This is a genomic window from Mycobacterium sp. E1386 (genome assembly GCF_001672745.1).
Lineage (GTDB): Bacteria > Actinomycetota > Actinomycetes > Mycobacteriales > Mycobacteriaceae > Mycobacterium.
Genome location: NZ_LZKH01000134.1, coordinates 1 through 46,635, shown reverse-complemented (window position 1 = coordinate 46,635; position 46,635 = coordinate 1). Strand labels below are relative to the sequence as shown.

45 protein-coding genes are annotated in these 46,635 nt (G+C 66.9%); 22 read left to right on the top strand and 23 right to left on the bottom strand.

The features are described 5' to 3' along the window. The 3 genes from A5709_RS14255 to A5709_RS14245 all read left to right on the top strand — a co-directional run. On the top strand, positions 1–1,106 hold a 1,106-nt coding region (locus A5709_RS14255), incomplete at its 5' end, for a sulfatase-like hydrolase/transferase (protein WP_067943742.1). Then, positions 1,106–2,341, top strand: a complete 1,236-nt coding sequence (locus A5709_RS14250; protein ID WP_067943740.1) for an FAD-dependent oxidoreductase — start codon at positions 1,106–1,108, stop codon at positions 2,339–2,341. The genes A5709_RS14255 and A5709_RS14250, both read left to right, overlap by 1 nt. 560 nt (positions 2,342–2,901) lie before the next feature. After that, entirely contained in the window at positions 2,902–4,221 is a 1,320-nt protein-coding gene (locus A5709_RS14245; protein ID WP_156768044.1) for a cytochrome P450, read from the top strand. A gap of 144 nt (positions 4,222–4,365) precedes the next feature. Here the strand turns inward: A5709_RS14245 and A5709_RS14240 are convergent, their stop codons facing one another. Both A5709_RS14240 and A5709_RS14235 read right to left on the bottom strand, forming a co-directional pair. Beyond that, positions 4,366–5,193: a sugar phosphate isomerase/epimerase gene (locus A5709_RS14240; protein ID WP_067943731.1), complete on the bottom strand. Its 828-nt coding sequence runs from the start codon at positions 5,191–5,193 to the stop codon at positions 4,366–4,368. A gap of 1 nt (position 5,194) precedes the next feature. Continuing rightward, the gene (locus A5709_RS14235) at positions 5,195–5,812 is read right to left on the bottom strand and encodes a preprotein translocase subunit SecD (RefSeq protein ID WP_067943721.1); all 618 of its coding nucleotides are present in this window, start codon (positions 5,810–5,812) and stop codon (positions 5,195–5,197) included. 170 nt (positions 5,813–5,982) lie between these two features. Here A5709_RS14235 and A5709_RS14230 point away from each other — a divergent pair, with 170 nt between their 5' ends. The 7 genes from A5709_RS14230 to A5709_RS14200 all read left to right on the top strand — a co-directional run bounded on the left by A5709_RS14230 (position 5,983) and on the right by A5709_RS14200 (position 14,309). Next, complete coding sequence (locus A5709_RS14230; protein WP_067943719.1) at positions 5,983–6,669, top strand: TetR/AcrR family transcriptional regulator; 687 nt, start codon at positions 5,983–5,985, stop codon at positions 6,667–6,669. A 236-nt stretch (positions 6,670–6,905) separates the two neighbouring features. Further along, positions 6,906–8,108 (top strand): cytochrome P450, encoded by a 1,203-nt coding sequence (locus A5709_RS14225; RefSeq protein WP_067943717.1) that lies wholly within the window; start codon positions 6,906–6,908, stop codon positions 8,106–8,108. Next, on the top strand, positions 8,108–8,944 hold the full coding sequence (locus A5709_RS14220) for a mycofactocin-coupled SDR family oxidoreductase (protein ID WP_068120422.1): 837 nt from the start codon (positions 8,108–8,110) through the stop codon (positions 8,942–8,944). Before A5709_RS14225 ends, A5709_RS14220 begins: the two co-directional genes overlap by 1 nt. Before the next feature lie 29 nt (positions 8,945–8,973). After that, positions 8,974–9,942 carry an enoyl-CoA hydratase/isomerase family protein gene (locus A5709_RS14215; RefSeq protein ID WP_067943712.1) on the top strand — a complete coding sequence of 323 codons (969 nt, stop codon included), beginning with the start codon at positions 8,974–8,976 and terminating at the stop codon, positions 9,940–9,942. 14 nt (positions 9,943–9,956) lie between these two features. Next, positions 9,957–12,272: a CaiB/BaiF CoA-transferase family protein gene (locus A5709_RS14210; protein WP_067943709.1), complete on the top strand. Its 2,316-nt coding sequence runs from the start codon at positions 9,957–9,959 to the stop codon at positions 12,270–12,272. Next, positions 12,269–13,033 carry an SDR family NAD(P)-dependent oxidoreductase gene (locus A5709_RS14205; protein WP_068120421.1) on the top strand — a complete coding sequence of 255 codons (765 nt, stop codon included), beginning with the start codon at positions 12,269–12,271 and terminating at the stop codon, positions 13,031–13,033. Before A5709_RS14210 ends, A5709_RS14205 begins: the two co-directional genes overlap by 4 nt. Positions 13,034–13,037: 4 nt before the next feature. Continuing rightward, the gene (locus A5709_RS14200) at positions 13,038–14,309 is read left to right on the top strand and encodes a hypothetical protein (protein ID WP_067943705.1); all 1,272 of its coding nucleotides are present in this window, start codon (positions 13,038–13,040) and stop codon (positions 14,307–14,309) included. A 10-nt stretch (positions 14,310–14,319) separates the two neighbouring features. Here A5709_RS14200 and A5709_RS14195 read toward each other — a convergent pair whose 3' ends face one another. From A5709_RS14195 to A5709_RS14175, 5 genes are all read right to left on the bottom strand, one after another. After that, complete coding sequence (locus A5709_RS14195) at positions 14,320–15,627, bottom strand: HNH endonuclease signature motif containing protein (RefSeq protein WP_082974025.1); 1,308 nt, start codon at positions 15,625–15,627, stop codon at positions 14,320–14,322. 219 nt (positions 15,628–15,846) lie between these two features. Next, the gene (locus tag A5709_RS14190) at positions 15,847–16,956 is read right to left on the bottom strand and encodes a Xaa-Pro peptidase family protein (protein WP_068120420.1); all 1,110 of its coding nucleotides are present in this window, start codon (positions 16,954–16,956) and stop codon (positions 15,847–15,849) included. Further along, positions 16,946–18,178 carry a Xaa-Pro peptidase family protein gene (locus A5709_RS14185; RefSeq protein ID WP_067943699.1) on the bottom strand — a complete coding sequence of 411 codons (1,233 nt, stop codon included), beginning with the start codon at positions 18,176–18,178 and terminating at the stop codon, positions 16,946–16,948. Before A5709_RS14185 ends, A5709_RS14190 begins: the two co-directional genes overlap by 11 nt. Before the next feature lie 93 nt (positions 18,179–18,271). After that, positions 18,272–19,495, bottom strand: a complete 1,224-nt coding sequence (locus A5709_RS14180) for a cytochrome P450 (RefSeq protein WP_067943696.1) — start codon at positions 19,493–19,495, stop codon at positions 18,272–18,274. A 39-nt stretch (positions 19,496–19,534) separates the two neighbouring features. Next, positions 19,535–20,212 (bottom strand): TetR family transcriptional regulator, encoded by a 678-nt coding sequence (locus A5709_RS14175; RefSeq protein WP_067943694.1) that lies wholly within the window; start codon positions 20,210–20,212, stop codon positions 19,535–19,537. Positions 20,213–20,356: 144 nt separating this feature from the next. On the opposite strand from A5709_RS14175, the gene A5709_RS14170 reads away from it, so the two are divergent. Continuing rightward, on the top strand, positions 20,357–20,854 hold the full coding sequence (locus A5709_RS14170; RefSeq protein ID WP_067943693.1) for a nitroreductase family deazaflavin-dependent oxidoreductase: 498 nt from the start codon (positions 20,357–20,359) through the stop codon (positions 20,852–20,854). Here the strand turns inward: A5709_RS14170 and A5709_RS14165 are convergent. The 3 genes from A5709_RS14165 to A5709_RS14155 form a co-directional block, all read right to left on the bottom strand. Further along, the gene (locus A5709_RS14165; protein ID WP_067943692.1) at positions 20,851–21,342 is read right to left on the bottom strand and encodes a DUF2231 domain-containing protein; all 492 of its coding nucleotides are present in this window, start codon (positions 21,340–21,342) and stop codon (positions 20,851–20,853) included. The genes A5709_RS14170 and A5709_RS14165 overlap by 4 nt on opposite strands. 33 nt (positions 21,343–21,375) lie before the next feature. Beyond that, positions 21,376–21,999, bottom strand: a complete 624-nt coding sequence (locus A5709_RS14160; RefSeq protein ID WP_067943691.1) for a hypothetical protein — start codon at positions 21,997–21,999, stop codon at positions 21,376–21,378. A 117-nt stretch (positions 22,000–22,116) separates the two neighbouring features. Continuing rightward, positions 22,117–22,935 (bottom strand): SigB/SigF/SigG family RNA polymerase sigma factor, encoded by an 819-nt coding sequence (locus A5709_RS14155; RefSeq protein ID WP_067943689.1) that lies wholly within the window; start codon positions 22,933–22,935, stop codon positions 22,117–22,119. Positions 22,936–23,606: 671 nt separating this feature from the next. On the opposite strand from A5709_RS14155, the gene A5709_RS14150 reads away from it, so the two are divergent. The 3 genes from A5709_RS14150 to A5709_RS14140 all read left to right on the top strand — a co-directional run bounded on the left by A5709_RS14150 (position 23,607) and on the right by A5709_RS14140 (position 25,847). After that, positions 23,607–24,500 carry an SDR family NAD(P)-dependent oxidoreductase gene (locus A5709_RS14150; protein ID WP_156744729.1) on the top strand — a complete coding sequence of 298 codons (894 nt, stop codon included), beginning with the start codon at positions 23,607–23,609 and terminating at the stop codon, positions 24,498–24,500. A gap of 181 nt (positions 24,501–24,681) precedes the next feature. After that, positions 24,682–25,467, top strand: a complete 786-nt coding sequence (locus tag A5709_RS14145) for a heavy metal-binding domain-containing protein (protein WP_067943685.1) — start codon at positions 24,682–24,684, stop codon at positions 25,465–25,467. Then, positions 25,467–25,847: a DUF5073 family protein gene (locus A5709_RS14140; protein WP_068120419.1), complete on the top strand. Its 381-nt coding sequence runs from the start codon at positions 25,467–25,469 to the stop codon at positions 25,845–25,847. The genes A5709_RS14145 and A5709_RS14140 overlap by 1 nt, the downstream gene beginning before the upstream one ends. Positions 25,848–25,893: 46 nt before the next feature. On the opposite strand, the gene A5709_RS14135 is transcribed toward A5709_RS14140, so the two are convergent. The 3 genes from A5709_RS14135 to A5709_RS14125 form a co-directional block, all read right to left on the bottom strand. Continuing rightward, entirely contained in the window at positions 25,894–26,529 is a 636-nt protein-coding gene (locus A5709_RS14135; RefSeq protein ID WP_369827332.1) for a cutinase family protein, read from the bottom strand. Positions 26,530–26,617: 88 nt separating this feature from the next. Next, a complete protein-coding gene (locus A5709_RS14130; RefSeq protein ID WP_068010107.1) occupies positions 26,618–27,070 on the bottom strand; it encodes a hypothetical protein in 453 nt (150 codons plus the stop codon). Positions 27,071–27,107: 37 nt separating this feature from the next. Then, entirely contained in the window at positions 27,108–27,779 is a 672-nt protein-coding gene (locus tag A5709_RS14125; protein WP_068120417.1) for a TetR/AcrR family transcriptional regulator, read from the bottom strand. A gap of 155 nt (positions 27,780–27,934) precedes the next feature. Here A5709_RS14125 and A5709_RS14120 point away from each other — a divergent pair, with 155 nt between their 5' ends. Then, entirely contained in the window at positions 27,935–29,701 is a 1,767-nt protein-coding gene (locus A5709_RS14120; RefSeq protein WP_068120415.1) for an amidohydrolase family protein, read from the top strand. 18 nt (positions 29,702–29,719) lie between these two features. On the opposite strand, the gene A5709_RS14115 is transcribed toward A5709_RS14120, so the two are convergent. Beyond that, positions 29,720–30,283 (bottom strand): TetR/AcrR family transcriptional regulator, encoded by a 564-nt coding sequence (locus A5709_RS14115; RefSeq protein WP_197520145.1) that lies wholly within the window; start codon positions 30,281–30,283, stop codon positions 29,720–29,722. Between the two features lie 177 nt (positions 30,284–30,460). Here A5709_RS14115 and A5709_RS14110 point away from each other — a divergent pair, with 177 nt between their 5' ends. Both A5709_RS14110 and A5709_RS14105 read left to right on the top strand, forming a co-directional pair. Next, positions 30,461–31,021 carry a bifunctional 2-polyprenyl-6-hydroxyphenol methylase/3-demethylubiquinol 3-O-methyltransferase UbiG gene (locus A5709_RS14110; RefSeq protein ID WP_068120413.1) on the top strand — a complete coding sequence of 187 codons (561 nt, stop codon included), beginning with the start codon at positions 30,461–30,463 and terminating at the stop codon, positions 31,019–31,021. 90 nt (positions 31,022–31,111) lie between these two features. After that, complete coding sequence (locus A5709_RS14105; protein WP_067943667.1) at positions 31,112–31,957, top strand: enoyl-CoA hydratase-related protein; 846 nt, start codon at positions 31,112–31,114, stop codon at positions 31,955–31,957. Here A5709_RS14105 and A5709_RS14100 read toward each other — a convergent pair. The 8 genes from A5709_RS14100 to A5709_RS14065 are packed head-to-tail and all read right to left on the bottom strand — an operon-like array spanning position 31,954 to position 40,590. Then, positions 31,954–33,651, bottom strand: a complete 1,698-nt coding sequence (locus A5709_RS14100; protein ID WP_068010099.1) for an FAD-binding protein — start codon at positions 33,649–33,651, stop codon at positions 31,954–31,956. The two genes, A5709_RS14105 and A5709_RS14100, sit on opposite strands and share 4 nt — an antisense overlap. Next, the gene (locus A5709_RS14095; protein WP_067943663.1) at positions 33,648–35,042 is read right to left on the bottom strand and encodes an SRPBCC family protein; all 1,395 of its coding nucleotides are present in this window, start codon (positions 35,040–35,042) and stop codon (positions 33,648–33,650) included. Before A5709_RS14095 ends, A5709_RS14100 begins: the two co-directional genes overlap by 4 nt. An 18-nt stretch (positions 35,043–35,060) precedes the next feature. Next, positions 35,061–36,596 (bottom strand): acyl-CoA synthetase, encoded by a 1,536-nt coding sequence (locus A5709_RS14090; protein ID WP_068010096.1) that lies wholly within the window; start codon positions 36,594–36,596, stop codon positions 35,061–35,063. A 9-nt stretch (positions 36,597–36,605) separates the two neighbouring features. Then, positions 36,606–37,478, bottom strand: coding sequence for an enoyl-CoA hydratase-related protein (locus tag A5709_RS14085; RefSeq protein ID WP_067943659.1), 873 nt, complete (start codon positions 37,476–37,478; stop codon positions 36,606–36,608). Positions 37,479–37,498: 20 nt separating this feature from the next. Next, the gene (locus A5709_RS14080) at positions 37,499–37,735 is read right to left on the bottom strand and encodes a lipoyl domain-containing protein (protein WP_067943657.1); all 237 of its coding nucleotides are present in this window, start codon (positions 37,733–37,735) and stop codon (positions 37,499–37,501) included. Then, the gene (locus tag A5709_RS14075; protein ID WP_067943655.1) at positions 37,728–38,744 is read right to left on the bottom strand and encodes an alpha-ketoacid dehydrogenase subunit beta; all 1,017 of its coding nucleotides are present in this window, start codon (positions 38,742–38,744) and stop codon (positions 37,728–37,730) included. The genes A5709_RS14080 and A5709_RS14075 overlap by 8 nt, the downstream gene beginning before the upstream one ends. Next, positions 38,741–39,721: a thiamine pyrophosphate-dependent dehydrogenase E1 component subunit alpha gene (locus A5709_RS14070; RefSeq protein ID WP_068120426.1), complete on the bottom strand. Its 981-nt coding sequence runs from the start codon at positions 39,719–39,721 to the stop codon at positions 38,741–38,743. Before A5709_RS14070 ends, A5709_RS14075 begins: the two co-directional genes overlap by 4 nt. Positions 39,722–39,726: 5 nt before the next feature. Further along, positions 39,727–40,590, bottom strand: coding sequence for a mycofactocin-coupled SDR family oxidoreductase (locus A5709_RS14065; RefSeq protein WP_067943653.1), 864 nt, complete (start codon positions 40,588–40,590; stop codon positions 39,727–39,729). A gap of 273 nt (positions 40,591–40,863) precedes the next feature. On the opposite strand from A5709_RS14065, the gene A5709_RS14060 reads away from it, so the two are divergent. The 3 genes from A5709_RS14060 (at position 40,864) to A5709_RS14050 (ending at position 44,106) form a co-directional block, all read left to right on the top strand. Continuing rightward, on the top strand, positions 40,864–42,096 hold the full coding sequence (locus tag A5709_RS14060; protein ID WP_068010093.1) for a CaiB/BaiF CoA-transferase family protein: 1,233 nt from the start codon (positions 40,864–40,866) through the stop codon (positions 42,094–42,096). Positions 42,097–42,209: 113 nt separating this feature from the next. Next, entirely contained in the window at positions 42,210–43,574 is a 1,365-nt protein-coding gene (locus A5709_RS14055; protein WP_067943649.1) for a wax ester/triacylglycerol synthase domain-containing protein, read from the top strand. A 244-nt stretch (positions 43,575–43,818) separates the two neighbouring features. Further along, the gene (locus A5709_RS14050) at positions 43,819–44,106 is read left to right on the top strand and encodes an ANTAR domain-containing protein (protein WP_067943646.1); all 288 of its coding nucleotides are present in this window, start codon (positions 43,819–43,821) and stop codon (positions 44,104–44,106) included. Positions 44,107–44,195: 89 nt separating this feature from the next. On the opposite strand, the gene A5709_RS14045 is transcribed toward A5709_RS14050, so the two are convergent. Next, positions 44,196–44,942, bottom strand: a complete 747-nt coding sequence (locus tag A5709_RS14045) for an IclR family transcriptional regulator (protein ID WP_068120411.1) — start codon at positions 44,940–44,942, stop codon at positions 44,196–44,198. A gap of 67 nt (positions 44,943–45,009) precedes the next feature. Here A5709_RS14045 and A5709_RS14040 point away from each other — a divergent pair, with 67 nt between their 5' ends. Further along, positions 45,010–46,350, top strand: a complete 1,341-nt coding sequence (locus tag A5709_RS14040; protein ID WP_067943642.1) for an FAD-binding oxidoreductase — start codon at positions 45,010–45,012, stop codon at positions 46,348–46,350. Further along, the coding region (locus tag A5709_RS14035; protein ID WP_369827330.1) for a DAPG hydrolase family protein at positions 46,350–46,635 on the top strand (286 nt) is incomplete at its 3' end. The genes A5709_RS14040 and A5709_RS14035, both read left to right, overlap by 1 nt.

The following is a 46,635-nucleotide window of genomic DNA, read 5'->3' as shown; positions in this document are numbered from 1 at the left end:
ACGACTTCTACTCGTCGGACTTCTACACCGACAAGCTGTTGCAGTACCTGCGCGAACGGGCGCCCGGCGACGACCGGCCCTTCTTCGCGTATCTGCCCTTCCAGGCGCCGCACTGGCCGCTGCACGCGCCGGACGAATCGATCGCGAAATACCGTGGCCGCTACGACGCCGGTCCGGACGCGCTTCGCGAAGAGCGGCTCGCGGCCCTCAAGCGGCTGGGTCTGTGCCCGCCCGACGTCGAGGCGCATCCGGTCGTCGCCGACGGCGCCCCGGAGTGGGCCGACATGACCGACGAACAGCGCGCGGTGTCGGCCCGCAGCATGGAGGTCTACGCCGGGATGGTCGACCGGATGGACTGGAACATCGGCAGGGTGATCGAATACCTCTCGGACAGCGGCGAACTCGACAACACCGTCGTTATCTTCCTCTCCGACAACGGTGCCGAAGGTGCGATCGTCGAAGCGATGCCGCTGCACGGTGCGCGTATCGCCGCGCAGATCGAAAAGCATTGCGACAACAGCGTCGACAACCTCGGCCGGCCATCCTCGTTCATCTGGTACGGGCCGCGATGGGCGCAAGCGGCCACCGCGCCGTCACGGCTGCACAAGGCCTTCACCACCGAGGGCGGCATCCGGGTGGTCGGCTTCGTCACCTGGCCCGGCTTTGACCGGCAACGGGAGGTGGGGACCGCGTTCAGCACCGTCATGGACATCGCCCCGACGGTGCTGGAACTGGCGGGGGCCGCGCATCCCGGCACGACGTATCGCGGGCGTGAGGTGGCACCGATGCGCGGCCGCTCCATGGTGCCGTATCTGTCGGGCGGCGCGGAGGCCGTGCATGACGCCGATACCGGCACGGGCTGGGAGTTGTTCGGCCGCCGCGCCATTCGTCAGGGGAACTGGAAGGCGCTGCACCTGCCCGCACCATACGGCCCGGGCGGCTGGCAGCTCTACGACCTCGCTGCCGATCCGGGCGAGATCCACGACCTCGCCGAGTCGCACCCGGACAAGCTGGGCGAGCTGCTGACGTTGTGGGACCGCTACGTCGAGGACAACGGCGTCATCCTCGATCCGGTCTCGGTGTTCGACTTCGAGGCCGAGGCCTGATGGCTGAGACAACCTCGTGTGCGATCGTCGGTGGCGGCCCGGCCGGAATGGTCCTGGGGCTGCTACTGGCCCGGGCGGGTGTGCAGGTGACACTGATGGAGAAGCATGGTGACTTTCTGCGCGACTTCCGCGGCGACACGGTCCACCCGACCACCATGCGGTTGCTCGACGAACTGGGCCTGTGGGAACCGTTCGCGGCCTTGCCTTTTACCGAGGTCCGCACCGCGAAACTCGAATCCAACGGGCGGTCGGTGACCTACGTCGACTTCGAGCGGTTGCGCCAGCCCCACCCTTTCGTCGCGATGGTGCCGCAGTGGGACTTGCTCAACCTCCTCGCCGCCGCGGCACAGGAGGAGCCGAGCTTCTCGCTGCGGATGAACACGGAAGTCACCGGCTTGCTGTGGGAGGGCGGCCGGGTTGCCGGAGTGCGCTACCGCGGGCCCGAGGGCCCGGGTGAATTGCGCGCCGAGTTGACCGTTGCCTGCGACGGCCGCTGGTCGATCGTCCGACATGAGGCCGGACTCAAGGCGCGCGAATACCCGGTGAGGTTTGACGTGTGGTGGTTCCGATTGCCGCACAAGGAAGACACCGAATACTCCTTCCTGCCCCGCCTCGGTCCGGGCAAGGGACTCGCCGTGATCCCGCGGGAGGGTTACTTCCAGATCGCCTACCTCGGGCCGAAGGGCACCGACGCCCAGCTGCGGGCGCGCGGCATCGAGGCGTTCCGGCGCGACGTCGAAGAGCTGCTACCGGACATGCCCGAGTCTGTCGCGGCGCTGCAATCCATGGACGACGTCAAACACCTTGACGTGCACGTGAATCGGCTGCGGCGCTGGCACACCGACGGGCTGCTGTGCATCGGGGATGCGGCGCACGCGATGTCGCCGCTGGGCGGGGTCGGCATCAACCTGGCGATCCAGGATGCCGTCGCGGCCGCAACGATACTGGCCGAACCGTTGCGACGACACCGGGTCAGTGGTCGCGAGCTCGCCGCGGTGCACCGCCGCCGCGTATTGCCCACGGTGGTGACCCAGCTGGTGCAGCAGGTGCTGCACCACATGTTGCTCGGGCCGTTGTTGCGCGGCGCGGACCCAACGCCGCCCGGGGCGCTGCTCGGCCTGATGAAACGATTGCCGTGGCTGTCGGCCGTGCCGGCCTACTTTGTCGGCGTCGGCGTGCGGCCCGAGCATGCGCCGGAATTCGCGCGCCGCGCCCCCGCTGACCACGACGGCTGAATCAGCGCTCCGGTATCGGCAAATCCCCTGGTCGCAGCGGGGGCGGTTTGAATTCTCGCGCGTGGGGGTAGGCTTTCATGAGCAAATTGAGGTCATAATTCGGTCCGATCCCCGCGGTGCGGACGCCGCCTGCGGGCGAGGCACGGATCGAGAGGAGGCCAGCAATCGTGAATATCAAGAAGTTAGCAGGCAAAGCCACTGTCGCCGGCGCGCTGGGCGCGGCGGCACTTGGGCTCGGTACCGGTATGGCAAGTGCGCACCCGGGACCGTGGCCTCCGCCGGTTCCGCCGGGTCCGCACGTTGTCGACGATGGGCATTGGAACCCGCTGCCGCCGGGGCAGGTCAAGCAGATTTGCCCGTGGCAGTCGCCACCCGGCCATTGGATTGGCGGGCCGCACGGGGTTCCCTGCACGTAGTCGACCCGGCCAACGCAGCAGCTCTCGAACCACTGGTTCGAGAGCTGCTTTCTTCGCTGAATTCCTCAGCTTTGAGTGCCTCCTAAGGCCTGCGTAGAACCAGGCGTCGCTCTTGGGTGTCCAGTATGGATTCAAGCCCATCTGGTGCGCTCGACGGAATTTTTGCGTTTGTTACTGCGGCGACTTGCCGGTTGCTGCGGATTTAGTCCGCGAGTCTGGGTTGATATACTCGGACGACGTGCCATACTTTTTAGTATGGAAACCGCGGTGAACCCCTCGCTGCTGAGCCCGTTCTGGGAGACTGACCTTCAAACTCGCCTCAAGCACTTCGCTACGTTGCGCGCCCGCAGTGGGGGTGTTGAGTTCATTCCGCAGCAGGATGGGCGTGGCTTTTGGTCGGTGACGTCCTATGCCGGGGTGCGTACGGTGACCCGGGACCCCAAGAGGTCCACGAGCACCCTTGGTTTCTCGTTGGACGACATGCCTCCGGATCTGCTCGAGATCCTTGGCTCGATCATCGTGATGGACGATCCCAAGCATCAGCAGTATCGGCGTCTCGCACAGGTGGCGTTCTCACCCCGATCAATTCGCCGCATGACCGATTGCGTCGGCAGGCTGGCCGACGCCATCGTCGAAGAGATCCGGGAGCGTCGTACGTTTGACTTCGTCGACACTGTGGCGGCAAGCCTTCCGTTCCAAGTCATCGCGGACCTGCTGGGAATCCCGGTCGGCGACCGCACGCGCTTGCGTGAACTCATTGACCTGATCCTGGGCGTCAACGACGGCCACGTCAGCGACATCGCTACCAGTTTGCAGGCGGTCAGCGAGTTCTTCGAGTACACCATCGACCTTGGAAGGCAGCGACGCCGGCATCCTGGCGATGACATCACCTCCGCTTTGATGCAGGCCGAGGTCAACGGGAAACGGCTCACCGCAGCGGAATTCGGGTCTTTCGTGATCCTGCTCGCCGCGGCAGGAAACGACACCACTCGGACTGCACTGGCGTGGGCGATGCACCTGCTGAGCGAGCACGCCGACGAACGCGTCGCCCTGGCGGGCGATTTCGACGGACTTCACTCCAACGCCATCGAGGAGGTGCTCCGTTGGTCATCACCGGTGCTGCACATGCGGCGGACTGCAACGACGGACACAGTCCTCGGCGACGTTCAGATCGCTGCCGGAGACAAGGTCGTGGTGTGGTATCTGGCCGCCAACCACGATCCGAGCGTGTTCCCCGACCCGTCGCGCTTCGACATCCTGCGCTCCAACGCCCGCGATCATCAAGCTTTTGGAGCCGGTGGACCACATTTTTGCCTCGGAGCGGGGTTGGCGCGGATGGAGATGCGCGTAGTGCTGGGCACACTGCTAGCTGCGTTCCCGACACTGCGTGCGACGGCTCCGCCCGATCCGCTGCGCTCGATGTTCGTCCACGGTGTCAAGGCACTGCCCTGCACCCTGGACTAACTCAGGGATCTGACCGCTGGACTGACACGGACCATCGCCGACCTTGGCGAGCGGCGAATTCTGTTGCACCGCTTTGCGTGAAGGCTTTGAACACCGGCACCCCACCGGTCGCGCTGTAGCCACCATCATGGTCACGGCGCCGTGTCACGGCATCTCGGACAGCAACCGCCGCGCCGCTTCTACGCATGGTCGCAGCCGGTCGATCGGGCTGACCCCGGACAACGCCAACGACCGTCGCGGTACCTCGATCTCGATCACGATGTCGGACGGGAGCACCGAGAGGATGTCCCGCAGGGGCAGTTCACCCTCGCCGGGAACCATGCGCTCGAACATGGCTTCCTCCATGTAGTTTTCGATGCGCGGCCGCAGCGTGGTGTCGTTGAGTTGGGCGTAAGCCACTTGCGCCGGGTCGATCGCGGCGAGAGCGGCGGCGCCGGAACCGGAGCGCACCAGGTGCATGGTGTCGATCAGTAACCGGAAGTCGGGGCGTCCGACATGTCGCAAGGCGGCCAGCGCGGTCGGCAGGTCGCCGACGGTCAGGCCGGGCACCGGTTCGATGAGCGTCTGGATATTCCGTTGCGCGGCAATCTCGGTCAGGGCGGCGAACTGGTCGAAGCTGCGCGGTAAGTCCGGGTCCAGGCTGACCACATTGATCCGCGGGACGCCCAGTTTGGCCAGGACGTCGAGATCGGTGCAGAACGCGCTCGTGTCGGCGCCGGGCGCTACGAGGAAGCCGTCGCCGAGGGAGATCGTCACGCCGCGGTCGTGCATCGCGGCGAGCAGGGTTTTCCGCAGGCCGGCGTCATCCTTGAGCGAGAAGCGGGGATAGCCGAGTGGCAACAACGGCATCCCCTGCAGCGCGGCGGAGATGTAACGGCAGCCCAGATCTGCCGCCAGGTTGACCAATTCAACTGGCGGAAGGCCGAACACGCTGAGCATGCCAATGCCGAGCCGGTCGGCGCCCGTTGTCATCTCAGGATGGCCGGCCGGCTAGTTGCGCCAATTGCGCGGCGCCCTGGGTGGTCTGGGTTGTCAGCGCGATGCGCCCGGACGTGACCTGGTCTTCGATGATCGGCGCCTCCAGGACGAGATTGCCGCGGACGAACGCCACGTGGTCCTGCAGGTGCGCGGCGGTGTATGACGCCCACGCCGCCGCCGACGGTGGGTCCAGGATCAGGGTCACCTCGTAGAAGTCGGCCGTCAGCGCCTTCGGCGGGTCCACGTTCAACAACCCTAGCTGCATGGACTCCGGGCCCAAGGTGTACGCGGTGGTCTTGCCGATGTCGCACGCGGTGATCGCGTCCGTCGGGACCACCGGTCGATTCGAGTCGGTGGCGGGGCACTTCTGCGCGCTGGCCGGCTGCGATTTGGTCACCGGGCGCACGGGCAACGGTGCGATCTTCACGATCGGCGGGGGCGGCGGTATTGGCTTGGGCGTCGTGGTGGTGGTGGTGGTGCCCGCGCTCGACGTGGTGGGTGCGGCCTGGTGGCGCGCCGAGTGGCAGCCGCACAACAGGGTCGCCAGCAGGCCGACGCACGCCGCGCGGCGCCCGACCGCACCAAGATTCTCACCTACTCGACGCCCAATCATTCGATCATTCTTGCAGCCGAAAACCCGGTGCCGCGGTACGCGTGGTGAGTCGTTGCGGCGCAGGGGAGTTCGCGCACGGCCGACATGATGGCCCACCGGGGCGGCCGCAACCTGCGCCCGACCCCTTTCTGACACTACGAAAATAGAGTAAGGTTTGGATCCGAGACGTCATGGACAAACGCCGAAAGCCTAATCCCGGGGAGCGTCGCCGCGACTTATGCGATGTGGCGATCCAGTTGTTGGCCGACGACGGGGCCAAGGGGTTAAGCCACCTCAAGGTCGACCGCAAGGCCGGCGTGCCCGACGGCACCACGTCCTTTTATTTCCGCACCCGCTCGGCGCTGCTGCGCGCCGTGGCCGAGCGGATGGCCGAGCTCGACCTCGCCGACCTACGGTCCGTCGCCGACGACTCCGACGGCCGGGGCGACAACCCCTCGCCCTCGCGACTGTCCCAGGTGGTCATTCAATCCGGTAATGAGCCGCAGCTGTTCCGTACCAAGGCGCGCTACGAGCTGACCATGCAGGCCGCCCGCGACCCGGCGCTGGCCGCAATCCTGCAGCGGGCCACGGACGAATTCACCAAACTGCACCGCGAGATCCTGGTCCAGCTCATGCCGCACGGCGCGGACCTGGAGCCCGCCGTGGTCGAGGACCTCAGCAATGTGACGTTGACGTTCATCAACGGCCTGCTGGTCCGGTACGCGCACGGCGACCGGATCGTCGACAGTCCCGAGCAGCTGGACGGCATCTTGTCGGCCATCGCCGCCGGCATTCTGCGGAGCCCGCAGCAGGGCCGGCTGACCGACACGGCCGGCCGGCGCGCCACGGGCCGGGACCGGGCGACGGCGCTCGGCTGAGCGGGCCGAACATGCGTGAATCGGTGACGGCTTATGCGGCATGGGGTCTTGCCAGACCATTCGCCGTATGGTTCTCTACGAGAATAGAGTTAGGCCGTGATGACGGGCCGATTTCAGCCCAGCCCATGCGCATGTCACAGCAACGCATTTAAGCGGAGTGTATAAATTGCCCGAACCGGATCCAGCGCTGCCAAATCGTACGGATGCCGGTAAAAGGCAGCGGTAGGAGGGATTTCGTGACCACGAGCACCGATAGCCATGTGCGATTCGACCCGTACGACGTCGAGCTGATCGCCGATCCGTACCCGATGTTCAAGCGCATGCGTGACGAGGCGCCGCTGTACTACAACTCCGAATACGACTTTTACGCGCTGAGCCGCTTCGCCGATGTGAACAAGGGAATTCTCGACTACGGCACCTACAGTTCCGCGCGGGGCGTGATCATGGAACTGATCAAGGCCAACCTCGAGATCCCTTCGGGCATGCTGATCTTCGAAGACCCGCCGATACACGACGTGCATCGCAAACTGCTGTCGCGCATGTTCACCCCTCGCAAGATCGCCGCGCTGGAGCCGATGATCCGCGAGTTCTGCGCGCAGGCGCTGGATCCATTGGTGGGGTCGGGGCGGTTCGACTTCGTCACCGACCTGGGCGCCATCATGCCGATGAAGGTCATCAGCGCACTGCTGGGGATTCCCGAAGAAGACCAGGAGTACATCCGCGATCGCGGCAACGCCCAACTGCGCACCGAACCCGGCAAGCCGATGAGTGCCGCCGAGCATGGCTTGTCAGTGGGCGAGCAGTTCGAGGCCTACATCGATTGGCGTGCCGACAATCCGTCCGACGACATCATGACCGAGTTGCTGAACGTCGAATTCGTCGACGAAACCGGCACGACGCGGCGCCTGAGGCGCGAGGAGATACTGGTCTACCTCAACGTGGTGGCCGGAGCGGGCAACGAAACGACGACGCGCTTGATCGGTTGGGCCGGAAAGGTTCTCGCAGAGCACCCCGACCAGCGTCGCGAGCTCGTCGAGAACCCCGGCCTCATCCCGCAGGCAATCGAGGAGTTGCTGCGCTTCGAGCCGCCCGCGCCGCACATGGCGCGCTATGTGACGCGCGACGTCAGCCTCTATGACCAGACGGTGCCGGAAGGCAGCGTGATGCTCATGCTGCTCGGGTCGGCCTGCCGCGACGAGCGGCAGTTCGGTCCCGACGCGGGCGAATTCAACATCCACCGCCCCGCCCGCTCGCACCTGACGTTCAGCGTTGGTGCCCACTTCTGCCTGGGTTCGGCGCTGGCCCGGCTGGAAGGCCGCGTTGCCCTCGAGGAGATCCTCAAGCGCTTCCCGGAGTGGGAGCCCGACCTGGCCAGCGCCACGCTCAGCCCGACGTCGTCGGTGCGCGGCTGGGAAACACTGCCCACCGTGGTGCCCTGATGGCCGGACGCGTCGGGGGAAAGGTCGCGTTCGTCAGCGGCGCCGCCCGCGGTCAGGGCCGCAGCCACGCGGTGCGCTTGGCGCAGGAGGGCGCCGACATCATCGCGATCGACGTCTGCGGGCCCATCGAGAACCTGGCCTATCCACACTCGACGCCGGACGACCTGGCCGAGACGGCCGACCTGGTCAAAGCTCAGGATCGTCGCATCGTCACCGCGCAGGTCGACGTCCGCGACTACGACGCGCTGAAATCCGCCGTGGACGCCGGCGTGGAACAACTCGGGCGGCTGGACGTCATCGTCGCGAACGCGGGCGTGGGTACCGACGGCAGGAAGCTGCACAAGATCCGGGAGGACGTCTGGCAGGACATGATCGACATCAACCTGAGCGGCGTCTGGCACACGGTCAAAGCGGGCGTTCCACACCTGCTTTCCGGTGGTCGCGGCGGATCGATCGTGCTCACCAGCTCGGTCGGCGGGCGCAAGGCCTACCCGAACACCGGCCATTACGTCGCCGCCAAGCACGGCGTCATCGGCCTGATGCGTGCATTCGCCGTCGAGCTCGGTCAGCACATGATCCGCGTCAACGCCGTGCTACCCACCCAGGTGAGCACCACGATGGTGATGAACGACAACACGTTCCGGCTGTTCCGCCCGGACCTCGACAATCCGGGCCCGGACGACTTCGCTCCCATCTCCCAGATGATGCACACCCTGCCGGTGCCGTGGGTGGACGCGGTGGACATCAGCAACGCGGTCCTGTTCCTCGCCTCTGACGAATCTCGTTATGTCACTGGCGTTTCGCTTCCCGTCGACGCGGGCAGCTTGCTCAAATAACGCTATCTCAAGAGAAGTTGGAGACGACGATGCCCGAATACGACTACGAAGAAATGAAGAAGGAAGCCGAGCAGTACATCAGGTTCGAGAAGGACAAGAAGAACCGGATCGCCTACATCACCTTCAATCGCCCCGAGGAGCTCAACTCCACCACCCTGGGCATGCGGCAGAACTACGCCGACCTGATCCACAAGTGCAACGTCGACGACGACGTCAAGGTCGTCGTGATCCGGGGCGAGGGCGAGGATTTCGGCAGCGGGGGCGACCTGCCCGAGCAGCGGGGAATGCTGGAGAACCCCGGGATGCCGCTGCTGCACGAGCTGGCGATCAACGATGATGACGTCAAGTACCCGCCCGGCGGATCGTATCGCTACCTGTCGACCGTCACCGATTTCTATGCCAAGGCCCGAGCGGGAAACCGCCCGCTTCAGGAGCTGCGGAAGATCAGCATCATCGAGGCCAAGGGCTACTGCTACGGCTGGCACTTCTACCAGGCCGGCGACGCCGACCTGGTGGTCGCCTCGGACGATGCGCTGTTCGGGCACCCGGCCTTTCGCTACGTGGGCTGGGGACCGCGGCTGTGGTGGTGGGCCGAGACGATGGGGCTGCGCAAGTTCTCCGAAATGCTGTTCACCGGAAGGCCGTTCAGCGCCAAGGAGATGTATGAATGCGGCTTCGTCAACAGCGTGGTGCCCCGGGAGAAGCTAGAAGAAGAGACCCTGAAGTACGCGATGGCGTGCTCCCGCTCCCGCCCGACCGACACCGTCGCGGTGCAGAAGACCTTCCTGGAGCTCTACAAACAGCACAAGGGTGAATACTTCGGCAGTCTGCTCACCGGCATGGTCGAGGGCATGCTGCCGATGATCCAAAACGACGCCGAGGAAGTGGACCTGACCGCGGGCACCTTCGAGAAGGGCCTCAACAACGTGGTGAAGGACAATGACCTGAACTTCCCGCCGGAGTGGCGCCTGAGCCGTTCGGGACGTGCGAAGCCCTGACCGTCTGATCTCGCATGTCGGCGCTGGCGGGTTTCCGGGTCGTCGAGCTGGCCGGGTCCGTGGCGGGGGAGTACTGCGGAAAGTTGTTGGCCGACTTCGGTGCCGAGGTCCTCAAGGTCGAGGAGCCGGGGCGCGGCAGCCCGACGCGCGCGATGGCTCCCATCCTCGCCGACGGTCCCGAGGGCAGCGGGTTGTTCGCGTACCTCAACACCAACAAGCAGTCCGTCGTGCTGGATCCCGACCGCCTGCAGGAGCTGATCGCTTCGGCCGACGCGGTCATCGAAGACCGCGACTCGGGCGGGTCCGATCGGCATCCGTCCGTCGTTTTCTGTTCGATCACACCGTTCGGGCGGGACGCGCCCGCCGAGTTCGGCAATGCCGAGAGCATCAACGTTTTCCATGCCAGCGGTTGGGGATACCACACTCCCAGCCACCCCGACCCCGCCAAGCCGCCATTGCAGGGGCCCGGCCGGTTCCTGGCCGACTACGAAGCGGGACTCGACGCCGCGCTGTGCGTGACGGCGGCGCTCTTCGGGCGCCTGCACAGCGGCCACGGCGATTCCATCGACATCTCCGCGCACGCCGTGCTGGCCTCCCGCGCCGACTGCATCATCGGCCGGTTCATCACCGGTGAGGTGACCGCCGAAGGCCACCGCAGCGACTACGACCAGGCAGGCCCGGCAGCGTTTTTCGCGTGCGCCGACGGTTTCGTGTACCTGTACATGACGAGCCGAACGCACTGGCTTGGCCTGAAAGCACTTGTTGGCCACCCGGCTTGGCTGGACGAGTTCGACGACGACTGGCTGGAGTTTTCCGTCACCCCGCAGAAGGTGGCCGCGTTCCATCGGGGGTTCGCGGCGTGGATCCGGGACCTCACCAAGGACGAAGTGTCCGATCGAGCCCAACACCTGGGTGTGCCGCTGGTGCCGGTGAACGGCGCCGCAGACCTGCGTGATTCGCCGCAGTACCGGCATCGCGGTTTCTTCCAGCAGGTGCGGCACCCCGTGTTGGGTGACGCGGCGTACCCGACGGTGCCATACGCCTTCAGCGCGTCCCCGGCGCGAATCGCCTCCGCCGCACCGGCCCTCGGCGAGCACACCGGACAGGTCCTGGGCAGCATCGATGCCCCGCGCCCGCGGTCCCGAGTCAGGTCGGCGCAACTCAAGCCGCCCAAGGATCCGCGCGGCGGACCGCTGCAGGGGGTTCGGGTCGTCGAACTCACCAAGGTGTGGGCCGGGCCCTACGCGGGCAAGCTGCTGGCGATGCTGGGCGCCGAGGTCATCAAGGTCGAGACCGCGGGCAGCCCCGAGGAGATGCGCGCCTACGGCGGCACCGACATCAACCACGCGCCCTACTTCCTCAGCATCAACCCCGAGATCCTCAGCGTGGACCTCGATATCAAGTCCAGCGACGGCATGGCGCAGCTGCGTGAGCTGATCGCCCGCAGCGACATCGTGATCAACAACCTGCGCCCGGGCGCGATGGAACGTCAAGGTCTCGGCCATGATCAGCTGACCGAGATCAAGGCGGACATCATCTCCGTGTCGATCAAGATGTGGGGCAACGACGGACCGCTGGGTCACCAAACCGGCTACGCGCCATGCTTCGCCGCGCTCGCGGGGCTCGCTTCGCTGGTCGGCTATCGCGGCGGGCCGCCGCTCGGGACGAGCATGCGCTACGGCGATTCGACCGTCGGCGCGGCGGCCGCATACGCCGCCGTGGTCGCGTTGTTGCATCGCGAGGTCAGCGGCGCCGGGCAGTTCATCGACTTGTCGGCCGTGGAAACCCTGTCATCGATGATCGGCGACTGCCTGCTCGAGCATGCCCTGAACGGAAAGGCCCTCGGGCCCAACGGAAATGACCATCCGGACCTGTGCCCGCATGGCTGCTATCCCTGCGCGGACGGTGGCTGGATCTCGGTGGCCGTCGCCGACGACGCGCAGTGGCGTCGGTTGTGCGACGTGCTGGGCGCGGGATCGCTGGCCCGAGAACGCCGCTACGCCACCATGCAGGGGCGACGGTGCGATGCCGAGACGCTCGACGCCCGCCTCACGCAACTCACCCGGTGCCATGAAGCCGAGCAACTCGCGGACCGCCTGCGCGCGGCGGGCGTCCCGGCCGGCAAGAGTGCGACCGCTCTCGACGTGATCGGTGATCAACGGCTGTGGGACCGCGAGCTCTACCGGTTCGTCAGCGACCATCGTGAGGGCCAGCGCCCGATTGTCGGGCCCTCCTGGCGGATGGCTCGCGGCCAGGCACGTATCGCCCGCGGCGCGCCGGACCTGGGCGAGCACACCGGCTACGTGCTACACGAGATACTGGGCGCATGACGGGGAAACTTGCACACACCGCGGCCCTGGTCACCGGTGCCAGCAGCGGAATCGGGGCCGCGACGGCGAAAGCGCTCGCCGCGGAGGGCGCGGCCGTGGCCCTGCTCGCGCGCCGCGCGGACCGGCTCGCCGAATTGCAAGCCGATATCGAATCCGCCGGTGGCACAGCGCTGGTGGTGGCGGCCGACGTCACCGACGCCGAGCAGGTATCGGCGGGCGTGCAGCGCGCCGTCGCGCATTTCGGCCGGCTCGACACCGTGGTGAACAACGCGGGGCTGATGCAATCCGGACCGGCGGTCGAGGCGTCGCTGCAGGATTGGGACGCCATGGTGACGGTCAACGTGCAAGGGGTCCTGTACGTCACGCGGGCGGCGCTCCCGCACCTGATCGCCGCCGCCGCCGACTCGCCGCGCGGTGTCGCCGACCTGGTCACCATCAGTTCGACCGCCGGGTGGGTGGCCCGACCGAACACCGCGGTCTACTCGCTGACCAAGTTCGGCGTGAACGCCTTCAGCGAGGGCATCCGGCAGGAGGTGCTCGGGCAGCGCGTCCGGGTCGGCGTGGTGGGCCCGGGAACGGTCGATACCGAAATCTTCACCCACCTCGCCGAATCGTCGCGGGAGGCGATCGAGCGCCAGACCGCCGGCATGGTCAAGTTGCGTCCCGAAGACATCGCCGACGCGGTGCTGTTCATGGTGACCCGGGACCGCCGGGTGGCCGTCAACCACATGCTGGTGCGCGCGGCCGAACAAACCTGGTAAGCAATTGACTTCACATTGGGCCGTGGGCGACCGGTACGGGTTGGCGTTTCCGGCCGACCCCGCGGCGCTGAAAAGCGGTGCGGCGGCGTTCCTCACGGAGACGCTTGTCGCCTCTGGTGCGTTGTGGGACAACGGTATCGCCCGCGTCACCGGGTTCGCTGAGGTTGCCGGCGGCAGCACGGGACGCAAGGCGATGCTCTCGGTCGAATACGCTCATCCGGCCCCGGGTCTGCCCGCCGACTTGTTCGTCAAGTTCTCGCGCGATTTCGACGACCCCGCGCGCGACCGCGGCAGAACCCAGATGGAACCCGAAGTGCGATTCGCCGCGCTGTCCGGTGCGGCGGGATTTCCGATCGCCGTACCCCGGGTGCTGTTCGCCGACTATCACCGCCGGACCGGCACCGGGATACTGGTCACCGAGCGGATCCGATTCGGCGGCAACGGGATCGAACCGAAGTATCACAAATGCCTGGACTACGAGATGCCCGAACCCCTCGAGCACTACCGAGCGCTGATCACCGCGCTGGCCCGGCTCGCCGGCACCCATCGATCCGGCCGGCTGCCGGCCGAGCTGACCGCGCCCTTCCCGCTGGACGTGGCGACCGCGACGGTGGGGGATCGGGCGGCGCTGTCCCCGGCCAAGCTCGAGCGCCGCGTTGACCAACTGGCCGACTTCGCCGAGACCCGCCCCGGGCTGCTGCCCGCTTGTTCACCCGAGTTGGTGGCGCGCCTGCGTGCGGACGTGCCCCGGTTCGCGCATTATGAGCAGGCTGTCGCGGCCCTCTTGTCGACGGACTCCGACTACGTTGCGCTGTGCCATTGGAACGCGAACATCGACAACGCATGGTTCTGGCGCGACCCCGGAGGCGTTCTGCGCTGCGGCCTGATGGACTGGGGCTGCGTCGGCCAGATGAACCTCGGGATGGCGGTCTGGGGAGCCATGTCTGGCGCCGAAACCGACTTGTGGGACTTGCATTTCGACGAGCTGTTGCAGCTGTTCGTCACCGAATTCCATTGTTGCGGCGGTCCGGAGCTCGATCCGGTTCGGTTGCGCCGACACACACTGCTGTACGCGGCGGCGATGGGCGTCGCCTGGCTGCTGGGGGTACCGGCGTTGATCCGCAAGCGATTCGAAGCCATACCGGACAGCCGGCTGCATCCACTGATCCGGGACGACGAGAGCGTGCGGGCGCCGCTGCAGATGCTGTCGAACCTGCTGTTCCTGTGGGATCGGCATCGCGTGGGGGAGCTGCTTGACGCCGCGCTCGCGGAATGAGACACCTGAGCTAAGGCTCTTCGTCGTCCTCGTCTCGGAGCAGCTTCTCGGGATGATGAAAAGTGTTGGTGCGCGGCTGACCGCGGTCCAAATGCGGTGGCGGTATCCATTCCGTGTCGCCCTTGGCGTTCTTACGTGTCGTCCAACCGCCGGGCTTCAGCAGGTGGTGATGCGGTCCGCACGCGAAGGTGAGGTCGTTGACGTCGGTGCGCCGGCACTTGGCCCACTCTATGACGTGATGGACCTCCGCGTAGTAACCCGGCACGGTGCAACCCGGTGCGGAACACCCGCGATGCTTGGCGTACAGCACGATTCGCTGGCCGGGGGAGGCGAGTCGTTTGGTGTGGTACAGGGCCAGGGCTTTGCCTTTGTCGAAGATCGCCAGATAATGACGCGCGTGGCGGCTCAAGCGGATCACATCGCTCATCGGAAGGATGGTGCCGCCGCCGGTCAGGCCGCGCCCGGCGGCGGCCTCCAGCTCTTGCAGCGTCGTGGTGACGACGATGGAGGCGGGTAAGCCGTTGTGCTGACCCAGTTTTCCCGAGGCCAGGAGGGCTCTGAGGCCCGCATTCAGCCCGTCGTGATTGCGTTGGGCCGCCGACCGGGCGTCGGCATCGATGGCATCCTGGCTTGGTGCGCCGTCTACGCATGGCACGTCGTCGAGCGGGTTGCACATGCCGGGTGCGGCCAGCTTCGCGAGAACTGCCTCAATGGTGGCCCGCAGCTCCGGGCTGATCACGCCGCGCAACTCCGACATGCCGTCGGCTTGCTGCTTGCCCAGGGTCAGTCCACGCCGCCGCGCGCGGTCCTCGTCGGTGTAGGTGCCGTCGGGGTTCAGGCAATCGGCGACGTGATCGGCGAGCTGGGCCAATTGTTCGGGGCGATAGTTCATTCCGTGGGTAACGAGGTCGGCTTCGACGGCTTGACGCGTCGCGAAGTCCACCCACCCGGGCAGCTGACGGAAAAACCTGCGGATCACCGCCACCTGCCCGGTGCCCAGCTTTCCGTCTCGTTGGGCGTCGGCGGTTGCGGCAAGGATCGGCGCCAGGGGCTCGCCGGTTAGCCCGCGCCGCGGCCCCAGGTCGGCCGCCTCCTGGATGCGCCTCGACGCTTCGGCGCGGCTGATCGAAGTCGATTCGGCGATCGCATGGGAGAGCTTGCCGCCCAACTCCTCTGCCGTGGCCTGGCGGGCCAAGTTGTTGATCAGCGGATGCTCGATAGCCGGGAGCTGGCGGCGCACCTTCTCGCAGCGCTTCAACATCGCTAATTGCTCGGGAGTGGCCAGATCGTCACCGTCGTAGCCGACCAGGTCGCCCATGGCAGCGTCGATGGTGTCGAATGCTGCCAGCACAGCGTCGCGATCTATAGCCACACTGCGAAACTATCGGCACCCACCGACAAAAAACCCGCCGTTGAGACCGCTGAAGCTAAAGTGACACAAGTGGTTTCAGCAGAGGGCGCGCCTTCTTTACTGCGGCATCGGCATCGGCATCGGCATCGGCATCGGCATCCGCGGCTGCAGAAGGTCAAATCTTAATCAGCCAGTCCACGGCGGGCTGGTAGTCATCACATCGACGCCGTCCTCGGTGATGTGCACGGTGTCCCGCCGGAATACCGCGCCGATTCCCTCCTGCCACACATAGCCGGTGATCGCCAACACCATGCCGACCTCCAGCTCGTCGTATTCGCCCGCGGCGAGCAAAGGCTCGGACACCACCGGCGGATCGAAACCCAACCCCAATCCGTGCGCGATCGGCATCGGCGGTATTGGCTCGCCGGCCGACTGATAGGCGGCGAGCAGGTCGGAGGTGGGTGCGCCGGGGCGGCAGGCCCCAAGCATGCTGTCGTGCAACGCGTCCGACCGTCGGAAGAGCTCACGGGGAGCGTCACCGACCGGCCGGGTGCAGCCCACCTCGGCGACATAGCCATTCGCCAGTGCCCCGGCGGCGAACGCCACCAGGTCGCCCGGCCGAGCCTCGCCGGAATCGGCACGGCGCCAAGGGTGTTCCTTCGACGTCACCCAGGCGGCGTCCTGAGTGGCCGGCGTGCTCACCCCGCCCGCGGCCATGGCCTGCATCATGGCAGCGGCCAGTGTCCGCTCAGAGACTCCCGGCGCGAATTCGGACAAAGCCGCGGCGAGTCCGCGTTCGGCGACGCGCAGGGCGGTGTCCATGGCCGCGATTTCGTCAGGTGTCTTGATGCGCCGCGCCGCGCGCATCGCCGGCTCCGCGTCGACGAGCTCGGCATTGGGGAACGCCTCGGGCAGCAGCGCGGCGAAAGTGGGTGTGATCGCATCGGATCCGACGCGGCGCGCCGTCTCGGCACCGTCGATCTTCTTCAGCACGTCGATGAGCGTCATCGGGTTCCACGCCAGTCCGTAGAGGTGATCGTGCCCGATCTCCTCCGGAACCCCCTCGTCGTCAGTGCTGTTGAGGTAGATGTCCCTGGAAGCGCGCACCACCACACACATGGGACCGAACGGCCGCGTCCCGGCGATCCAGAGCTGCGGTGCGCCGGTGACATAACGAATGTTGGCCTGCCGCCCGAGCACCAGGACGTCGAGCCCGTGGGCGTCCATTTGGGCCAGTGCCCGTTCCCGACGGCCCATCCGCAATGGGTGGGGGTCGGGCACAACCTCAGTCGCCATAAGGGGAGTAGGGGTAGTCGGTGATCGGCAGGTAGCCGTCTTCGGTGATCACCACGATCTCTTCACTGCGGTAGCCGCCTGTCCCGTCCTCCCACACCACTGGTTCCAGAACCAGAACCATCCCGGGCGCAAAGACGAAGTTGTCGTCGAATTCTTCGCCGAGATCCGTTCCGATCATGGGCGCTTCGGCGGGGTAGGTGCCGATGCCGTGGCCCAGGTAGAAATGCGGTAACCACGGTTTGCGGCCACCGTTGGCGGCGATCGCCGCCCGCGCCAGATCACCGGAAGTGACACCGGCTTTGGTCGCGGCGAGCACCGCATCCATGATGGCCCGCCATTGCCGGAACTGATCCTGTTGCCGGGGCGTGGGCTGCTCGCCGACAACCCAGGTACGGCCGAAATCGGAGCAGTAACCGAGGTAGGTCATGCTGATATCGGTCCAGAGCACATCACCGGCGGCGAGTTCACGATCGGTGGGCAGCAGCGGCAACGCAAGGTCACCGTGGGTCGTCCAGACTCCGGTTTCGCGCGAGCTGGGCATGACCTGCCAGATGGCCTCCAGCATGTTGGTGGTGGCGCCCAGCTCGAAGGCGCGACGCACCAGCGTGGCCGAAAGCTCGGTCTGACGCACGCCCGGGGCCAGGGCCGCCTGCACGTCCACCATCGCCTCTTCGGTGATGCGGGCCGCCCGGCGAAGGCAGGACAGCTCATCTCGCGTCTTCACCAGCTGCGCGGCACCAACCACGATCGCCGCGTCCGTCGGCGCGCCCGCGGGGAACAGGTTGGGGCCTGCCCTGCGCATCGCCCCGGTCAGCTCGTCGACGCCGATGTTCGCGCCCGGCGGAATCAGCCCGGCCAGCTCGCGCGCGAATTGCCCTACGCCGTGGTCGAATTCGAGGTAGACCGGGCCGTGCAGGTGGTCGTCGGACACCGGGGGTGCCGCGGACGCTCCGCCGCGGAACGGCATGAACAGGTGCGGATGTTCGTCGTCGGCGAGTACGACCGCGACCGGGCGCTCCACATGCGAGAGGCCCGCGTCCAGCAGCGGCCAGCTGGCGCCCGTCGCATACCCGACGTAGCCGTTCATCGACAGGATCAGCGCGTCGACACCATGGTCGGCCATCGCGGACCGCAGCCGCGCCCCGATTTCCGTACGCATGCGTGCCCGGTCCGGTTCGTCGGGTATGTCGATCACCGAGCCGTGGGTGAGTGAATTCGTCATCAGATACCCAAGTGGTGCGAGCAGTCGGACGACCACGTCACGTTGTCGATTCCGATCTCAAGGGTGCGGGTTTGCGACGACATCATCGTTTACTCACCATGTCACCGGAAGCTCGTATAGGCCATAGGCCAGCGCGTCGTGTTTGAACGGCAGCTCTTCCACCGGCACCGCGAGCCGCAGGCTCGGGGCGCGACGCAGCAACGTGGGCAAGACGATCTGCAGCTCCATCCGGGCCAGCTGCTGCCCGACGCACTGGTGGCGGCCGTAGCCGAAGCCGACGTGCGGGCCGTCCTCCCGGCGCAGGTCGAGCCGCTCGGGCTCGGGGAATTGGCGGGAGTCCCAGTTCGCCGGCGCCACGTCGAGGATGATGCCCTCGCCGGCGCGGATGGTCTCGCCGCCCACGTCGATGTCCTCGACCGCGATGCGGCGCTGGCCCGTCTGAATGATGCTCAGGTAGCGCATCAATTCCTCGACCGCGACGGCAATCTCCTTCGGATCGTCGCTGTCGCGCATCCACGCCAGCTGGTCGGGATGGTCGAGCAGGGCCGCGACGCTCAGGCTGATCATGTTGGCGGTGGTTTCGTGACCGGCGATGAGGACGCCGGTGGCCAACTGCGCGGCCTCGCGGACGCTGAGCTCTTCGGCGTTGACCCGCTCGGCGAGGTCGGACACCAAATCCTCCGAGGGGCTTTGCATTTTCGCCCGCACCAGATTGGCCAGGTACTTCGCCAACGATGCCGCGCCCTGGGCCGTGTCCTCCTCCGTCGCGTAGCGGCCCATGCCCCGTTGGGCTTGGGCCTGGAAGAAGTCGGCGTCCTCGTAGGGCACACCCAGCAATTGGCTGATGACCAGCGATGGGACGGGCAGCGCCAACGTGCTGACGATGTCGCCCGGCTTGGGGCCGGCCAGCAGCGCGTCGATGTGATCGTCGGTGATCTGCTGCACCGCCGGGCGCAGCGCCTCAACCCGCTTGAACGTGAAGGGCTTTGACAGCATCCGCCGGAATCGGGTGTGTTCTCCGGCGTCGGAGGTGAACACCGATCGCGGGCGCTTGTGCACCGTCGCGAGCATGCCCTCGTTCCAATGTGGATATCCCGGCAGCCGGTCGTCGACGCTGGCGCGCGAGTCGGTGAACAACTCCCGGATCGCCTCGTAGCCGTGGATCAGCCACGGCGTGCTGTCGTCCCAAATTCGCACCCGGCTGAGCTGCTTGTCGGCGTTGAGCTCCAACACCTTTGGGGGCGGGGCGAACGGGCAGCCCGGCGCCCGCGACATCGGGAACTCCGGGATATCGGTGGCGGTCGAGACGTCGGTCATCGTTCTCCTTGCTGCTGGCCTGCTTTGGTTTTCGCCGGACTAGCCGGATGCCGCACCCACGTGGACCGGTGCGCGCCACAGGCCGACGATGGCGTCGATCAGGCCTTCGCCGGCGACCGGCCAGGCCGAACGCGACCGTGGCCCGTGTTCGGCCAGGGCGCCTTCGTGCTCGGCGCAGGTGTGCATGAGCAGGTTGCGCACCATGACCATGCGTTCTGAACGCACCCGCTTGGGCAGCTCGGGGAGGCAGCGATTGATGCCGTCGATGGTCCGCACCAGCAGCGGCGACGTGAGCGCGTCTTTGGTGACGACGTGGCGGTAGGTGGGGTCGGCCATGGCCTGGGCGGCGAACCGCGCGTACCAGCTGGGCGTACCCAGCGCGTGCAGGTGATCGGTGAGGGGTCGCACCAACGCGCCCACCCAGTCGCGCAGGTCGATCGAATCGTCGACGGCGTCCAACATCTGCGCCCGGAGCTCCTCGATGGGTTCCCGATGCCTGCTCTCGATCGCCCGGAGCAGGTCGGTCCTGGTGCCGAAGTGATAACAAGCCGCGGCGTTGTTGCCCTGCCCTGCCGCCTCGCTGATCTGCCGATTCGATACGGCATACATGCCGCGTTCGGCGAACAGCACCTCCGCGGCCGACAGGATCGCGTCCCGCGTACCCGTCGATCGGACGGACCGGGCCATCCGCTCGGCGGTCATCGCCTCAGTGAACACCGCGTGCCTGATTAAATCAAGCAGTTTATTTAATAGTTTGGTCGCCGGGCGGTGTGCTACGCGTCCGCATTGGAATCCCGTTCCGTCAAGGTGATTTCATTGCTGCGACGCCCGGGCCGGCCCGCACGGGAATACAGTCGCCGTATGAATCCGCTCCAGCGGCTGGCCGCCAATCCGACGGCCTACCGCCGGCTCGTCCTCAATGGCCGGCCGGTCGCGGAAGCCGTCGAGGCGCTGATGCGGTTCGTGACGGGTGGGCGGCTCGGCGTGCTGGACCTGGCCGGCCTGCCGAACGTGCGGATCACGACGGCGGGACGCAAAACGGGCCTCGCCCGCACGGCGACGGTGCAGTACGTGCCCGTCGACAATGGGCTGTTGCTGGTCGGTTCCAATTGGGGTCGGGACCGCCACCCGTCGTGGTCGGCGAATCTGAAAGCCACGCAGCGGGTTACCGTCCGCAGGCGCGGGCAGCGCTTCGTCGCGGCGGTACGGTTACTCACCGGCGAGGAGCGGGACAAAGCGTGGTCAGAGGCGCTGGCGCACTGGCCGAACTATCAATTAGCCCAAGACCGCGCGGGCGGGCGCCAGTTCCGCCTGTTTCTCCTCACGCCGCAGATCCCATCGCGACGCGGCGGGGACTAACCCGGATGCGACTTTTTCAGCTTCGCGATCTCGTCGCCCCAAACCGACTGCGCACCAGCATCACCCACGCGATAGATCTGGACCGTCGACCCGATGGCAGCGGCAAGAACGAGTATCGCGATGGTCGCCCGGACGACCACGCGGCTCTTGTCCGAGCGGCGTTCGATCACGCGCATCACCACTAGCACCAGCGCGGCCGCCAGCAGTGCGGCGGCGAAGTAGGTCATCGTCGCGCCCAGAGTGGCGTGCTTCTGCAGGATGGCGCTGGGTTTGGCCCTCAGGTCGTAAAGCCATTCCCCGGCGTTCACCGTGATCGGCGTCAACACCATGGTGGCGACCGCGAATATCAGAGCGAGCCACAACAGCGGGCCCCGACGCGCCGTCGGCCAAAACACGCACACGATCTCCAGCAGGGCGGTCAGCGGTACCAGCACGACCACGAAGTGCAGCAGCAGGGCATGGGCTGGCATGCCGTTGATGATGGTCATCGGGCTCCTTGGTGGTGGGCGGTCAGTTCGCGCTCAGCCGCCGAGGCCCTTCTTGATGGCGGCATCTTGTTTCTGACCAACGTCGTTGACGAAATCCGCGGGGGCCAGGGTGTCGGGCGGGCCGTCGAACTGCAGCGTGACGAAGGCCCTGCCCTCGGTGAACAGCAGTATCGTCACGCCCTTGCTCTTGTCCGGATTGTTGCCCAATAAGGTCGTTCCGCCGGTTCCGACGTTGGCAGCTTGCGTCGTCGGGTTCTTGATCACGTCACCCTGGGCGCCCTTGGCCGTGTTCAACGCGTCGGTGGCGGCGCCGGGGTCCGCGAACACCTGGATGGTGTCCTTGATGACGTGGCTGCCGTCCTCGTCCTTGAACGTCGTCGCGACGCCCGGCTGGCCATTCGGGTTCGGGGTCGGTGGGGTGGCGGTGAACGGTATCGGCGCGTTGATGTCGCTCGCCTGGATCAGCAGTCCGGTGTACTCGCTCGGCTGCGCGGCGGCCGACGACGTCGGAGCCGAGCTGTGCGCACTGGTGGCCGAGCTGGACGACCCCGACTTCGACGGCGTCGAGGTCGTCGAATTCTTGCCGCACCCCGCTATCGCCACCGCCAGCGCCGCCGTCACCGCGACGCCCGCGGCCACCGTCCGTGAAGTCCTCATCGCTCGAGCTCCCTTCCAGGCCGCCTTCGGCGCCACCGTCGAGTTCGTTCCCGAATCGCACAGTACATTGCGGCGCGGCGCCACCGTGGCGCCGAAGGCCCCGAAAGAGATGAGGGGCTAATCCAGTTGGTCGCGTAGGCAGCGCAGGGTGCTGGCCAGAATGCGCGAGACCTGCATCTGCGACACCCCGATGCACTCGGCGATCTGGCTCTGCGTCATCGATTCGAAGAATCGCATGCGCAAGACCTCGCGTTCGCGCTCGGGGAGTCCGGCAACCAGGACGCGCAGCGCTTCCCGGTTGGTGATGTGTTCGATCTGCGGGTCGATGCCGCCGACCGCGTCCGCGACCAGTCGCGGTGTGCCCGAGCTGTCGGTGCCCACCGGCGCGTCCAGGGAATCCAGCCGGTAGGCGTCGCCCGCCACCAGGCATTCCACGATCTCCTCGCGCGGGACTTCCAGCTCCTGCGACAACTCGCCCGCGGTGGGTGCGCGTCCCAGTTTCTGGGCCAGATCGCCGGTCGTCCTGCTGATCTGCACGTGCAGTTCACGTAATCTCCGCGGGACCCGCATGCCCCAGCTGTAGTCGCGGAAGTAACGCCGAACCTCGCCCATCATGGTCGGCACCGCGAAGCCGATGAAGCTCGGGCCCTTATCGGGATCGAACCTGTTGATGGCGTTCATCAGGCCCAGTCGCGCCACCTGGATGAGGTCATCGAGCCCCTCGCCGCGGCGGGCGAAGTGGCTGGCCACGTGGTCGGCCAGGGGCAGGCATCGGGTCACGATCCGTTCGCGCTGGCGACGGTATTCGTGCGACTCGGCCGGCATCCGGCGCAGCAGCACGAACATCTCGACCACGTCGTCGTACGAATCGTCGGCTTTCTTGTCACGGCACGGCGGGGTGGACGCAGGACGGGCGGGAGCAATCACATTGGTCATAGGCGCACGCGCCCGTTCGCGGCGCGGCTGATCCTGAAAACTTTGGTGCACAAACATTTCTGCATTACTGACTCACTCCTCTGAGTCGTGTGCAACGAGACTGGCAGCTATGCGCACGTCGCCTCACTGCACCTGTATCCGCAGGACTGGTCGGTAATCGAACGCGCGGGTTACCGGCGGGAGATGACTCAGGTGTTTGTCGCCGGAGCCATGCCAAGCTCAGTAGCCATGCGGCTGACTGGCCGCTTTGGGCTAAACGGCGACACGTCCAGAACGGACTTCGTTTACGACTATACGCCCCATTGCGTGCGCCCGCGATCGCTCACCCCGAGTCGGCCCCGGCCCTTGTCCCACCCGTTTGCACCGAACAAACAAACCGCATCGCAGCAAACCTCCTGACGCTTGCCCGGGCCAGCACTTTCACCGCGCGAAATGGACCGTCGGGATTACTCCGGTTCGAACCGGCGGCCGCCGGCAAAGCGGAGCGGCATTTCTCAGGTTAACCGGAGTCGACCGCGCCCATCACATTCCGCGCGTGTCGGAAGGCGCCGGCTACGGTTCTCATTTCTGGCCCGGCTGGGTACTGTTCGCCTAATGTTCGTGACCGATTTCCCGCGACTTGCTCTCGACCCTAGCCGAGAGCCGTTCGCGCACAACGCATTATGACGGCGATGAATGCCGGCGGGCGCTCGCTGGACGGGCGCGGCGTGGTGGTGGCCGGCGGCAGCCGGGGGATCGGGCGGGCGGTCGTCGAGCTGCTCTGCGGCCTGGGCGCGGGCGTGATCGTCAACGGGCGCGACGCGGAGGCGGTGGAGGAGACGGTCGCCGCGGTCACGGCGTCCGGCGGGCATGCCAGCGCGGTGGTCGGACCCGCGGACGACGAGCGCATCGCCGGCGTCCTTGTCGATGACTGCGTGCGCAGGTATGGACGACTAAATGGGCTGATCAACTGCGCGGGGATCGCCGAACCACCCGGCTCCTCGATTCTGAACATCTCGCCGGGCGACTTCGACCGCTTGATCAGCGCTCACCTCGGCACCGCTTTTCACACCTGCCGGGCGGCGGCTCCCGTCATGGCCGCGCAGGGGCACGGCGCCATCGTCAACACCAGTTCGGTCGCGTTTCTGGGCGACTACGGCGGCACCGGCTATCCCGCGGGCAAGGGCGCCGTGAACGCGCTGACGATGGCCATCGCCGCCGAACTGAAAGGCCACGGCGTGCGAGCCAACGTGGTGTGTCCCGGCGCCCGGACCCGGCTGTCCACGGGTGCCGAGTACGAGAAGCACATCGAAGACCTGCACCGGCGCGGGCTGCTGGACGAGATGACCATGCGCGCCTCGCTCGACAGCGCGCCGCCGGCCTTCGTGGCTCCGCTCTACGCGTATCTCGTGAGCGACCTGGCGCGGGCCGTCACGGGCCAGATCTTCGTCGCGGCAGGCGGATTCGTCGGCGGCTTCGACCGGCCGACGCCGCGGGTGCTGGGCTACCGCGACCACCGCGACGGCGAACCCTGGTCGCTCGACGATCTGCACGCGATGATCGGCGCCGCGCAAGCCGCGCACTGATCGACCCGGGCGGCAGCAAATCGATCTGGTCGACGCCGTGGCGGTGTCGCCACGGGCCGGGAGCGGCGCCCCCAAGCGCCCTGATTTCACCACTGATACACGGGAAAGTCGCACGTTGTGGGTGTGCGGGGCCGCCCGGCGGCCTACGCTGTCCTGCGAACCGCAGGAGGGTGTTTTGACAATGCAACCGAACCCGCTCGACCCAGTCGCCAGCGAACGGCTGTCGCACGCAGGCAAAGTGTTCACCTCCGATCTCTCGATCAACGAATTCGCCTTGTTGCATGGGGCCGGGTTCGAGCCGATCGAGCTGGTGATGGGCGTCTCGGTCTACCACGTCGGGTATCAGTTCACCGGGATCCGGCAACAATCCGAGCTGCCCGTGCTCACCGACGCGACCTACCGGGCGCGCTGGAACGCGATGTCGCGGATGCAGGCGGAGGCCGATTCGCTGGGCGCGGACGGCGTGGTGGGTGTCCGCCTCGAATGGCGCCATCAGGGCGAGGGCGAGCATCTCGAGTTCATCGCGGTCGGCACCGCGGTGCGATACACGGAGAAGCCCGGAGCCTATCGCCGTCCCAACGGGCAGGCGTTCACCAGTCACCTGTCCGGGCAGGACCTGACCACCCTCCTGCGATCGGGATTCGTCCCGGTCGCGTTCGTGATGGGCAACTGCGTGTTCCACATCGCCGTGCAAGGGTTCCTGCGCACGCTCGGCCAGGTGGGGCGCAACGCCGAGATGCCCCAGTGGACGCAAGGCAGCTACCAGGCCAGAGAGCTGGCGATGTCGCGCATGCAGAGTGAGGCCGAGCGCGATGGCGGAAGCGGCGTCGTCGGGGTGCACTTCGCCATCTCCAACTACGCCTGGGGGCATCACACCGTGGAGTTCTACGTCGCGGGAACCGCGGTGCGTCGCGGCGGTGCGGCGCAGCCGGTGACGCCGTCGTTCGTCCTGCCCATGAGCGATTGATGACGAGCCTCGATCACGAGCGGGTCGGCCAGTCCATCGGAGCGGCCTTGTCGGGTCCCGGGGGAGTCGGGCTGGTCCTTCGGGTGTTCTCCGGCGTTCCGGGGGTGATTTTCACTCCCGCGCGCCGCGGCTTCTTCCGGTCGCAGCCGGAACGGGTGCAGATCGGCCACTGGCGTTATGAAGTCACCCCCGACGGCCGCCTGAGCGCCGCCCACCTGGTGAACGGCATCGTTCTGGGCGAAGAGGTCCTCGCCGCGGCTGCCGTCGGACCGCACATCGCCCGCGCCCTCGGGCAGCTGGTGACCGGCTACGGCCCAACGATCATCCCGAACATCGATGCGGCCATCGAGGTCCTCGATGCCGGGGCCGGACCGCGCTGACGCCGCCCGCTCGCCGGTTGCCTCGGGGCCCTGTTCGAGCGCCGGTCTACACGCGTCCGGCGGCGAAATCGGCCGCCTGGTCAACCAAGCCGGCCTCGACGTACTGGCGGTGCGCGACGGGGTTGCCCCCGTCCGAACAGACCGGGTCGCCGGGCACGCACAACTCGATGGTTTTGGCCGAATAAGGGGGGCCGATCGTCACGGGCGGTTCGTTGAGGATGCTCATGAACTGGTTCGACGGCTTCCCAAAGAGCGCGAGCGCGGCCACGTGGTTGGAAACCTCGGCCGGCATCGGCTGCAGCGCCTGGACCAGGTGCACCCCGTCCGGCACCGCGCTCTCGGTGACGAAACCAATCACGGCCGCGCCCTGGGAGTACCCGCCCAGCACCATCCTGGTTCGGGGGCAGGAGACCGCCATGTGTTCGACGTGCGCGCCCGCGTCGCTGATTCCATCCACGGCCCTGGGGAAGTCAGTGGTCGCCGGGTAGTCGACGGGATACACGCCCACGGACCTGCCGCCGACGCGCGGCCGCAGGCTGTCGACGAAGCTCTGTCCGATCCGGCCGATGCCGGGCGGCTCGTTGGTGCCCCGCGCGAACACCACCTCGACGTCGGGGCACGGCCCGGCTGCCGCGACCGGAACGGCCGGGAGCGTCCAAAACGCTGCCAGCACAGCACAAATCAAACCGCCGAGACGATGCGCCTGCACAGCGTGATTTTGTCACAGGGTGACTAAGTGCGCGCGTTATGCGGTCGCGGCCGCCGGCGTGCTACCGCGCTTGCCGGTGCACCAACGAACCGGCGGCCCGGAGCACGCCGCGAAACGCGTAGGCGGCGGTCACCACGGTCAAGATGATGAGGAGCACGAACATGGGCAGCCAGTTGCCCCGACTGTGGTCGACCTCCCACCAGATGATGGTGAACAGCACGACACAGAGCAGCAGCACCACGTCCCGCCAGTTGCCCCGGTAAGACAGCGCCGCCTTGCGCAGCGCCCGGCCCCGGTCCGCGGTGTCGATCAGGTCGTCGATGCGGGCGTCGATGGTGCGTTGCAGCTCGGCGCGCCTCTCGGCGGCCTCCGGCGGCAGCCGGTCGAGCAAGTCCATGTCCTGTTTGATCAGCCCCCGATAATCCGGGCCCCGGAATTGCCCGGCGGCCACGGCAAGCATCGCGCCGCCGAACACGGGCGCGCTGTTCAGAGCGATCTGTCCGAGACCCGTCATGCCCGCTCCTTAACGGTCGTGGTCAACGTCGGCGGGGTCAGGATGCCTTGAACGGGCGCCGTCGCGTTCGCGGGGGCTCGGGGCTGTGCAGCGCGTCCATCGCACGCATCATCTGCGGGTAGGCGATCGCCGGTCCGAGCCAACGCGTGAGATAGCGCCGCAGATCGGCACCGCTGCGCGCCGGGCGTCCCGGGTCGGCGAGGAACGAATGCAGCACCCGCAGGCTGAATTCGTTCAATTCATCGAGGCCGGCTTCGTCGAAACCGTAGCTCTCCCAATCGATGTCGTAGCGATGCAGCATCGAGCGGCCGAACGCCAGGGCGGTGTCGGAGATGATGGAGACCTTCTGCCCGCCGCGATGGCGTTGGTTGAGCACGAATTCGACCTGGTTGTCCGAGGCCAGCTCTTCGATGGCGTACGCAATTCCTTCGGTGATCGCCACGACGGGGTCGGTGACCCCCTCGAGGTGGGCCGCCATCCGATCCAGGAAGCCGTCGGCCGATCGCATCGCCGAGGCCACCAGCAGCGCCTGCGTCCCGGGGAAGTATCGATACACGGTCTGCCGGGTGACCCCGAGCGCCCGCGCCACGTCGGCGATCCGCAGCGCCGAGCCGGGCTCGGCAATGATCTTGTCGGCGGCATCAAGGATGCGCCCGATCGCCTCCTCGTCGGAGGCGGGCGTGTTCCCTGCCCAACCGTGACTGCGCATTTAGCGGGCGGCAAACCCGTAGTCGGTGATCCCCACAGCCGGATCATAGCGGCTGGGAGCAGGCGATCGTGGCTGGTTAACATGGGCGGACACTTCCGCCACTATGTATGCTCACTGCGGACCATGGGGGTGCCGCGCGGCAGGAAGGCCGAACTTTGCACTACGACACCGTGATCACCAACGGTCGCTGGTTCGACGGGACGGGTGCGCCGTCGGCGCGCAGAAACATCGGTGTGCGCGACGGCCGGGTCGCCACCATCACGCCGGAACCACTCGACACGGCGGGTGCCGATGTCATCGACGCGACGGGCCAGTGGGTGATCCCAGGGATCATCGACATCCACACGCATTACGACGTCGAAATACTCTGTGAGCCCGAGCTTTCCGAATCGCTGCGGCATGGCGTGACCACTGTGATGCTGGGATCGTGTTCGTTGTCCACGGTTTACCTGGACAACGTGGACGCGGGCGATATCTTCGGCCGCGTCGAGGCGATTCCCCGCCGCTACGTCATCGAGCACCTGGACGCGGCCCGCTCATGGACCAATCCTGCGGAGTATGTCGCCGAACTCGAGCGGCGAAACCTGGGGCCCAATGTCGCCGCCTTCATGGGCCACTCCGACATGCGTGCCGCAACGATGGGGCTGGACCGCGCAACCCGCAAGGACGTCCGGCCGTCGGCCGCCGAGCTGGCGCGGATGGAGTCGATGCTGAACGAGGCGCTCGACGAAGGCTTCGTTGGGATGTCATCGCAGCAACTGCTGTTCGACAAACTCGACGGCGAGGTCTGCCGGTCGCGAACCCTGCCGTCGACGTACGCGACGTCCCGCGAACTGCGCCGGCTGAACGCTATATTGCGGCGGCGCAACAAGATTCTGCAGTCGGGGCCCGACATCAAAAACCCGCTGTCGGTGGTGTCCCAGCTGGCGACGTCGCTGGGATTCGGCCGGCCCCGGTTGAAGACCAGCCTGCTCTCGGCGGCCGACATCAAGGCCATACCGCCGGTGATCCACCTGATGGACTCCCTGGCCCGAGCGGTGAACGCCCTGGGCGGTGACTTCCGGTGGCAGCATCTGCCGGTCCCGTTCGAGGTCTACGCCGACGGGATCTCGCTGGTGGTGTTCGAAGAGTTCGGCGCAGGCGCGGCGGCGCTGCACTTGCAGGACGAGATCGAGCGCAATGAGCTGATGCGCGATGAGGACTACCGCCGCCGGTTCCGCGAGGACTACGACCAGAGGTTCGGGCCCCGGGTGTGGCACCGGGACTTCTTCGACGCCGAGATCGTCGCCTGCCCGGATGCGTCGGTGGTCGGCAAGTCCTTCGGCCAAGTGGGCCTGGACCGCGGCGGGCTGCATCCGGTCGACGCCTTCCTCGACCTGGTGGTGGAGCACGGCGAAAGCCTGCGCTGGCGGACCACGATCTCCAATCATCGCCCCGAGGTGCTCAAGAAACTGGCGCGGAGCGAAACCGTCCAGATGGGCTTCTCGGACGCCGGCGCACACCTGCGCAACATGGCCTTCTACAACTCCGGATTGCGTCTGCTGCGGCACGTGCACGAGGCGGACAAGCACGGCTCCCCGTTCATGTCGATCGAGCGTGCCGTGCACCGGCTCACCGGCGAGCTCGGGTCCTGGTACGGAATCGACGCCGGCACCCTGCGCGAAGGGGACCGTGCCGACATCGTCGTGATCAACCCGGACAAGCTCGACGATTCGCTGGATCGCTACGCCGAGCATCCGGTGCAGTCCTACGGCGGCTTGTCCCGGATGGTCAACCGTAACGACGACACCGTCAGCGCCGTGTTGGTGGGCGGACGGTTGGCGTTCGGTGCCGGCGAGGCCGCACCGGCGCTGGGCAAGCAGAAATTCGGCCGCTTCCTGCGGGCGGACCAGACATCCAGGAACTTGACGCCGGTCGCTTAACCGTTGCCGGGCAGCGGCTTACGCCACGGATGCACCCAAAATCAGGTTGACGGCCTCGTCGAGTTGTCCCGCGATCTCATCGAAGCTGACGAACCGGGCGGTCATCAGCGCGCCGGAGAAAGTCATCTGCAGCGTCGATTTCACGGCGCGCGGCCAGCCCGGTCCCAGCGCGGCACCGATCCGGGTGGCGACCTCTTGGCCGATCTGCTCACGAATCGGCTTCACCGCCGGGTCATCTGCCATCAGGGCCGCGCCGCACGCCGCGGTCAGTTCGGGCTCGTCGGCTACCACGACGGCCATGTCTCGCAGGGTTGAGCTGACCCGGGTCTTGGTGGTGTCGTTGACATCGGTATGCAGCGGCAGCTCGCGGAGAAAGCGCAGGTACACCGCCGCGACCAGTGCGCTTTTCGACGGAAAGTAGGTGTAGGCGCTGGCCGGTGACACTCCGGCACGACTCGCCACCGAACGCATCGTCAGATTGGCGTACGACGACGCGCGCAGCTCCTCGAGCCCGGCGTCGAGGACCTTGCGGATCGTCTGTCCGGGCCGGCGGTCGGACCGACGAGCCGCATCTTTGGACACCGGTCCAGTGTAGGAAGGCGCCGAGAGCGCGAACAACCGTCTTCCGAATCTTGCCCGGCGGCGGATCTGCGCTACGCGCTGTTGTTTCGCGTCACCGCCGAACGGCGGTCCGGTACGCGCCGACGGCGATTTACAGACAGCTGTCCAGAACAGCTGGGCGCCCCTAGAGTGGCGGCTATGGCCGAAGCGGACCGGCAGCGCTGGGACGAGCGGTACGCGACCAAAGCACCGCCATCGATGGACGCGGTGGGACCACCCGACTTCTTAGCGCCCCACCTGGACGTACTGCCCACTGCGGGAAGGGCTCTCGATGTCGCATGCGGACCCGGACCGAGCGCGGTGTGGCTCGCGCTGCGCGGGCTCGAGGTGGTGGGCGTGGACGTCTCGCCGGTGGCGGTCGGTCAGGCGCGGGAGCTGGCTCAGCGCGCCGGCGTGAGCGATCGGTGCCGTTTCGAGGTCGCTGACCTCGATGACGGCCTGCCGGCCGGGCCGCCCGTGGACCTCGTCCTGTGCCATCGATTCCGGGACCGCCGCCTCGACCGGTTGATCATCGAACGCCTGGCGCCCGGCGGGCTGCTCGCGATCACCGTGCTGAGCGAAGTGGGAGCCGCCCCAGGCCCGTATCGCGCGGCCGCCGGCGAGCTACCCGCGGCGTTCACCGAACTCGAGCAGCTGGCCGCCGGCGAAGGCGAGGGTCAGGCCTGGCTGCTTGCGCGCGCGGGACGCGAAGGCCGCTGAACGGCAAGCGTTTTCACCGCGTGAATCGGTGCTCACCGAAATGGCGTTTGGCGCTGCCATTTCGGCTCCCAGCCGGGTAATGTCACGCAGATGGAGCGGCGCGTTCTCGAAGCGGTCATCTATGAGCGCGAACCGCCGATCGCGCGGATCATCCTGAACCGGGTGGACAAGGCCAACACCAAGGACGCGGTCCTGGTCACCGAAGTCGACGAATGCCTGCACGAAGCCGACCGGGATAAAGAGATCAAGGTCGTCATCCTAAAGGCCAACGGAAAAGGGTTCTGCGGCGGGCATGTGGCCCGCTGGGGCCCTGACGAAAACCCGTATCCGGACTTCGGTGAGACGTTCGAGGACCTGTACAAGGGCACGGCCGACTTGTTCCTGTGGCCGACGCTGTACCTGTGGGAGTTTCCGAAGCCGACGATTTCCGCGATTCACGGCTATTGCATGGGGGGCGGGATCTATCTCGGTCTGCTGACCGACTTTTGCGTCGCGTCCGAGGATGCGTATTTTCAAATGCCGCTTGCTCAAAGCCTTGGCGAGCCCGGCGGGCACACCATGATCGAGCCGTGGTTGCTGATGAACTGGCATCGGACCATGGACTGGCTGCTGCTCGCCCCGACGCTCTCCGCGCAGGAAGCCCTCGACTGGGGCCTGCTCAACAAGGTGGTGCCGCGCGAAGACCTCGACGAAGTCGTCGAGGAGATGGCGCGCAAGATCGCTCAAATCCCATTGACCACACTGATGGCGGTGAAGAACAACGTGAAGCGCGCGTGGGAACTGATGGGCATGCGGGTGCACCTGCAGGTCAGCCACATCCTGACGAACATGGTCGGCGCCGCCTCCGACGTCCAGGCGCGGCGGGCCGAGCTGAAGCAATCGGGCATGAAGCCACGCGAATTCATCGGCCGCGACGAGAAGGATGCCGGGGCCTAGCCGCCTGGCTCGCCGGCGCCACCCCGGCGCCCGGCGTGCCGAGCCGCGACGTAGCCGAACACCATTGTGTACGCGATGCTTCCGCCGGCGCCCAGATAGTTGCGGCCCATCACCGTCGCGGTGATGTTGCCGGTCGCGTACAGTCCGCCGATCACGCGGTCGTCCTCGTCGAGCACCTGGGCGTGCTCGTTCGTGATCACGCCGCCGCACGTGCCGACATCGGCCGGAACGACTTTGGTGGCATAGAACGGTGACCGCTCGAGCGGACCGAGCGCGGCGTTGGGGCGATGCCCGGGATCACCCAGGCAGTCGTTGTACGCCGACTGACCGCGCCCGAAGTCGGGATCGAGGCCCTTGGCCGCAAAACCGTTGAAGCGCCTGATCGTCTGCTCCAGCGCGTCGGCCGGGACCCCCATCTGGTGCGCCAGCTCGCCGATGGTCTCACCGCGCATCACCGCGCCCCGTGTGATGAGTTCTTCGGGGAGGCGACGCTTCTTGAACGGGTTCGCCCCCGAAACGTACCGGCCGATGTAGCCCTCGTCGAAGACCATCCAGCACGGCACCGCCTTGTTCGCATACATCGCCTTGCCGACTTCGACGTACGAGTTGGACTCGTTGCAGAACCGCCTGCCGGTTCCGTCGACGTAGATGGCGCCGGGGCGCTGCCGCCCGCTGCCCAGCGCCTTCGCGGCGTCGCCCCCGTCGGCGATGAAAACCGACGGCAGCCACCAGGCCTCGTCCATCAGGTCGGTCTTGGCGCCCAGCCGGATCGCGGTCTGCAACACCTCGCCGGTGTCGCCGGCGTTCGCGATCGACCAGAGCCCCTCGTTCGGCTGGTCCCCGCTGTAGCGGCGGCGCATGTCCGCGTTGCGGCTGAACCCGCCCGCGGCCAGCAGGACGCCCTTCCGCGCCTCGATGTTCAGCGCCTCGCCGTGCCGTGAGACGCGCGCGCCTACGACCCGGCCATCCTCGACGATCAGGTCATCCATCGCCGCGCCCGTCCAGATCGGCGGCTCGCCGCGCAGATCGATCAGCACCTTGAGCATCTGACCGATGAGCGACGCTCCGTTGGTGAGGATCTCCCGACGGCGCAGCCGGGCGGCCCTGGTGCGCGCGAACACTCGCATCGCCACCGCGAAGGCTCGCGGCGACCGATTGAAGTACTGCACCGAACGCAGCTCGTTGGTCTTGAGCACGAACCCGCCATACGCCTTGGCCATCGAAGGCTGGACCCTGTCCCGCCAGGTCCCCAGAGCGGCGGCATCGTACGGGACGCACTCGATAGCACGACCGGCTTCGTTGCCCCCCTTGTGGTTCGGGTAATAATCGCTCCAGCCGGGGCACCGCACGAACCGAACACCCTTGCGGGTGAGGAAGTCGATCATTTCGTAGCCCGCGCTGAGGAACATCTCGCGGCGCGCCGGCGAGGAGGCCGGACCGATGTCACCGACGACGTCGTCGAAATAGGCCAGACCGTCCTCGTGCGAGTCCGGGATGCCCGCGGCGCGCATGAGCGGGTTGTTCGGCAGCCACACCATGCCGCCCGAGAGGCCGGTGGAACCGCCGACCAGGGCCTGCTTTTCGATCACCAGCGGCTCGATGCCGGAGTCGAGCGCCGCCAGCGCCGCGACCATGCCGCCCCCGCCGCTGCCCGCAATGAGCAGATCCACGGAGCGGTCCCACCGGGTGGTCATCGTGCCTCCGCGCGCAAGGCCAGGTCGGCGACCGGTACGTCGATGGTGGTGTTGGTCTTCTGGATCGCGGGAACCAACGCCTCGTGCGGCAGGCCGGCGAGAAAGCCGTCGACGACGCGTTCGAAGTTGGAGATCAGGCCCTCGATCTGGTCCGACAGGCGCATGTACTCGAAGCCCTTGGAGTGCAACCCTTTCTGCTGCCTCGGCAGATTGGAGAAGTCTTGCGCTGGGATCGGTGGCCAGCGCGGGTCGTCGGGCGCCATCGGCTCCGGGGGCTGGGGCCTGCCCGCGGAAACATCGTCGGGGAACCGGGTGAGGGACCAGATCTCGAACAGGGTGTCCTCGGGGCCCAGCGGGCGGATGCGGTAGGACGACGCGCTGCTGTAGGTGGGCAGGATGAAGTAGTGCGGGAAGCAGAACCCGATCGCGTCGGTGATCCCGCGGCGGACCAGCTCGTTGAGGTCGGGCATGGTGCTGCCCCGGGCCCGGTGCCAGCTGACGACGGCGTCGTTGAGGGCGCCGCGCCAGGCATTCATCGCCGCGGCGGGATCGGCGGGGAGCTCAATGTTCTGCAGTCCCTCGGCGATTCGGATGTCGTTGTCGTGCGTCATGCCGCCCATGCCGGTGCCGAGGGTACGCATGAAGTACAGGCTGCTCGCGACGACGGGGTGCACCGATTTGACGGGGCCGCCGTTCTGCGCGGAGGGCAGCAGCTGCGGATGGGTCTGGGGGACGTGGTAGCCCTCCATGAACGCCGCCGCCGCCAGCTTCCAGTTCACCGGCAGCCGGCAGGACTGCCACCACTCGACCCGCAGCGATTCCACCTGCCAGGCGTCGTAGGTCGACGCGAAGGGCTCCAGGCAGTCACGCAGCGCGGGGGCCCCGTCGTCGAGGTTGATCCACGCGCACCCGCCCCAGGTCTCACATCGCACCGAAACCAGCTGCAGGTCTTGCGGATTCATGTTTTCGTCGGCGAACGCCTCGGGCCGCAACACGAATGTGCTGCGCCCGTCGAGGCCCCAGCACCAGCCGTGGAAGGGGCAAACGAAAGTTCGCCGGGAACCCCCGCCTTCCACGAGTTTCACCCCGCGATGGCGGCACGCGTTGTGGTAGGCCCGCACCGTGTCCGCGTCGACACGCACCACGATGATCGACTGGTCGAGGATCTCGTATTCGACGAAGTCGCCGGGTTTGGGAATCTCCTCGAGCCGGCATGCCATCTGCCAGACGCGCGGCCAGAAGGCCGCCGCTTCCAGCGCGAAGAACTCGGCGTCGTAGTAGCGCTGCTTGGGAATGCGATCGACGGTCTGGACCGCCCACGGCACCGGCAGCGGTGTCCAGGTCCTGTCCGTGCCCACCGGGCTTGTCGCTGAGTCTGTCTTGGAAGCCATCTCGCCATCCCTCTTCGGTTACACGATTCGCGTTGTCCGCCCCTGCCAGTAACGCTCGCGAATGCGTCTCTTGTACAGCTTTCCGTTCGGGTCCCGTGGCAATTCCGGAACGAATTCGACGGTGCGCGGGCACTTGTAGCCGGCCAGGTGCGCTCGGCAGTACTCGATGAGCTCCGCCTCGAGGTCGGGCCCTGGACGGACGCCGTCGACCGGCTGTACGACGGCCTTGACCTCCTCGCCGAACTCGTCGTTCGGGACGCCGAAGACGGCCGCGTCAACGAGCTTGGGATGCATGATCAGCAGGTTCTCGACCTCCTGGGGGTAGATGTTCACCCCGCCGGAAACGATCATGAACGTGGACCGGTCGGTGAGATAGAGGTAGCCGTCGTCGTCGACGTACCCCATGTCGCCCAGGGTGCGCCAGCCGCGGTCGTTGTACACCGAGGCGGTCTTGGCGGGGTCCTTGAAGTATTCGAAGTCGGGTCCGCCTTCGAAGAAGAGCTCACCGGCGTGCCTGGCGGGCAACTCGGCGCCGTCTTCTCCGATCACGTGCACCGGTGTCATCGGTCTGCCCACCGAACCGGGGTGGGCCAGCCATTCCTCGGGACCGATGGTCGTCCCCGCGAATCCCTCGGTGCCGCCGTAGTATTCGTGGATGATCGGCCCGAACCACTTCATCATGTGGTGCTTGACGTCGACCGGGCAGGGCGCGGCCGCGTGGATCACACATCGCAGGCTCGACACGTCATACTTTTCCCGAACCGCCCTGGGCAGCTTGAGCATCCGCACGAACATGGTGGGCACGAACTGGGCGTGCGTCACGCGGTGGGTCTCGATCAATCGCAAGACGGTCTCGGCGTCGAACTTGCGCATGAGAATCGCCGCGGCGCCGACGCGGTTGACCGCCATGGTGTAGTTCACTCCGGCGGCGTGGTACAGCGGTGCGGGGGAGAGGTACACGCTGGACATGCTCATTCCGTACTTGTGAGTCAGCGCTAGCTCCAGCACCGCCTGAGCCCAGGAGCCGTTGCCGTCGGTCGGAAGGGGCCGGCGGACCGCCTTGGGCCGACCCGTGGTGCCCGACGAGTACAGCATTTCCGACCCGTCCGACGCGGGCGGCGCGGCACCGGCCGTCGCGAGCGCCTCCTCGTAATCCCGCCAGCCGGGCAGGGCTCCCCCCACCGCGAGGCGAATGGTGACGGCAGGGTTGGCCGCGCGGACGTGGGCGGCAAGCTCGGGCATGGTCGCGTCGACGAAGACCGCCCGCGCATCGGAGTCCCCGATGACGTAGGCGACCTCGTCCGCGGTGAAGTGGGTGTTGACCGCGGTGTAATACAGGCCGGAAAGCTGACAGGCCCAGGTGATTTCGAGGAACTCAGGCCGGTTCGGCGAGATCAGGGCCACGCCGTCGCCGGGGCGCAGTCCAGCCTCGTGCAACACCGCCGCGACGCGCCGGCTGCGGGCGTACAGCTCGGAGTGCGAGATCGTGCCACCGTCCGCGACGATGAGGGCCGGCGCCTGTCCGGCCCTCTTGGCGTGATCGGCGAGGTTCACTGGCGGCGCCTATGAAGGTGACGCGCCATCGGTCGTTGCGGCCGCCGCGGCCTGGCGCCGTGCGTGCTCGGACGGCAGCACCTTGTCCCTGAACACCGTCTGGATCAGCTCCTGGACGTCCTTGCTAATGGAAGCCAGGGCGACGAGGTCGTTCGAGCTCTGCCAGTGCACCCGCATGCCCATCAGCTCCCAGGCCCGCTTCAGATTGGCCTTGGTGAGCATCAGCGTCGTCAACGGCGCCTGGGCGATATGCCGGGCGATCGCCTCGACACGATCGTCGAGCTGGTCGCGCGGGACCACTTCGTTGACGAGGCCAACCTCCAGCGCCTTTTTGGCGTCGATCACCTCCGCGGTGAACAGGTAGTAGGCGGCCCGCCGCCAGTTCATGAAAACCCAAGGCTCAATGGAACATTCGCCGGAAGGCATGCCGAAACCCTGCAGCGGCGGATACGAGAAGTAGGCATCCTCGGCGGCGATGACGATGTCGGTGGTCAGGCCCATGTGCGTGCCGCCACCGACGCAGTAGCCGTGCACCTGAGCGATCGTTGGCTTGGAGAACTCCCACAGGTTCAGGGTTGGCTTGACGAACAGATCGGATTGCGCCTTCCACGGGTGGCCCGTCACCATGGCGTTCTCCACGAACGACGGGTAGTCGACGGCGTTGTTACCGATGGCGTGTCCCGAGCAGAAGCCCTTGCCGTTGGCCTTGAGGACGAGCACCTTGATGTCGTAGTCGCGGTCGGCGTCCAGCAGGGCGGCGTCGACCTCTTCGGCCAGCTTCTGGTCCTGGGCATTCGCCTTCTCCGGCCAGTTGAGCGTGACGCGGGCGATGGGCCCCTCTTTTTGGTAGATGATTCTCTCGCGAGTCTCGTTGAGATCCATGCGTTTCACCTTTCGTTGGTTCAAGAAGTGATGACGCCGATTTCGGCGCCGATGTCGTAGGTGGTCCCGACCCGGCCCGTCCATTGCACGGTGCCCGAGGCCCCCGCTTCGATCTCCTGTTCCACCTTCTCGGTGGCGATCACGTAGAGGGGTGTGCCCGCGTCCACGTGCTGGCCGGCGTCGACGAGGAGCCCGGTGAGCTCGGCCTCCGACACGGCCACCGAGACGCGCGGAATGCGAATGATGAAGTCAGCCACGCGCTTTCGCCTCCGCCAGCGTCCTCCCGAAGGTCTTCAGCGCCGCCGCGACGATTCGTGCCGGCGAGGGGTATACCTGCGCCTCGAGCGCCGCCGCGGCCGGGTTGGGGACGAATCGGGCGGCCACTCGTTCGACGGGCGCGGCCAGCTCGGAGAACAGCTCCGAGTGCAGGATCGCGGCGAGTTCGGCTCCGGGGCCGGCGAATTGGACCGCGTCATGGATGATGACGGCACGGCGGGTACGGCGGGCGGAGTCGACGATGGTCTCGACGTCGAGCGGCACCAGGGTGCGCAGATCGACGACCTCGGCGCTCACGCCCTGTTCGTCCAGCGTGTCCGCGGCGGTGAGGGCGTCGTGCACGCACCGTCCGTAGGCGATCAGGCTCACGTCGGTGCCCGGCCGCTTGATGTCGGCTCGGCCCAGCGGGATCGAGAACGCGGGATCGACGGGGACGGGACCTTTCTTGCCTTGCAGCCGAATGGTTTCGACGAACAGGCAGGGATCCTCGTCGAAAATCGCCGATGTCAGGAGGCCCTTCCCGTCGCGGGGTGTGGACGGCACGATCACCTTCATGCCCGGGATGTGCATGAACCATGCCTCGAGGCTTTGCGAATGCGTGGCACCGGTGGCCAGCCCGGCGTAGACCTGGGTGCGGATGGTGATCGGTGCCGTTGTGCGTCCGGCGGTCATGAACCTCAGCTTGGCCGCGTTGTTGATCAGCTGGTCGGCCGCGATGCCGATGAAGTCCATGATCATGATCTCGGCCACCGGCAGCAGCCCGTCGATGGCGGCGCCGATGGCCGCGCCGACGATCGCCGCCTCGGAGATCGGTGTGTCCAGGACACGGTCGTGACCGTACTTCGTCGACAGGCCCGCGGTCGGTCCGGACGCACCCGGATCGGCGATGTCCTCACCGAGCAGGAACACCCGGTCGTCGGCGGCAAGCGCTTGATCCAGCGCGAGGTTGAGCGCCTCGCGCATCGTCATCTCCCGCTCCTGCGTGTTCATACCGGGAACCCGATCGGGGTCGCGTACACATCCCGGTCCAGCTCGTCGATGGACGGGGAATCGGCGCCCATCACGGTTTGCAGCGCCGCTTCCACCGCCGCCAGCGCCTCGCCGTCGATGCGGTCGAGTTCGTCGGAAGCGCAGATGCCGGTGGCGGCGAGGTGGCTGCGGAACCGGGGGACCGGGTCGGCTTCCATCGCGGCGGCAAGTTGATCCTTGGGAATGTAGGGCATCCGGTCGCCGAAGTAATGGCCTCTAAAGCGGAACGTGACGCATTCGATGAAGCTGGGGCCGTCACCGGCGCGGGCCCGCCGCAGCGCGTCCTCGAGTGCGGATTTGACCGCCAGCGGGTCGTTTCCGTCGACCCGCACCCCGGGCATGCCATAGCCGGCCGCCCGGTCGGCGACGCGTTCGAGCTTCATGGTGTCGGCCGTGGGCGTCATCTCCGCGTACTGGTTGTTCTGGCAGACGAAGACCATCGGCAGGTCCCACAGCGCCGCCATGTTCGCCGCCTCGTGGAACGACCCGGTGTTGGTGGCGCCGTCACCGAAGCTGACCACCGTGACGCGATCGGAGCCCTTGCGTTTGGCCGCCATCGCCAGTCCCACCGCCACCGGTGGCCCGGCCCCGACGATCCCGGTCGAAAGCATCACGCCCATAACGGGATTGGCGATGTGCATGGTGCCGCCCTTGCCCCGGCTGGCGCCGACGGTGCGGCCCATCATCTCGCCGTAGATCTCCTCGAGCGGGACGCCCTTGCCGATGAGGTCGTGCAGGCCGCGGTAGGTGGTCACCAGCTGATCGTCGGGGCGCAGCGCCACGCCCATCGCGGCGGCAATGGCCTCCTGGCCGCGCGAGGGCCAGTAGACGCACATGAACTCGCCCGTGCCGATGCCTTTGGACAGCCGGTCATCGGCCGCCTTCATCAGCACCATCAGCTCGTACAGCCGGCGCTCGACGTCGGGGGAGTCGGTCATCGATGTCACGCACCCGACCACGGCTTGACCTTGAGGAAGCCGCCGCCGTCGACACGGAGCTGCTGCCCGGTGATGTAGCGCGCCGCGTCGGAGGCCAGGAACAACACTGCCTCGCTGATGTCCTCGGGCTCGACGTAGGGGATCGGCATCGCCTGCACGAGCGGGAAAACCGGTTCGGCGTCCTCGCGCGTCGGATCCTTCAGGTCCGGCCGGAAGGCCCGATACATGGGAGGGCTGTGCAGCATGTCGGTGTTGACATTGGTGGGGTGCACCGCGTTCATCCGGATGGAGAATCGGGCGAGCGCCAGGGCGAAGTCGTTGACGTAGTGCGCGGCAGCCAATTTCGCGAAGGCATACCCCGCGCCGCCGGGGCCCCCGTCGATGCCGGTGGTGTTCATCGACGACATGAACGCCGCATTGGAACCGATCACGATGATCGACGCGCCGGCCTGCAGATGTTTGAGGCTCGCGTGCACCAGGTTCAGCACTCCGACCAGGTCCACGTCCACGGCGTCGGCGAAGGCCTGCGGCGGCAGGCCCGCGGTGAGCGGGCAGATGCCCGCGTTGGCGACGACGACGTCGAGATGCCCCAACTCGGCGACGCCCTCATCGATCGCGGTGGACAGGGCCACCCGGTCGCGAACGTCCGCGACCGCGGTGAACGCGCGCTGGCCCTCCTTCTCGACCAGCCGGGCCGTCTCGTCGAGGTCTTCCCGCCGGGCCAGGGGATACTCGTTGGTCTCGATGTCGGCGCACAGGTCCACCGCAATGATGTCCGCGCCTTCGGCAGCCAGCATCCGCGCGTGCGAACGGCCTTGGCCTCGCGCGGCGCCACTGATCACGGCCACCTTGCCGGTTACCCTGCCCATCGCCCGTCCTTCGTCCGTGTATCTGCATCGCAACTCTCGTTGGGGCCCAACGGCATTGGTTTGCGTCGCCGCCGGTGCGGCCGCAACGACTCCGTCGGCCGCACGTTTTCGCGGGGATATGCGGGGGGCGTCGGAATCGTGCCAACGGTCGGATCCATCGCATCTCTTCCACGAAAAACTGCTCTGACCTGCGGTTGGGCTACCACTACGCCCTAGACTAGCTAGAATATCTAAAATAGCAAGGAATGAACGGGTCGACCGAGGGAGTTGGCGATGTCTGGCGTGCGCGGTGGTGTCCTGCACGGGGTGCGGGTGGTCGAATTGGCATCGTGGACCTACGTGCCATCGGCCGGTGCGGCCCTGTCGGACTGGGGCGCCGACGTGATCAAGGTCGAGGGTGTCGCCTCGGGTGACCCCGGGCGCGCGCTGGTCGTCGGCGGCTTCACCCGGCAGGCGGCGCGCCCGGACGCCGACTTCATCCTCGAGCTGGGCAACCGCGGTAAGCGCAGCATCGCCATCGACATCAAATCCGACACGGGTCGCGAGCTGTTCGGCCGCCTGTTGGCCAGTGCCGATGTGTTCCTTACCAATTGGCTGCCGGGTGCGCTCGAGCGGGCCCGGCTGACCGTGGACGACATCCGCTCGTTCAACCCGAAGATCATCATCGCGCGAGGCACCGGTCTGGGGGTGCGGGGGCCGGACCGCGACCGTGGCGGGTTCGACGCGGCCACCTACCTGGCGCGCGGCGGGGTCGCGTACACGCTCACGCCGTTCGGCACGGACACGCCCGCGGTGCAGGGTCCGGGGTTCGGTGATCTTCAAGGTGGGGCGACGCTCGCCGGTGGCGTTTGCGCCGCGCTGTTCCACCGCGAACGCACCGGCGAACCGACGATCGTCGACTCCTCGCTGCTGGCGCAGGCGATGTGGGCGATAGCGCCGTCCATCTCGGCGGCCGATTTCTTCGACATCGACGGGATCCCGGGCGCACCGCCGGGGCTGGCCATCAACCCGCTGGTGAACAGGTACAAGACCCGCGACGGCAGGTGGATCCAGTTGGTGTTCTTGCAGCCGGACAAGTTCTGGGCAGGGTTCTGTGAGCGAGTCGGCCTGGCCGAGCTGGCCACCGATCAGCGATTCGTGCCGTCGAGCAACCTGATCGCCAACGCCGCGGAGGCCACGGAGATCCTGACCAACGCGTTCGCCCGCCACGATCTCGCCCACTGGCAGAAGGCGCTCGAGGAGGAGCCGGGCGTGTGGGGCGCCCTGGCGACGCCGCGGGAAACGCTCAACGATCCGCAGGTCGAACCGAACGGGTACGTGGTGACCAACGTCGACGACCACGGCGAGAAGTACCGCATTGTCGCCGCGCCCGTCCAGTTCGACGAGACTCCGCCGGCGCCCGCGCGTGCGCCCGAACACGGCCAGCACACGGAAGAGATCCTGCTCGAGCTCGACGTCGATTGGGACGACATCGCCAGGGCGAAGGATCGGAAGGCGATTCTGTAGGGCGCCGGGCAGTCGACGAAAGGCGCTAACTGTGGGGACCAAAGTCATCGGCTGCCGATAACCCGGTGACCTAGGGCGCCCGCAGTCGTACGTTCGGTGCAAGGAGCACCGACATGACTGCATTCATGCGCGCCACCGACGCGTTCACCTGGGCGATGGAGACTGACCCACGGCTGCGATCGACGGTGGTCAGCGTCGTACTTCTGGACCGGACCCCGGACTGGGGGGAGGTGCGGAAGCGGTTCGACCTGATCAGCCGCACGTTGCCCATGTTCCGGCAGCGGGTGGTGCAGTCGCCTCCGCCGGTCCCGCCGCGATGGGAGTATTACCGGGACTTCGACCTCGATTACCACCTGCGGCGAGCAACAGTCTCCGCCCCCGGAACGCTCGACGACGTGCTCGAGATGGCCCGATTGGCCGAGATGCAGGACTTCGATCGGGCCCGCGCGCTGTGGGAAACGACGTTCGTCGAGGGTCTGGAAAACGGCGGCGCGGCCGTGATCTGCAAGTTTCACCACGCGCTCACCGACGGGGTCGGCGGGGTCCAGATCGCGATGCACCTGTTCGACCTCTCGGAAGACCCGTATCCCGTGGAACCCATGCCGCCCGAGCCGCAGGTCGTGGGCCCAGCGCTGCTCGGGCCCTACCGCGACGCCGTGCGGTACGACACCGGCTTGCTCAACAGCGCCCTGACGGGGGCAGTTTCCCTGGTGCCACGTTTGATGTACGACGGCGTCCGGCGCCCCGTCGCCACCATCCGGTCCGCGGCGACCACCGCGGCATCGGTCTACCGAACCGTCCGGCCGATCAGCCGGACCGGGTCACCGCTTGCGACGGACCGTGGCCTGATCCGGCGTCTCGGGGTGCATCAGGTGCCGACGCGTCCGCTTCGGGAAGCGGCGCACCGTTGCGGTGGGGCGCTGAACGACGCGTTCGTCGCCGGGGTGGCGGGCGGGCTTCGCCTCTACCACGAGAAGCACGGCGTGGCGGTGAACGACTTGCACATCACCATGCCGATCAGTCTGCGGACCGAAGCCGATGGCATTGGCGGGAACCGGATCACGCTGATGCGCTTCGACGTGCCCGTCGGCGAGGCGGATCCGGCGAGGCGCATCGCGGCGATACGGCAGCGCACCGCGGCGGTACGGAACGAAAGATCGCTGCCCTACACGCAATTGATCGCCGGGGTGCTCAACCTGGTGCCCCGGTGGTACATCGGTTCGGTGCTGCGCCATGTCGATTTCGTGGCCAGCGATGTGCCGGGCGTTCCGGTGCCCGTCTACCTCGGCGGCGCTGCGGTGCGGGCGCAGTACGCGTTCGGGCCCACCATCGGTGCGGCGGTCAACGTCACGCTTCTCACCTATGTCGACACGTGTGGTCTCGGGTTGAACGTCGATACCACCGCGATACCCGACTACGACGTCTTCCATGACGCTATCGTCGCCGGCTTCGACGAATTATTGTCTTTGGCAATCTGATCCGAAGTTCATGGATTACGGCACCGGGCAGGCACTTCACCGGATTGGTTGATTAGCAACCGATCCCGGAACGGTCACAGGCAGGTATCGATCTCGGCGGTTGTCTGGCACAACGCGAAATATCGACAAATCATGGCACAGGGCGCCTTTGAGGTTTGCGGCCGCGATGATGCGTTGCGCAGGAATTCCTCGTCCGCTTTGCGAGTAGCGGATTCGTGACGGCGCCGCAGGAGGTATCCACAACATGACGACGAACTGGGTTCCCGCCCAGACCTCGTGCGGCCCACACTCTGGTCGCATCCTCGACACCGCGCGCGGCATCCTCATCGGCCTTCGCCGGTGCCCGTCGGAAGCTGCCTTGGACGAATTGCACAGCGCGGCATTGCGGCACAAGGTGCCGGTATTCGCGATGGCGTGGGCGCTGGTACACCTGGCCGGCGACGGCGAAAAGACACCGAGCTTCACCGACGCGCAATCGGCGGCCCGGCACGAGTGGGGAACGCTGTTCTCCTCCGCCGCATTGCCCTGCTGAGCGGGCATCAAGACGTTGGGACGGCCGAGCTTTCGAGGGGTAACCCGGCCGTCTCCAACTCCAGTCGGCGTCACCGTGCGCGGCCGACCCTAGCGCGGCCAGGCCGCCGATTCGCCGGCCGCGCGCAATGCCGCCACGATGCGCTGTTCCTTTTCCCGGAAGCGCTCCGTAGGTGCCGGCACCGAGATAGCAACCAGATTGTCGCCCAACGCGCGTCGTGCGATCGCGGCCGCCGAAATTCCCGGTGTGTGTTCGTCTCGATCGAAAGCGATTCCGGTGCGCTGGATCTCGGCCACCTCGGCGCGGAGTCGGCCGGCGGACCCGGGATCCAAGCGAGAGATCAGCGCCTCGGCGTCGGCGCCGTCGAGCGCCGCCAGGGCCGCTTTGCCGTTGGCGGTCGACTCCAATGGGAACCGGACGCCGACAGCCGACACGGCGCGAAGCCGATGCGACGATTCGATCTGGTCGACGAACCACATTCGCCGGCCACGCAATACCGAGAGGTCGACCGTCTCGCCGTCGGTCGCGCGCGCTACCCGTTCGATCGTTGGCCGGAACACCGCCGCGATGTGCGCGCCGTCGGAATTGCCGAACGCCAGCAATCGGTCGCCGAGGGAAAAACGGCCCTGTGGATCGACACTGGCCAGTCCGACCTCGACCAGGCCCACCAGCAGCCGACGGGCCGTCGACTTGGCCAGCCCGAGTCGCTCACCGAGGTCGACCAGACGCAACCGTCCCGGCTCTGCGGCGATCTCGTCCAGCGCGGCGGCGGCGCGCCGCAATACCTGGATCCCCTCGTCGCGTCCCGCTGCAAAGTTTTCCCCCGAGGACGCCATTCGTCCACTATAGTGTTCCGCATCGCGGATCGTAAAGATCCGTAATGCGAATCAGAGGAGATTCCAGATGAGCGGGCTACCGGCCGGGCGGCACTATTTCCGCGGCGACGACGGCTACGAGGCGGCCCGTCGTGGCACCGTCTGGCACCAGCGGGTGCCCGAACGCTACCCCGAAGTGATCGTGCAGGCCGTTGACACCGACGACATCGTCGCCGGTATCCGCCATGCGAAGGCCCACGGGCTGAAGGTCAGCATGGTCTCGGGCGGCCACAGCTTCGCGGCCAGCCACCTGCGCGACGGCTCCGTGCTGCTCGACGTCAGCCGTCTCGACCACGTTTCCATCGACGCCGAAAAGGGCCTCGCCCGAGTGGGTCCGGGCAAAGGCGGCAGCCTGCTCATGGCCGACCTCGAGGCGCAGGGCCTGTTCTTTCCCGGGGGTCACTGCAAAGGGGTCTGCCTCGGTGGCTACCTCTTGCAGGGCGGATACGGCTGGAACAGCCGCATCTGGGGCCCGGCCTGCGAGAGTGTCGTGGGCCTCGATGTCGTCACCGCCGAAGGCGAACGGATTCACTGCGACGCCAGCAACAACGCCGATCTCTACTGGGCTGCCCGTGGTGCCGGACCCGGATTCTTCGCTGTGGTCACGTCGTTCTATCTGAAGCTTTATCCGCGCCCCGCCGCCTGCGGGACCAGCGTCTATGTCTATCCGTTCGAGCTCGCCGACGAGGTCTTCACGTGGACCCGCGAGGTCAGTGCCGAAGTGGACCCCCGAGTCGAGCTGCAGGCCGTGGCATCCCGCGGCGAACCGAACATGGGCATCGGCACCCCGGTCATCTCGCTGGCGTCGCCCGCCTTCGCGGACTCCGATGCGGAGGCGGAAAAGGCGCTCGCCCTGTTCGGCACCTGCCCGGTCGCCGATCAGGCGCTGGTCAAAATCCCTTACATGCCAACCGATCTGGCGACCTGGTACGACGTCGCGATGAGCCACTATCTGTCCGATCATTACTACGCGGTCGACAACATGTGGACGTCGGCGCCGGCCGAGGACCTGCTTCCGGGCATCCGGACGATCCTGGACACCATGCCCCCGCACCCGGCGCATTTCCTGTGGCTGAACTGGGGCCCGTGCCCTCCCCGCCAGGACATGGCCTACAGCATCGAGGGCGACATCTACCTGGCCCTCTACGGTTCGTGGAAGGACCCGGCCGACGAGGCGAAGTACGCCGACTGGGCGCGGTCCAACATGGCCGCGATGTCCGAATTCGCCATCGGGATTCAGCTCGCCGACGAGAACCTCGGCCAGCGTCCGGCGCGGTTCGCCAGCGACGCCGCGATGGCCAAACTCGACCGCGTGCGCGCCGAGTACGACCCCGACGGAGTGTTCAACAGCTGGATGGGGCGGCTCTGATGGCCGGCGACCTGTATCTGGGGTATCGCGGTGACGACGCGAAGACCCCGTTCGGCAAGTTCTTCACGCCCGAGATGGCCCCGCTGCCACGCCATGTCGTCGAGGCACTCGAACACGGCCCACAAGGCGCCATGGCGCTGTCGTCGTTCGACGAGGCCGCGCGCGTCGCCGACGACGGATACCAGCGGACCGAGAACGGTTATGGGGTCCTCGACGACGGTGGCTACCAGGTGTCGGTCCGCACCGACATGCCGGGCGTCACGCCGCAGATGTGGTCGTGGTGGT

Coding starts and splice junctions, on each gene's coding strand:
- A5709_RS14250 (WP_067943740.1), top strand. CDS start 1,106: ATGGCTGAGACAACCTCGTGTGCGATCGTCGGTGGCGGCCCGGCCGGA.
- A5709_RS14240 (WP_067943731.1), bottom strand. CDS start 5,193: ATGACAACGGGCGCCGACCGGCTCGGCATTGGCATGCTCAGCGTGTTC.
- A5709_RS14235 (WP_067943721.1), bottom strand. CDS start 5,812: ATGATTGGGCGTCGAGTAGGTGAGAATCTTGGTGCGGTCGGGCGCCGC.
- A5709_RS14230 (WP_067943719.1), top strand. CDS start 5,983: ATGGACAAACGCCGAAAGCCTAATCCCGGGGAGCGTCGCCGCGACTTA.
- A5709_RS14220 (WP_068120422.1), top strand. CDS start 8,108: ATGGCCGGACGCGTCGGGGGAAAGGTCGCGTTCGTCAGCGGCGCCGCC.
- A5709_RS14215 (WP_067943712.1), top strand. CDS start 8,974: ATGCCCGAATACGACTACGAAGAAATGAAGAAGGAAGCCGAGCAGTAC.
- A5709_RS14210 (WP_067943709.1), top strand. CDS start 9,957: ATGTCGGCGCTGGCGGGTTTCCGGGTCGTCGAGCTGGCCGGGTCCGTG.
- A5709_RS14205 (WP_068120421.1), top strand. CDS start 12,269: ATGACGGGGAAACTTGCACACACCGCGGCCCTGGTCACCGGTGCCAGC.
- A5709_RS14195 (WP_082974025.1), bottom strand. CDS start 15,627: ATGGGCGACCTGGTCGGCTACGACGGTGACGATCTGGCCACTCCCGAG.
- A5709_RS14190 (WP_068120420.1), bottom strand. CDS start 16,956: ATGGCGACTGAGGTTGTGCCCGACCCCCACCCATTGCGGATGGGCCGT.
- A5709_RS14185 (WP_067943699.1), bottom strand. CDS start 18,178: ATGACGAATTCACTCACCCACGGCTCGGTGATCGACATACCCGACGAA.
- A5709_RS14180 (WP_067943696.1), bottom strand. CDS start 19,495: ATGACCGACGTCTCGACCGCCACCGATATCCCGGAGTTCCCGATGTCG.
- A5709_RS14170 (WP_067943693.1), top strand. CDS start 20,357: ATGAATCCGCTCCAGCGGCTGGCCGCCAATCCGACGGCCTACCGCCGG.
- A5709_RS14165 (WP_067943692.1), bottom strand. CDS start 21,342: ATGACCATCATCAACGGCATGCCAGCCCATGCCCTGCTGCTGCACTTC.
- A5709_RS14160 (WP_067943691.1), bottom strand. CDS start 21,999: ATGAGGACTTCACGGACGGTGGCCGCGGGCGTCGCGGTGACGGCGGCG.
- A5709_RS14155 (WP_067943689.1), bottom strand. CDS start 22,935: ATGACCAATGTGATTGCTCCCGCCCGTCCTGCGTCCACCCCGCCGTGC.
- A5709_RS14150 (WP_156744729.1), top strand. CDS start 23,607: ATGAATGCCGGCGGGCGCTCGCTGGACGGGCGCGGCGTGGTGGTGGCC.
- A5709_RS14145 (WP_067943685.1), top strand. CDS start 24,682: ATGCAACCGAACCCGCTCGACCCAGTCGCCAGCGAACGGCTGTCGCAC.
- A5709_RS14140 (WP_068120419.1), top strand. CDS start 25,467: ATGACGAGCCTCGATCACGAGCGGGTCGGCCAGTCCATCGGAGCGGCC.
- A5709_RS14130 (WP_068010107.1), bottom strand. CDS start 27,070: ATGACGGGTCTCGGACAGATCGCTCTGAACAGCGCGCCCGTGTTCGGC.
- A5709_RS14125 (WP_068120417.1), bottom strand. CDS start 27,779: ATGCGCAGTCACGGTTGGGCAGGGAACACGCCCGCCTCCGACGAGGAG.
- A5709_RS14110 (WP_068120413.1), top strand. CDS start 30,461: ATGGCCGAAGCGGACCGGCAGCGCTGGGACGAGCGGTACGCGACCAAA.
- A5709_RS14105 (WP_067943667.1), top strand. CDS start 31,112: ATGGAGCGGCGCGTTCTCGAAGCGGTCATCTATGAGCGCGAACCGCCG.
- A5709_RS14100 (WP_068010099.1), bottom strand. CDS start 33,651: ATGACCACCCGGTGGGACCGCTCCGTGGATCTGCTCATTGCGGGCAGC.
- A5709_RS14095 (WP_067943663.1), bottom strand. CDS start 35,042: ATGGCTTCCAAGACAGACTCAGCGACAAGCCCGGTGGGCACGGACAGG.
- A5709_RS14085 (WP_067943659.1), bottom strand. CDS start 37,478: ATGGATCTCAACGAGACTCGCGAGAGAATCATCTACCAAAAAGAGGGG.
- A5709_RS14075 (WP_067943655.1), bottom strand. CDS start 38,744: ATGAACACGCAGGAGCGGGAGATGACGATGCGCGAGGCGCTCAACCTC.
- A5709_RS14070 (WP_068120426.1), bottom strand. CDS start 39,721: ATGACCGACTCCCCCGACGTCGAGCGCCGGCTGTACGAGCTGATGGTG.
- A5709_RS14065 (WP_067943653.1), bottom strand. CDS start 40,590: ATGGGCAGGGTAACCGGCAAGGTGGCCGTGATCAGTGGCGCCGCGCGA.
- A5709_RS14060 (WP_068010093.1), top strand. CDS start 40,864: ATGTCTGGCGTGCGCGGTGGTGTCCTGCACGGGGTGCGGGTGGTCGAA.
- A5709_RS14055 (WP_067943649.1), top strand. CDS start 42,210: ATGACTGCATTCATGCGCGCCACCGACGCGTTCACCTGGGCGATGGAG.
- A5709_RS14050 (WP_067943646.1), top strand. CDS start 43,819: ATGACGACGAACTGGGTTCCCGCCCAGACCTCGTGCGGCCCACACTCT.
- A5709_RS14045 (WP_068120411.1), bottom strand. CDS start 44,942: ATGGCGTCCTCGGGGGAAAACTTTGCAGCGGGACGCGACGAGGGGATC.
- A5709_RS14040 (WP_067943642.1), top strand. CDS start 45,010: ATGAGCGGGCTACCGGCCGGGCGGCACTATTTCCGCGGCGACGACGGC.